Source organism: Candidatus Hodarchaeum mangrovi (genome assembly GCF_975850365.1).
This window is the reverse complement of record NZ_CDLCQJ010000137.1, coordinates 1-57,671: the sequence shown is the minus strand read 5'-3', so window position 1 is coordinate 57,671 and position 57,671 is coordinate 1. Positions and strand designations below refer to the sequence as shown.

Sequence of the window (57,671 nt, the reverse complement as noted above, 5' to 3'; positions counted from 1 at the left end):
GAAGGTATTTTTCAAGAAATTTACAATCCTAAAAATAGTATTCACTTAGAAAGAATGCCAGAATCAACCCATAAACAGATTAAGGAAGACCCAAAGACAGACGAGATAATGAAATTAGATTCTTTCATTTGGAAAGCAAAAAAAGAACGAAAATTCTCATTGAAAGATCCTGTCAAAGAATTATTCCTGAATGATGCGTTACAGGAATTTATCTCAGATCTACAAGAAATGCATAATATTGAAAAAATAACTATTGGGAAACCCTCAAATCCTTCAGATTATATTCAGAATGAAGATTATTATTTAAGATTCCCAACGTAAGGAATACTTTTATTATATATGTAGGAAAGAATAATGGCAAAAAAAGGTTCACAATCTACATCAGACGATATTACAAAAATGAGTGGGTTATTATTATCAGGAGCGACCATGCTTGGAGATATATGTCCAGATTGTAAAGTTCCTCTTTTTAAAAAAGGTAATGACATTTTTTGTCCAAAATGTGAACGAAAAGCTGTTTATGCACGTTCAGATAAAGAGATCAGTGCAATTCAACAAATATATTCACAAAATGAATTACAGGAACTCTTACGAGATATAGTGTTAGGAAAAATCAATTATATAACTCAAAAACTTGCTGGGGAAGAAAAATTATCTGAAATCAAACATCTAAGCGAAATACTTGATGTACTAATCACTGTACTAATAAAAATAAAAAAAATTTGACGAAATAAAGATTTGGTAGCTCTAGGTGGTGTATATCAGTAATGTCAAAACAACCATTAGAAATTGATTTGGAATTATTTGAATTGATGTTTCCAGGGAAAATAATTGGCAGAGCGGTGGTTGATGCAGAAGCACGGATAATTGGAGTTATTAGAAATGTACGTATCCAAATTCCTTCCCCCATGATTAGTCTTGTAGTTAAAGGATTAAATACTGAGTTCACGGTGAAAGCTGAAAATATTAAAGCTATTGGAAATGTAGTCCAATTAAACATAACAATTAAACATTCTGAACCCATTGAGGTTAATGATATTGTTAGATTACGTACTGAAATTCAGGAAGAGATCAATCACTTTTTTGATTTGAACCGAGGGAGATCGGGGTAGAATAAAATAGATAAGAAAGAATAATATTCAAATTTATTAGTAAATAATGTGTAATATAATAAATATTACGGAATTAGAGCATTTTTAATTTCTAATTTCCAAGAAACTTACATAAAATAATCTTCTTATAAGTCTTGTAAATCTGTGTTCTATGTAAGGAATTACCCTTATTCTCACTCTTAAGAATTAATTTCTTAAATAATCAAACAATCCTGTTTAGTAATATCATGGTGAACAACTAGATGCCCGCTTTCTTAGATAGAATTACGAATGACCTCCGAGATCGCTATAACACAGCAACTTCAACGATTAATAGGGAGATGGTTCTTCTTTATTCTGCTCTTATGATTATAATAATTATAGCATTTCTTGTTAGAATTTTTACTATTTTTAGGTATGAGATAATTCTTTCTGCTAATGACCCGTATTCTCAATTCCGTGCTGCTCAATACATCGAAGAGAATGGGTTATTTAAATTTTTTAGCTGGGTCGATACCCAAACATGGTACCCTGAAGGCCGTTTTTGGGGTATTTCACAGTATGTTGGAACCCCAATATCAGCAGTTTTAATACACCAGTTATTTCTCCTTGTAGGCATTGAAATTCCTTTGGCTACTATATGCTTCTTTCAACCAGCTATCCTTGGATCTCTTACCTGTGGTGCAATCTATTTCTTAGGAAAAGAACTCGGAAATAAGAAGGTAGGCTTACTCGCTGCACTCTTTCTTTCTGTTTCTGCAGGACATCTTCAAAGAACTGTTGCAGGATTTTTTGATAATGAGGCACTTGGAATATTATTCTTAGTATTAAGCTTATACTTCTATGCTCGATCCCTCAGAACTGGTTCAGTATATATGACCATACTGTCTGGAGTGAGCCTAGGAGTATTATCTGGTTCATGGGGGGCATCTACATATGTATTTAATCTTCTTGCCCTTCATGCTTTTATTCTTCTCCTAACAAGAAGACATTCAGATCGATTGTTTCTTGCATATGGTGGAACTATTCTAATAGGAACTTTTATTAGTACCTTAATCCCTAGAAATGGACCAAAAATTCTATTAACCACTGATGGCTTAATTCCTATAGGAGTTCTTGGACTTCTTGCTATTTATGAACTTTTTCAATATCTAAGAACATACTATAACTTTTCATCTATACTAAAAAGAATAAGTAAATACTATCCTGTCATCGGAGGAGGTGTGGTCATAGCAATAGCATATTTATTACTTTCTGGGTCAGTGATTAACTTATCATCAAAATTTGTGACAACTCTACTTCCATTTATTCGTGATAGTACACCTATTATGAAATCAGTTAGTGAACATCAAATTGTCTCTTGGGCATCATTTTTCAGAAATATTGGAATCCTAGTATTCTTCCTCCCTCTATCAATCTACTATCTGTATATAAAACCAACAGAAAGAAATTTATTACTACTTTTATTTGGATTGACTTCAATATATTTTGCAGGTTCCATGGTTCGACTCGCTTTAATATTAGCCCCCGCAACTGCACTTTTAGCAGCTAAAGCAATAGATCAAACACTCCTCCCGTTTGTATTAGCTTTCCAAGAACGTTTCGCACTTAGTAGACGAAAAATGCGATTCACTCAACCACTGTCGAACCAACATACCGCAATCGCATTTATTTTTATGGGAATATTCCTCTTTTTTGGAGTTTTCACAGCTACGGATCAGGCTATCAAATATACTTCACCTCCCTCAATCCTAACAGTAGTCCCATCTGGACAAACCTTAATTATCGGAAATGATTGGCTTGAAGCTATCGGATGGCTTGATTACCATACTGGTAGCAGGGATGTTGTTGCTTCATGGTGGGATTATGGTTATTGGATAAGTGGGAATTCGAATACAATAATTTTGGTTGATAATGCAACTATAAATAAGACTAAAATTGCTAATATAGGTTGCATGTTTGTAACTAATCCACGGGAATCTCTGAAAATTGCAAAAATCTATGATATAACCTATATTGTCCTTCTTGTCTCTGATGGGTATGGAGCAGTTGGTTTAGACTCTGATCTCGGAAAAGTTCCATGGTTTGTAAAAATAGGAGAAGATGGTGGAAATATTATTCAGATTGATCAAAATGATTATCTAGAATATGACACGAGAGGACAGTACATTACTGGTTATGTCGATAAATTCTACCAATCAGTTTTTTGGTCCCTCTTTACAGCTGAAATAACAGATGAAGCCTATAGTCGTATCACACAATATGGTCCAATAAAGGATAATGCACCTACATCAAAAGGTTTTGCACCTGAATGGGCTGATTACGCCGACTATTATGAACTTTCTTACACAACACAGCATAACTGGGTTTATATCTGGAAAATTAATTGGGATATTATTCCTCCAGGAGCAATTGCGCCCTAAACCTATTTAAGGACTTATATTAATTCAGAACGATAAATTGTTAATTCCGTTTAACTTTTGTATTATAATAATATCCTTGGATTGGTAAAAGCTATTCAGGATTTGAACTACATGACTAAATTTACTATATGATAAAATAAATCCCCATCCTGGATATAATGAGTCATAAACCCATTATTCAGATAAAAAAGCTAAGATAATAAGTCAATTTTCGAATAAATACTTAATTTTGAGAATTTAATACAATTTCATTACTTTTAGTAACTTATATCTTTAATTCGGATGTTTTAAACTGGTTACTCATCCAATTTGTTTATGAGGGGAAAATTCCCCAATATGATTGCTTAAATTTTGATTTAAACCTGTTTTATAAGAAAATGAGAATAAGAGTCTTTTTAAAGGTATTAGGAGAGAGAGAGAAGTATTATTGAGATCGAACATATATCGGATAAAATTAAATATGAAAAAAATCAAAATCCTTCATTTATTTCTACAATATAATTTTAACATTACCGAGGAAGCGTTAGAGTATCTAGAAGAGATTTCTATTTCGGAAAAAGCTCTTAATGTAATCTTATTGAAACTTCCCCCTGAATTACCAGTAGTTGATTTGTCAATCCTAAAAACCTATACTATTCCTGAATTTTTTCCAGAAACACCTTTATCTCAAGCTAGTATTGAGGAATCAGTACAGAAGCAAGAAATTAAACCTGAAGATGCTATAGAGGATTTAATTCCAAAATCTGTAAAGATTCCAGTCAAAGCACGGATTAAAATCAAGCAAGATATTCCTGAAAAACTCTCTAAAAAACCTGATTCAAACATATTTCAAATTATGTTTCAAGATAGATATAAAAAATTAAGAGGAATAGTTGAAGAAAGGATTGATAAAACAAAGATTCTTTCGCGAGATATTCCACTGGATAAACGAAACCAACTGAAAGAAGGTATAATAATAGGGATGGTAGAAGATACAGGGGTTCTAAGCACAAACCGATTTGTTATCCAATTGGAAGACTCTGAATATCCATTTCATACACGATGCGTAATGGTAGAAGATAGCCCTTCATTTCCTAATTATAGATCTATCCTCAGAGATGCAGTAGTAGGTGTCTTAGGAGTTTTACCAAAGAACTATAAGGAGGGTCCATTAACTGCATTTTGGGGAAAAGATATAATTCGTCCTGGATTTGAAACCCATGGTTTTAGTTCTTCGAATTCAAAACAAAGGGTTTTGATTATCTCTGACATTCATTATGGATCAAAAACCTTTTCTAAAGGTACATTTACCAGATTTATAAGACTTTTATCCTTAGAGAATATCAAATCAACGCTCCAAAATATAATGGAAAATGTTTCAACAATAATCATAGTAGGAGACCTAGTAGAAGGTGTGGGAAGATATCCAGCCCAAAAAGATGAATTATCAATCCTTTCAATTGAAGCTCAGTATGAACAATTAGCACAAGAATTCGAAAAACTTCCAACTTATTATGACATAATTGTGATACCAGGAGAGCATGATGCTACCCAAATAGGGCTTCCTCAACCTGCAGTTAATAAGAAATTTGCTTCTCCATTGTTAAAACTGCCCCAGATTCGAAGTCATGGTAATCCGTTACGGATTACGATCGAAGATGTAAACTTTTTACTAATGCATGGGCAAGGATTGGATAATCTATTTCAAAATCATTTGAAATTAGACCCAGGAGAAGTACAGGAAGGAATCCAAAATCTCTTAGAATATCGACATTTGGGAATGGAATATGGAACATTTTATCCACTTGTACCATATCCTGAAGACTATTTAGTAATAGATCAAGTACCTGAAATCATGGTTACAGGGCATTTCCATCAAGCTTCCTATAATGAATATAAAGGAGTAAAAATACTAACTACAGGATCATTTCAAAAAGGACCCTCCTCAAAAAAAGATTCATCATTGGGTATCTTTTACTTTGTAGAATTAGGTAATGGAAAAGTTTCTCAGATTGATCTTAAAACAATAGATTAAACAAAATCTAAATAAATAGATTTCCTGCAATCATCTTATCCTGTTTTAAAATGGATTGGATTAAGGTTTTAGGAACACTAAAACGAATTTCTTTAGTCCGACCATGACGTCCCCGTGAGACAACTCGAGCACTAATAATACCCAGAGCATCTAATTCATTAATAAGATCACCCACACGTCGTTGGGTTAAGGAATCTTTTCCAGTATCTCTACATAACCGACTATATTCCTCATAAACATCTCCTGTAGAAACTGTTTCAGTTTCATCGACATTGGTTTCAAGTAGGAAAATAGCTAGAATTACCATCTTTGACTGTAAAGGTAAAGTACTAACTACTTCGGTAATAGTATTCCTTTCAATTGCTCCTTGTGCCTTTTTAACATGAGCTTGGCGAATCCGATCTGCTCCCTCACGCTCAGCAATATCGGCAGAAACTCGTAATAAATCTATAGCACGACGTGCATCTCCATGCTCCTGAGCTGCAATGGCAGCTATCATATTAATGACACCTGATTCTAATGATTGATCTTTAAAAGCGAGATGAGAACGTTCAACTAAGATATCTGTAATTTCAGGGGCTTCATAAGGTTTAAATACAATTTCCTCCTCAGAAAGCGAAGATAAGACACGAGGATCCAGATATTCTTTAAATTTCAAGTCATTAGAAATTCCAATGAGACTAACCTTAGCACGAGTCATTTCAGAATTAATACGAGTCAAATTATATAATGTTTCATTACCCGATTTTTTTACTAAACTATCAATTTCATCAAGAACAACAATAAAAAACGAATCGCGTTGATCCAAGCCCATTCGGAACCGAGAGAAAACTTCATCGGTAGCTAAACCCGTAAAAGGAACATCAACCCCTAAAGTAGAGCAAAGATCAGCAAATACACGATAATTGGTGTCAACAGAATTGCAATTAAGATATGCGACCTCTATTTTGTGTCCATGCTGAGAAGCTTTCTTACTTAAAGTATTAAGTACATGTTTGGACACTGCAGTTTTACCAGTGCCAGTTTTACCAAAACAAAGAATATTACTTGGTTTTCCACCACGTAACACGGAAGCAAGAATATAACCCAGCTGCTTAATTTGATCAGTACGATGGGGCAAATTTTCAGGAACAAAGGAACTATCTAGTACATCACGCTGTTTAAACAACTTAGGCGACTTAAGATAGCCCTCGAAGATTTCATCTAAAGTAAGATCGGATGATTCATCATAATGATTCAATGACAGACCCCACAAAGGATTTATGACTAGTAATGCACAAAGAAGGACAAAGGGTACATTTTAAATTGTGCAGTAGATGTACCACTTCTTCGACTCGCCAAATTTAAACCAACGTGTTATCATGGTATTACAAGTCCTAAAATGGAATTTTATGCCCAATTTCTATTTAGTTTGAACACTATAGGATGTTTTTGGTTCTATTGTCAATATAGTTTTTCAATTTTTGTATAAAAGAAAAACTATGATCATTTTAAATATATTTACATTAGTACTCTAGTTTAATACTATATCTTCCTTTTTTGTTGATAAATCCATGTATTACAAAGGTATTTGGCTATATCACTGTTCTTTAATCGTTTTAGTAAAAATAAAAACTTTGGTTAGAGGAAATCAACCTGAAAAATCCTTTAATCATCTATTGTAAAAACCTCATCGGACATTCTGGAGTTTTTATTTTCATTTCTTAATTTATGTAAAAGATTAATCCGATGCTTCAATTTATCTAAAGAATAACTTTTGTGGAATCTCTGATCAAAATGTACTAATTTAGACCAAGCATCCTCTGGCCTTTTTCCAAGATACTTCCACTTATATTTTCCACGTTGTTTTAATTGTGAATTACGTGATATATATGTCACCAACCAAAAATAAGGGCCATGAGGAAATCCTTCAATACATCTACAAGTTGATTTTCCACATCTTTGCCATTTAATGATCAAAGACGCCATAAAAAAATATTTTATTTTGAGGAAAAAAATCTTACCATATGAATCATTTTATTTCCTTGATAATATTTCAAAATTATTCATTGTAAAATTTTATAATAGACCTTGGGACGTCCTCGTTCAGTTCGTTCTTCAGAAAATCGCACCACGTAACCTTTCAGAATAAGACGAAGAAGACTATCATAAAGAGTGGATCGAGGAACTCCTGTTAAATGAACTAATTTAGACCGTGTTAAAGGCCCCTCAGAACGGAGAATTTCAACAAGATGACGATCTAATTCATGGGCAATGTCGGAATAATCATCAGAAATTGAACGTTCTACATCAGGGGGTACTGTGGTATTCTTTCCAGATATCTTCATAAATTGGTTCATACTACCACCTAAAAAATCCTTTAAGATGTATAAAACTATCAAAAATAAAAGATCACAGAATATGAGGATAATATAATGAAATCTTACAAAATTAATTCAAAAATGAATGAACAAATATTATTAATAAAATACTAAATTCAGGGTTGAGAGGAAGGAAAAAACTACACAAATTTAGCTAAATTAGAACTTTAGGTATATCTTTTTCCATTTGAGGATTAATTCGATATTCAATTGGATCTCCTTCCTGTTTTTCAATCAAACCCTCTTCAGCAAGACGATTCAAGTTAGTTTGAACTGTTGAAATGCTAATATCGTCATCTACATAATGGCGATAGAGCTCTTCTACTTCTCGAGCTGTCAGATAGTTGGGATTAGCTCTATTTCGAACAATACTTAATATTTTCTCTTTCTTTGTCTTGAGATCATTTAAACTAAGAATGGTTGGTGAATCAATCTCTTGGGTAAAAACTCCATTACTCTCATTCTTGATTAAAAGTGATTCCATTAAATCCTCAATCTGTTTTTGTTGATCACGAGTCAATTGTAGATAGGCTTCAATAACAGTGTGGAGTGGACCTAACCTAATTTTTTTATCAAATGCAATTGTGATTTTATCACTGCCTGCTGTTACCTTAGGCCCAATTTCACGCATTTTAGTTCACTAATAATAGATTTTTCAAATTTTCTGAAAGATTTTCGATATTTTATTTCAGATTGATTCACATAATTGCTTTACACATTCACACTAATAAACTTTAATCAATACCCCTGTAATATCTTAAACTTGTCAGAAAGGTTTTATGTGAATTGTGAATGACTTTTCGCATGTAAAATTAAGATTTTCATTCACCTTGTGAATTAGATTTGTCGGCTGTATCCCATAAATGCTTGGATTATAGACACTTATTTTATAATTAGTTGTGAAAAATATACTATAAAAATTTAGTCAAACTGATACATTTTTCCAATGGAAATTAAGGGGTTAAGATATAAAAAGTGAAAAAGTATTAAATATAAGAAAAACCATAAAAAAAGTATTATATTCATTTATAAGAGAATAATTCTCAATTAATTTTAAATTATTATTTTTAGAAACATAAAATCTTAAATTTTTTATAGAAAAGATACTTTAACCTCGATTGCCGGTGAAGAAATTTTAAGGAATTCCAAAGATCTTAGATATCTAAGAGAATTCTATGATTCACAGGTTTTTATGAATGTGAATTGAGTTGTAAAAAACCTCTCCTTTCGTCCAATAGGTTTTTCATTAATTTTCATTCGTCTCTTTAAGTTAAAAATGAACGAATGAATGTTTGATCTCAAAGTAATACTGAAAATCTTAAATATAACCTAACCTTAATGACTCTTAAGAGAAAAAAAGGCATTAGTGGATATTTATGACTCAATCTATACAAGAAACAGATCTCTTAGAGAAGGAAAATGAAAAGGAATTTGCCTTTGAACTAGTAAATCAAACTGATAAACAAGTCCTTGATGTTTTAACCAAAATTGAACCTGCAACAAGAACAGATATTTGCAAAAAAACAGGAATAGCACGAACAACAATTTATGATGCTTTGACACGTCTTATTCTTTATAAAAAAGTCGTTAAATATTCTGTTCCTGGAAAATCGAAAGGACGTCCCAAAGTTTTTTACCGGATAAGTTAAAATAGTAGAAAAAATTTAATCTCTTTTTTTGTCACTTCATTTAACAAGATTTGGTTGGAAATTATTTTATTTTTAGCGTACATATTATCTAGGTATATGGGCCCTTACCCCTTCATTTCCTTTGGAACATTAGGGTATTATGAACACCAATCTTTTTATCATATTTCGGTTAGTTAATTCGACAAAATATCAATTTATTATATACGTACTACCTCGTTGATTCTTTTTTAAAAACTAGATTATATCTGTGTAATTTCAGTAAGAAAGAAAATGTAATTAAAGATTCCATTGTATTATTTAGATATATAATATAATATGGTAAGATAATATATATTTATTAAAAGGAGGTTTCCAGTAGAAATTTTGGTGTGTCGGGGACTGTTCATAATATGAATTTCTTACCATATGATAATATTGTGTTAAATGGAATAATAATAGATCAAAACTTCAAAGCTGGGTGAACCTCATCGTAATTAATATAGCACATAGAGGTGGAGCAGGTTTAGCTCCTGAAAACACTTTAACTTGTTTCAAAACAGGTTCTCAGTATGCAGATATGATTGAATTTGATATTCAACCTTCTCAAGATCATTACATATTGGTTTTTCATGATCGGCAAGGGATTGAACGTACATCTAATGGATCTGGTAAGATCATTGATCATCCTTATTCTTATCTTCAATCCCTAGATGTTGGTTCTTGGTTTCATCCCAAGTTTACTAATGAACGAATACCAACATTATATGACACTATTGAGATATTGACTAAAATTTCCTCTACTATTCTGTTTAATATTGAGCTAAAATACTTGGATTCATCAAACTGGTTTGAGAAAAGTATTTTAGAGGTTATTGACCATTTTAAGATTGAAGAGAGAACCTTTATCTCTGCTAGGTATTTAGAAAATATTTTTAATATCCAAGAAATTAATCCAGAAATTTCATGTATATTACTACAAAAAGAACGACATTGGAATGATTATTTAGATATTGTAAACAATTTAGGTCTAAATATTGTCCAAATTCGTCGGACAGCTCTGATACCTGAATTTTTTGAAAAATGCCAGGATCAGGGAATTAAAATATTCTATTTTTATGCAGATACAATTCCAGAAATGAAAAAAGCTATTGATTTAGGCGTTGATGGTATTTTAACAAACTTCCCTAATAGACTTCGAGATATTCAAGAAAATATGACTTAAAACCATAATTTTAGACCTAGTAATGCTAATTAATTGTTTTTCAATAAAAAATACCCTCGAGGCTCTCTAAATAGATAATAAATCATAGTGATTTATTATTCATAAATTATTTAAGGAAATTTACTGCAATTAAAGAGTACATTGTTGATAACGGTTCTAGGCAATCCATTGGAACATACTCATTCTTTTGATGTGCGACTTCTTGATGTGGTCCTAAATGAAGACATGGTATTTGCCCTTCACCTGCAAAAATATTAGCATCTGTAATTCCTATAGTATATTCATATAGAGGAGCTTTTCCCATCACTGTACGATAAACACTATCAAATACCTGAAAAATAGGATGGTTTTGATCATCTATATATGCTTCATAGCGTGGAGGTTTTAAATTCACAGTTACTTCAGCAGAAAGATTTAATGAATGAATCAAGTTCTTCATATCATCAATAGCTGATTGAACTGTTTCTCCAGGAATTAATAACCGATTCACTTCCATACGAGCAAATGAAGGAACCGTTACAGAATAAATCTCATATCCTCCCTCTATTTTCAATGTAGAATAATTACCTTTTCCAAATTTTGGATGATTTTGAAAATTAAGTTTATTAAGGTTTGCTAGAATTTTCCCTAATTCTTCAATTGCATTTATACCAAAATTTGGTCGAAAAGCATGTGCTGCTTTTCCCTTAACTAAAATTTCATATAAAATTTTTCCTGTAATTCCAAGAGGAATTGGTTTTAACTCATCCCCGGAGTAAGGTTCTCCTAATACAATTGCATCTACTTTTCCATACTCAGATGCAAGCATCGCTTTAGCTCCTTTTCCAAATCCCTCTTCATCAACTACACCAGAAAAAGAGAGTTCTCCGTTGAATGAGTGTTCTGATTCAACGAAAGCTCGTAACATATTTAATGTACATGCTATACCTGTTTTCATATCACAGACTCCTAAACCAAATAATTTTCCATCTTTAATTACAGGATCAAAAGGATCAGTTTCCCATCCATCTACAATGGGTATTGTATCAGTATGGCCATTGAAATTAATTTTATTTCCAGTAGTTTTTCCAGTTAGTTTTGAATAAATATTTGGTCTGCCTCTTTCTACCTCAACAGCTATACACTTTAAACCTAATGCTTCTAGCTCATTCTTAATGAATTCAGCCATCTCACCCTCATTCCCAACAATTGAGTTAATACTAATCATATCTTTTAGAAGTCTTAGAGTATAATTTAGATCGAGTTCTTTTAATAAATCTTCCATCATTTTAATCTCAATAAGACGAAAAAAGTTCTCCTTAAAAAACTTTACACCGAATATCCTAGAATTTTAAATATAATTTCAGATAATCCCTTAGGATTATCTATTTTTCTCTCCTCCTCCTCTATGATGATTGAAAATATTTAATAGAGATATTTCTAGAATTACCAAGGGGATCTTAAAATTTTCATTAAAGCTCGTGGGACTTCATTATAATTCCGAACAACCACGTATCTACCGCCACCAAGTCGAGCAAGATCTTTACAGACTCGTTCTCCCCATTTTTTACCTCCTGGAAGATTTATTACATGTAATTTTTCGAATTGTCGACAAAGATAGCGTGGATCGCCCCCTTTATTGTATGCTCCATCACTCAATAAAATAGCCCATTTAAATCGAGTTTTTAACCCTTTTAATTGTAATGCACCCACTTTAAGAGCATCTTCAATGTTAGTATACCCAACAGCTTCAAGATCAAGGATTTTATCCATTATATCATCAATTTTTACATCATCATTGATTCCCTTTATTAGAAAAGCTTTTGTATTAAATGCAATTACACCAAACTTATCATTTCGCATAGAATAAGCCATTACTGCTGATGATAGTGCAGCATTGATATTTCTTTCTCCCATCATGGAACCACTGGCATCGAGAATTAGAACTCCATTCTTTTTCCTTTCACGTCGTTCAATTCCAACAATATCACTACTTTTTAGTGCTGGAATACCAGTCGGATAACGTTCTAAAATCTGATCCATGGTGGCCTCAAGATCAAAATCTGCATCAGGTTGATATTCTCCTCTAATAGGAATATCTCCTCGCAATCCCTCAGAAGCAACCCTTAGAGACATTTTTAAAATTGCTGTCCGTGTTAACCTTTTTAGAATTTTTCGTCGTTTCGAATCGATTACTCCACGCATGACAAAAAAAAGTTTTGGAGTGTATATTCCTCCAGAACCAGCCACTCTTCCAAGGGAAACTAAGCGTTCTGGATTCAATATATTAGAAACTGCGTATTTATTGATTTTAGCGAGAGACATCAGTGCAGGAAGGTTTTCATGTTCAATAGCTGATTCTGTTAACCTTTCTACGCTTGCTAAATCAAGTTTATCTAGCCTTGGAAGTGTATCGCCAGCAGCAATAGCTGCTTCAGCAAGATCCTCCATATTGAGTCTACCAAATAATCTAATATTTTTCTTGTATTCCCGGTGAGATTCCCGGGAACTGCTTATAAAAAACGGTCTTCTTCCCCTGATAGCACTGCTTCGACTATCTCATGAATAATATCTTCAATAGGTCGTTCTACCCCATCTTCAAGTTCTATTTTTGTTGCTAGAGTCATAATAGCCATTTCAGAAACTGTTTCTAAGTTCATACTTGACACTAGACTTAGAATTTTAGCTAGATCAATTGCTCCTCGGATAGAAGAACCTCGTCGAATATCGCTATGGTTTCTTGTTGCACGAGTTATTTTTACTGCTGTTTCTGCAATTAGATTATCTTCATCTCCAATTTGTGCTTTTTTCTTTACAATTTCAAGCTCCTCCTCAAATCCTTGATGGTCAAGTTTAATCCAGACAAATCTGTCTTTTAGGGCCTCAGAAAGCACAGTAGTTCCAATATAAGATTCTGGGTTTTGAGTTGCTACGACTAAAAAACCTTCTTTTGCGTTTACGACACCTAATTTAGGTAAAATTAATATACCTTCATCCATGGACGGTAATAATACATTCTGGGTTCCTTCAATTAATCGATTTGCTTCATTGATAAATAAAATCGATCCATTTTTCATCGCAAGAGTTAATGGACCAGGTACAAAAGCATCCCATACCCATCCCCTTTCTACAACGAGAGGGGGTTCAAAATGACCAACAAGCTTGGATTCAGTGTATCTTTCATCTCCATCAATCCGAATAAATCCTTGGTCAAAATAAGCAGCAACTGCATGTGCTAAGGTTGTCTTACCTACTCCAACAGGACCTTCAATAATAATATGTTTTCCTGCAGTTTTTCCAAGTATAAGTTTTCGGAGGGTTCGTTCTCGACCTACAACCCCAAATTTCTCTTGAATATCTAAAATAATTTGTTCTATATCCACAAATGTCACCAACAGGTAATAATTAAATAATCATTAATCCTATCGAATATATTATTCATAATAACCATTTTAATTAGCATAAACGAATTTCTGGGATAATAATAAATACATTTACAATTACCCAGCTAATATCAGCAAAAGAACGCCATCTCTTTATTCTCTATTTATGCTTTTGCCCTCATTTTCGTAATCAACTTTCATGCATAAATTAAGTTATGTAAATATTTTGTCATTTCTATTGTGAAAGGGATGTATTGGTAGATCTAGATTCATTAAAAACTAATAATCCTTTTTTAATATAATTTATATACCCCAATAGAATAAACGCCGAGGGTGGGATTTTCAAATAGATAATTGCTTTTATCTATTTTTTGAACCCACGAGTGCAAAGCACACCAGATTTCTAGTTCTAAACAAAGGTATCTCGAGTCTGGCGCCTTACCGAGCTTGGCTACCTCGGCTTTAATAATCTTCCTTAAATGCGGGGGGTGAGATTTGAACTCACGAACGTCTACACGACCAGGATCTGAACCTGACTCCTTTGACCAGACTGGGAAACCCCCGCTTTATGTTTTTTTATCCTCGATTGATTTTTCAATGATTATTAATAATCTAAATTGATTACTGATTGATAATTAAGGAACTATAGAAGGGGATAGATAAGGATTTGGATCTTTATTAATTAGAAACAATCAGGGGAACATATAAATAACTGCGATTAATAAATATTATCTATCCTGAATCGTTCCTTTCACTTGTTTTCGAGATTAGAAGCCAATGAGCCAAACAACAAAAGCTATGAAACAGTATTTCGAGATCAAGAAGAAATTTCCCGATACCATTGTCTTTTTTCAATTAGGGGATTTTTATGAAACATTTTATGAAGATGCAAAACTTGCATCAAAGGTTTTAGATATCACATTAACTTCACGAAAATCAAGAAAAGATGAAGAAAGAGGAATCCCATTGGCAGGTATTCCTGTGAAGGCATTAGATTCTTATATTAATAAGATGATAGAAGAAGGATATAAAGTAGCAATTGTTGATCAGTTAGAAGATGCTAAAAATGTTCCATCAGGAAAAATTGTGAAGCGAGGAGTAACGAGAGTTATAACTCCTGGGACTTTATTTGAACCTACCTTATTAAATAATAAAACAAATAACTTCCTATTAAGCATTGCTTTTAATGAAAAGAAAAATATGATTGGTGTTTCTTTTGTTGATATTTCAACAGGGGAATTTTTAGTTTCTGAATTTTCAGAGAACTCCCTAGATATGTTCCGGGATGAATTTACACGATTTAAACCTTCAGAAATTATAATTCCAGATGTCACTAGAAAAGGAGAATTATATAAGGCGCTTCTCGATATTATCTCCTCTCCTCCAAAAATAATGATTTCTCCCATTAATGAAACCCATTTTAATTATGATACTGCCCGATCTGCTTTACTGAACCATTTTGATGTAAAATCATTACAGGGATACGGTTGTGAGGCTATGATTGAGGGAGTAAGAGCAGCAGGTGCACTTATCATCTATCTATCAATGTTGAAAAAGGAATTTCCAAGTAATATTTCTTCTTTGAGGACAATATCAAATAGGAATTATTTAACACTCGATTCTACTAGCCAAAGAAATCTTGAGATTGTTGGCAATGCTTTTGATGGTAGTATTCGTGGTAGTCTTTTATCGGTATTCAATGATATTAGTACATCGATGGGAGCACGTTTACTTAGAAGATGGTTATTGCAACCATTACGGGATAAAGAAATAATCTGCCAACGGTTAGATGCAGTGGAACAATTTCAGTCTAATCTTGAATTAGCTAGAGAAGTACAAGATCTTCTTACAAACATAACTGATTTTCAACGATTAATGACTAAAATAACGTACAGTACTGTAAATGCAAAAGATTTGATCACTTTAAAACTATCATTAAAACTAAGCTTGGAAATTATCGGACTACTACATCATAATCAGGATCTAAATTCATATATTTGTAAGAAAATCACTAGTTTTAATTCTTCTCCACTAGAAAAAATACATCTGATCATTGAACATGCCATACTTGATAATCCACCAACAACATTAAGAGAAGGTAATCTTATCAAAGTATCTTATAATAAAGAGTTGGAAAATCTTCACAGACTTAAATCTAATCATAAATCAATTTTAAAGGAAATTCGTGAAAAAGAAGAGTCACGAGTTAATTTTAAGTTTAAAATCGGTTTCAATTCTGTTCATGGATATTACATAGAAGTTACCAAAGCTCAAATACGCGAGGCTGGAGGAGATGAAGCGATTCCAACCGATTATATACGAAGACAAACTCTTGTGAATGCTGAAAGATTCATTACTCCAGAACTTAAAGATTTTGAGGAAAAGAAGCTCAATGTAGATGAAAGGATTAATGAATTGGAATATTTGATTTTTTGTGAAGTTCGTGATCAAGTTTCAGCCGTTGTTTCTCAAATCCGCTTTTTTGCTGAATTACTTGCTGAATTAGATGTGATAATTTGTTATACATTTACCGCTATCCGTAATAGCTTTGTTAAACCTAAATTTGTAGAAGAAAAAGGTATTTTAATCACTAATGGACGACACCCGGTTGTTGAATTACTTCAAAAAGAATCAGGATTTGTGCCAAATAGTACTGATCTTAATCAGGGAGAACTTCATATCATAACTGGTCCAAATATGTCAGGGAAAAGTACTTTCATTCGACAGGTAGCAATTATTGTGTTAATGGCTCAAGCTGGTTCTTGGGTTCCTGCTAATGATTGTAGATTGAGTATATTTGATAAAATTTTTACTAGAGTTGGGGCATTTGATCGTTTAGCTTTTGGTCAATCTACTTTCATGTTAGAGATGCTAGAAACGGCTCATATTCTAAATAATAGTACTCGTGACTCTTTAGTCATCTTGGATGAAGTAGGAAGGGGCACAAGTACTTATGATGGATTATCATTAGCTTGGGCTATTGCTGAACACATCGCTCGAAATATAAAATGTATGGCATTATTTGCTACTCATTATCACCAGCTCAGTGAATTAGAAAACTTTTCTAAACGAATAAAGAATTTTCATATGACTGCTATGGAGCGAAATGGAAAATTAATGCTATTGTATAAAATAAAAGAGGGATCAACGGATCATTCCTTTGGAATAAGTGTAGCAAAAATGGCTGGAATACCAAATTCTGTAATATTATCTGCTCAAAAGAAGTTATTAAAATTAGAATCAATATCAGCAGAATATAATAGTGAGGTTGCCTCTGATAAAAAAGGGCCTCGACAATTATCTTTAGTAGAAGCTTTGTCTAATGTTACAAATAAACAAGAAAGATTGAAAAAATTAGAAGACTTAAGGATTGAAATCCTTGCATTTCTTAAAAATTACATCAATGTTGATATTAACTTTAAAACTCCCATTGAAGCTTTAAACGATCTTGAAGACATAATTAAAGAAATAAAAAGACTATATAATGAGATTCAGGAGGATTTATGATCTATTGCGAGTTCAGACTTTAGATCCCATATGTGTTAGTAAAATTGCAGCAGGAGAAGTTGTCGAAAGACCTGCTTCAGTAGTGAAAGAACTTCTGGAAAATTCTATTGATGCAAATGCTACTGAAATTCGTGTAATAATTAAAAATGGAGGTAAAGATTTAATTGAAATTCACGATAATGGTTCTGGAATAATCGCTGAAGATCTTCCTCTCGCCATTAAACGCCATACAACAAGTAAAATTCGTACCGAAGAAGATCTCAAAAAAATCTTAACTATGGGTTTTCGTGGTGAAGCACTTTATTCAATTGCTTCAGTATCTCGTTTTTCCATTTCTAGTCGTACCTCGAATGAAGAATTAGCAAGTATTATTTCAACAGAAGGAGATGTTGAAAAATTTACAATTTCTGAAGAAATAAGGGCGTCTCCAGGAACAACTATTCGTGTAAGAGATTTATTTTTTAATTTTAATGTCCGAAGGAAATTCATGAAAAAAACTAGTGTTGAAAAAGCCTACATTTACGAAATTGTTGCCCAATATGCAATTGCTAATCCCCTAATCACTTTTCAGTTTATTTCTGATGGATTGGTAGAGTTTCAAACAATTAAAACATTAACACATCTTCCTGTAATAAAAGAGACTCTAGGTGTAGATATTGTACAATCTATCATCGATATAGGAGTAAACCAAAAAAATGATATTTCAATACAGGGATACATTAGTAAACTGGGAAAATTACGAAGAAATCGAAAATATCAATATTTCTTTCTAAATAGAAGAAGAATTGCATCTAATTTACTTCAAGAGGCGTTAGAAGAAGGATTTCATGACTACATGATGAAAGGCCATTATCCAATAGCTTTTCTTTTTATTGAGATGCCTCCTGATCAATATGATGTAAATATTCATCCACAAAAACGTGAGGTACTTTTTTTTGATGAACAAGTAATACATAATGTAATTAGCTCTACTATCGTTCATTGTCTTAAAACACAGACTCTTATGCCAAAATTATCCCCTATTTCAAGGATCAAGCAGACTAAATTAGCACAAAAGTCACAAGATTCTAATCATACTCCTTATCTCTCATTTCCAAAACTTGTATTAGAAAAAAACAGTAATATTAGTGAACTAGATCATTTTTTAGAAGGAAACCTCTCTCAAAAAGAGCAAGAAACCGATTTAAGAATTCTTGGTTCAAGTGTTAAATATCGTGGTCATCTTGGAAAAGAATTTTTAATTTTAGAAGATGTATCATCGAATGACCTCATAATATTGGATTTTCATGCGACATCTGAAAGAATTAATTTAGAAAAAATTACTAAAATGTATGAGACTAAAACAATTCTAACACAAACCCTCCTAGATCCATTCAGAGTGGAATTAAGCCCACAACAACGGATTATTATTATTGATTCAGTTGTAGAATTGTCAAATCTTGGATTTGACATCAGATTTCCCAAAAATAATAAATTTATGTTAGAAATTCATGGAATTCCTCAAATATTGACTAAAGGTAATTTAAATGACTTTTTTATAGATCTTTTTGATAACATTCCAAAAATAGTTGTTCAAGACAAAATTAAGGATATTTTAAATATCATCGCGTGCCATTCTGCTTATCGTGCTGGAGAATTTCTGTCTTTTCGACAAGTTCAGGAGCTTCTAAATGATTTATTAAAAACTGAGAATCCTAGAGTCTGTGCACATGGAAGGCCAATTACTTTCCGAATCCCTTATCAAGAAATAAGGAAGAATGTTGGGAGGATCTGATTAACTCAAATTTGGAATTATTAGGAATCCCTTTGAATCAAGAGAATATTCATATTGAATAATAAATTTTTCTTTCTTAAATAAACTTATATTTAATGTGTTTGGTTTAATCCCTTTTTCAAAGAAAAAATGCCAATGAAAATAATGAAGGGTTAAATTTTGAAGGAAAGGCTGAAAATAATTGTTAAAGTATCGTGCTTGATTAGTAACAATAACTGGAAAGGATAACTTTTTAGAGATTGAACAGATTAAACTTGCAATATATGAGTTTAGATGTATTTCTTCCCTTCGATTTAAGTTTGAATGGCGAAAAACATCATCAATGAATAGAATTGATCTTTCATCTAATACTTGAACGAAGAGATCATCCAGTAGAAGAGCTTCTTCCTTAAGTGATTTGGGCTGAAATATAACCATATTCTTTAAAAGGTGTTTAATTGGTTGAAAACGGATGACTGGAAATTTTCCAGTTAGATCGATTAAATATATTTTGTTATTTCCATTTTTAAGCTTAATTTGCATAATTTGAACTAAAAAAGTTGTTTTAAATGTTCCTGGCTGGCCATAGAATTGAACTACTATATTTTTCCAAGTAAATATCTCACTTAGAGGGTCTTTCATATGTTGAATTTCATAAAAGAGATGACATCTTAAATTATTACTGATTTAATATTTTTGAAGAAATCAATAGAGATCTTTCAAGGATATACTTGGAAAATGCCCCGAAAATTCAAAATCGCAATTCAAACCGAGGATATGCGGTTGTACTATAAACTTATGAAATACTTAAAAGCACCTCGGTTGATTACACGATTTTTTGCTACGGATCAAACTATTCCAATTGAAGATTTCGATTTAATCATTACTACAACCGTATCTGCAGAAACTATTGAACCAAATAGTAAAATAATTAGTTTAAAGTCAGATGAAATTGAGCCAAGCATTGTTCCTAGAATTATTGGGTTAATAGCTCGTAAAAAAACTTCGATATTTAGAAAATTAATAATAGGGATAGATCCAGGAAAAACAATAGGATTAGCAGCAGTTTGTGATGGGATGTTATTATATGCTACAACAGCAAAGCTAAATACACTCATAAATAAACTTAAGGATGTAGTGGTCACCTTTCCAAGTGAGGAAATTGTAATTAGAATCGGAAACCGACCACCTTATGTCTCAAATATCATATTCAATAAACTGTTCTCCTTTTTAGGAAAAGAACCCAAATTTACTCTTGAAATTGTTGAAGAATCATTTACAACGTCTAAAAATGCTAAATTAAAGCATCAGTTAGGAATAAATGAAGGGGCAGCATTTTCTATTGCACAGAGGTCTGGAAAGCAATACAATGATATGGTAAGAAATTTCATTCCCAAAGGTCACATTAAAGAAATAAAGAATTGGAGTAGACAAAGATCAGATAACCGTTTAACTGTTGATTCTCAACTGGCTGAAGCTGTAGCTTTTGGTGATATTACCCTTGATGATGCAATTTTGGAGAAGAAAAAAAAATTAAATAGTGATAAAAAGGAAAAACCCAATGATGGGGATAAATTATGACGAATCAATGTGGAATTTTTGTTGGAAGGTTCAATCCTTTTCATAATGGTCATTTACAAGCAACAAAACAAATTTTAGCTCAGGGGGATGAGCTTATTGTGGCAATTGGAAGCACTCAAGAATCTCATACCTTTCAAAACCCTTTTACCGCAGGGGAACGGATTTTAATGATTCACAACTCTCTTATTGAGGCTAATCTTCCTCTTTCTAAAATTATTATTACATCGGTTCCTGATATTCACAGATACTCTATTTGGGTAAAACACCTTAAAAGTTATTGTCCTCCTTTTACTTATGCTATCACTAATAATGAATTGACAAAAAGGTTATTTTTTGAGGCAGGAGTCACGGTTAAACCTATTGGGCCTTTTAATCGATCTGAATTAAATGGAACTAGAATTCGTAAATTAATGCTTGAAGGGAATCAATGGAAAGAACTTGTTCCTCTTGCTGTTACTAAAATTATTGAATCCATAGATGGTATCAGTAGAATTCGTTCAATCTCTGATTCAAAAATTAAGTGCTAATAAGTGATGTTTGATGCCTTCTTTTAATCCATTCCGTGAAATAATCCCAATTCCTAAAGCGGAAAAATTATTCCAGATGGCCCAAACAGCTGTAATGAAAACATCTATTAGAGGAACATCTGAAAATGTTCCTCCTCTTCTTAGAATGAGACGAAAAGAAGCTACTAGAATTGAACTTCTTTCAAAAGAGTTAAGATCTCGATTATTTCGTATTGTTGAAGAATTTCCTCAACTGGATTCGGATACTATAAATGCTTATTATGTTGAAATCTTAGATTTAAGCTATGATATTAATGAGCTAAAAAAAACCCTAGGTTCTATTACTGGAACAGCAGAGGTTGTATGGAAAATAAAACGTGAACATTTAGGAAATGCTTGGAGGGCAGCTTCTGTTATAGATGCAAAATTTATTCGAAGATCTGCATTCGGACGTATGAAATCTGTAATTATACGACTTGACGAGAGATTACAATTTCTTGAAAAAGTACGCCAAGAAATGCGTTTATTACCAGGAATTGATTTAACCCAACCAATATTTTGTATAGCTGGGTATCCCAATGTCGGAAAGAGTTCCTTAGTGAATACAATAACTGATGCGACTCCAGAAATTGGTGTTTACCCCTTTACAACAAAAGAAGTAACACTAGGACACCTTAAAATACCAATTTTCGGATCTAAAGACGCAATTAAACCTTTGACTAATATAATAGTTCAGATTGTTGATACACCAGGAATTTTGGATCGTCTACTCACGGAACGAAATCAAATTGAGCTTCGAGCTCTTGCAGCAATTAAAACTCTAGCAACTGCTATAGTCTTCATCTTTGATTTTACCCAGTATGAGGCTCTTCAAGCACAAATAAATCTTTTAAAACAAATAATAAATGAATTTAGTAATGTTCCGTTACTTTTGATTGGAAGTAAGTCAGATATATTCACAAAAGAGCAAGAAACAGATTTTTCTAAGTTTTGGGTTAAGAATTTTCCTCAAAAAGAAATTAAACTTCTATCCATGAGAGATAAAAAGACTATAATTGATATATTCACAAAATTTTTTTATTCCAATGAAATCAAAATTGCTAAAGTCATCACTCAAAGAACAGAATCTCGGATTGATTCTAAATGAATAATTATGCTTTTCTTTTATCATATCTTCCATCATTAAAATACAGTGGCTTTAGTAAACAATTCCACGATTCTACAAACATTCTAACAAAAGTTGCCATGTCCCTTAAGGAATCACGATTACTAAATTCTATTAATAATTCAAATATAAAGATAGCTAGCAGAACAGATCGGGGTGTTGGAGCATTGAGACAAGTTTTTTCTCTAAAATGTTCTCAATTTCCCATTTTAACGGAAATTAATTCATATCTCCCAGATGATATCTGTATCCTTGGAGTAAGGGAAGTTTCTTCAGCTTTTAATCCAAGATATGATGCGAATTCTAGAAGATATTCCTACTTTCTTATAATGGAAAATTTTAATATTGATGAATCCAAAAAAGCTCTTCAATATCTTCAAGGCACCCACGATTTTCAATTTTTCTCTAAAGAAGACTTAAAAAATCCAACTAAAACTATTAGAAATCTTAAAAGTATTGAATTAATATCTCATGGAGATAATACCTACCAAATTAGAATTGAATCCAGATCTTTTTTATGGCATCAAGTAAGGAGAATTGTTGGGCATTTAATAGAGATATCTGAAGGTCGATATAATTCTGATCATACTCTGAATCTATTGAATAAAACAGCTGATTGGCCAAGGCCCCCCATCGCTCCCTCTGTAGGATTAATACTTGAAGATATTTCTTATCCTGATTTATCTTTTAAAATTGACCAAAAATCACTTAATAATTTTTTCAAGACTATTAAGGGCATTCTAATTGACCTTAAAAGAAATGAGCATGTTTATTCATTTTTCTATGCTAATATAGAATAATAGTTTCTATTTTCCATTTATCTCATTGATGGTGGATTCCTTTTTCTTCTCTGTAATTTGGAGATAATATGGTCCGAGAATTGTATATAATATTGCAATAAATAGAACTCCACTAAGGGTTATTAATGAGGGGAGGAAAAAAAAGACAATCACCACAATACCAGCAATTATTATAAAAGTGGTATCAGATGTCATTTGACGCTTGGGTGTAGGATAAGGAATACGTAAAACCATTAAAATCGCTGCTATAACAGCAATGAAGGTTAATAATTCGCCAGTAGGCCAAAAAACCCAATTCAATTCTCTAAATCGTGCCAGAACCGCACTAGAACCGACTAATAATGCTGCTGCTGGGGAAGGGAACCCTTCGAAATAAATTTTTGTTGGATAAAATGTAAAACGAACTAATCTTGCCCATCCTGCTAGAGAATAGAACATAGCAATTAAAAGACTAAAGAAATTTGAAAATAATGCGTTTTCATTGAATATAAGCGGAGCTTTAATTAGTAAAATTCCAGGAAGAACAGCAAAAGTTAGGATATCACAAACTGAATCAGCATAGAGCCCAATTGTAGATTCAGAATCAGCCATCTTAGCAATTTTTCCATCTAAGAAATCAAAGATAGCACCAAGAATTATTAATTGGACAGGGGCAAATGGTGTGGTTTGTAAGAATTTTGAATTCAGAGCTAAACTAATACCTAATAAACCGCATAATCCATTAAACAAGGTAAAGCTTAAGGCAATAAAAAAGAATTTATTTGTTCTTACCATAACTAGCTTTCCTCGACCAGATTATTTTAGTTTTCAATCTTTTTTGCTATTTTTGTAACTCCAGCAATGCTTTTGTTTCCTTTGTGGACAAGCACTTGAAATGTTTCTGGAGGATAATGTAGATCTACTTCACTTCCATAATGAATAATACCTAAACGTTGGCCTTGCTCAATATGCGTTTTTATAGGATAAAAAATACTACATTTTCGTGCAATCATTCCAGCAATCTGAGTCACTCTTATTCTTCCATTAATACTATCAATTTCAATATTTTGTCTTTGATTTTCTTTTGTGCCTCGAGAAAGGAAGGAAAAGAAAGGCCAATGTTTCCCATTTTGCTCTGTTATATTTGTAATTACTCCAGAAACTGGCATACGAGTAACATGAACATTCAGGAGGGACATTCTGATACGTACAATCCCATCTTTTGGATCTACTTCATAAATTATTCCGTCAGCAGGAGAAAATAAATAGGAATCCTCAGGGGTGATTATTCGGTTTGGATCTCTATAGAAAAACAAATGAAATACTAAGATCACAAAAATTATTGGGATTGATAGTATTAAAATTGAATGGACTAGTCCATAGAAGAACAATAATGGGATTATTGTGAGAAGTGCAAGAGTTCCCTTTTCATGACCTTTTGCTAATTGAAGCATTTAAGCTGTCTCATATTATATTAGTTAAATTTTTTTGGAGGAAAACTTAAACAATCATCAGGAAGCCTTTAAAGTTTTGTTCCAAGATTCTAAATTTCAGTAATTTTATTAATCTGAATATCTGGTTTCAATATATAATACTTTCTTTAAGTAGAATACAGTTTATTTTTCTAGAAACCTTGAAATAACTAACCTTTTTTATTTTCGGTTTCATAAGACCTATACAAGTCAACTAATGGCATTTAAATCTTTAATAATTTCCCCCAAAAGAATCTTTAAAATATAAATAAACCAAAATATCGTGAATAATGAGAATACTCTGAAAATGGAGTCAAGACAATTATGATTATAGATGAACAAAATCTTTCATCTGAGGAAATAATTAAGCTCGCATCTCTATTGAAGGTGAAAAAGCGTAAATCTGAGCTTGAAGTTAAGCTTGAGAAATTAAAATTAAGAGCTATGATTGAAGAGCATGACCTAGGTAAAGAAATTAATGAAATAAGTCATGAATTAAAAAATATTGAAGAAAAAGCAGATAATGAAGAAGAAAAACCACATGGTCTATTAATCCTCATACAGGAGAAAGAAAGAGTGGTTAATAGCCTTCAAAAACTTCACGAAAAACGAGATAAAATTCAAGATCATGTTTATAACTCATTAAAAGAAGAATATATGAATGAAGATAATTCAATTCAAATAAAGTTAGAAAAAATCAGGGTGCACTTTCGTTCATTAATTAATGAGTTGCAAGATCAGAAAAAATCATTAGATCGAAAACTCGAGGAAATAAATCTCCGTCAGAAAATTGAAGAGCTTCCAGATGAAGTTTATAATCAAAAATTATCTGAATTGAATACTGAAGCGGATCGTTCAACAGATCTCTTCGAAGCAACAACCTATCTACTCTCCTTGGTGGAAAAATCGTGACTACAGAGTTTAAAGATAGAAAAAATGAAGCAAATAGATTAGTAAGTGAGAATAGAGTTAAAAAGTATCTTATTAATGGTGTTATTGAACGATGGGTTGTAGTGGGAAATGAAAGGAATTATTTAGTGATAGTTAATCCTTTTTGGTGTCGATGTTACGATTTTCAAAATGAAGTACTAAATGAAAGAATCATTCAATGTAAACATAATTTAGCAGTTCTAATTGCCCAAAAAGAAATGAAATATGATACTTTCGAAGTGGATAAAGAGGAATATGATTTAATCCGTGAAGAATTGATATTATAATAAAAAAATCACTTATCACTTATATGAAAAATAATTTATTCAATAGTGGTACAAATCTCCTTAAACAGATTTATAATTTTTGTTTTTACCTCATTTATCCCTAATTTTTTCTTATTGTTGTAACCAGCAGCTCCATCATGACCCCCTCCTATTCCTCCATAATCTGAGACTAATACTGGAATAATATCCTTACCTAAAGAAATCCCTGTTTCTAAGATGAATTGGGATGAAGCTCGAAGACTAATTCGAGTTTCATACTTATGTATTGAAATAACAATTGCTACATCACCTCCCAATCGTAGAAGAGCTCTTGCCACAGCTGCTTCGAATGAACTTACGTGGGTAAATAAAAAATCGAAATTAGATATTTTTACTAGCTTCATTCGTTGAGCACCCCTGATACAGGCTCTTTTTTCAGAGAATTCTCTATCAAACAATAATAAATTCAGAGTTTCTTGATATATCTTAAAATTTTCTTGAATTAAAAACATAACTGCGTGAAAAACATTTGAATCAGCATGGAGAAATCTTTGTGTATCAAAAAGTAAGCCTGCAAGCAAAGCTTTCCTAACAGAAGCATTCAATGGTATTTTATCATGATAAAAAATGGAGGTGATAATTTCTGTCGTTGAATAAAATGATTCAGCTCTAAAATCAAATTCAATCGGAAATAATAGGTCTTGTTTGATATGGTGATCAATAATTATCAATTTATTTTTGGGATCGATTGTCTCTGGAATGATTTGAGGAGTATCAAGAAGAATGATTAAACCTTGTAACGGAGTTTCATTCTCAAAAATTAAATCAATTTTTAATTCAGATTCATGAAATATTCTTTCTCCCAGATGATTAAATGAGTTTTTCAACAAAAAAATCTTTACCTTAGGATTATAATATCTTATCAAAGCATTTATCCCAATAACAGCTCCTATTGCGTCAGGATCAGCTTGAGGATGTATAATTAAAAAAATATCATCAAAATTCTGTTGCAAGTATTTTGTTAAGGAATCTAGATTTGGTAATAATCTCATAGTCTTATTCACTTCTTGAAATCTTTAAATATGTTTCAATTTCTTCATGGAGTTCATTGATTCTTCTCATAACAGGATGATTCATGCTTAAATATTTTGAAAAATAATTCAAGACTTCTTCGCGACTTAAAATTTGAAGGTTTTTGGATATATTATCAGAATAGGCTACTATTTTTTCTTCGATAGTACTTGGTAAATATTCTTTTGTTGGAAGACCAAATTCGTATGCTTCATCCTTTAAAATACCAGCAAAAATATGGTTTTCAACAATATATACTAATTCGGCTGGGAATCCATGTTGTTTAATAATTTCTCCTCCAATGATCCCATGATCTATATTATGAGATTGACTTCTTCCAATATCGTGTAACATTCCACCTGCTAAAACTAATTGACAATTTAAAGTTGGAAAAAGAGCTTTGAGTTCTTTAGCAATGGATAATGCTGTTTGTGTCGTAAAAATGACGTGATCAATAACTTGAGGTAGTGAATGATGTTGAAGGTGAAGCTCAATACATGTTAAATAATTTGGTAGTATATTCATTTAGTTCACCATTATTACTTTCAAAAATCCATATATGAATACTACAATTATTGACAACCTGATTGAGCGAGATAATTTTGATAAGAAATAATAGAACTATAAACAAAGAATGACTTCGTTCTTCTGAACCACTTAATTCATACTGGAATTAAGTAAATATCCTAAAAACCAAGTTTTAATTTTCAACAAATTTAAAGTATATTATTTATTTCACCTATTAATAGAGGTTAGATATGGATGGGCAGGGTGAGATTTGAACTCACGACCTCTAATTCCCGAAACTAGGATCATACCAAGCTAGACTACCTGCCCAAGTAAGATTAAAACTTTGATTACTATAAAAGATGGTTGATTTTGAGAAGACGTATATAAGGGAAGTTATAGATCTTCAAACCCTTCTCCTGTATCTTTTTCTAATTCAGATTCTTCTTCTTCAGTTTTACTGGGAGGTGCAGATGATAAGAGTTTAGTTACAAATTCTGAATAACATTCAAGCAATTTTTCGATTTCATCATTAGATAATCGATCCCCTACCACTGATTTAACATCCTTTGTTGTTTTCGGATTAAGATTGACAAGTTGGACGGCAAGTAGACGAGATAGATTAAAATCCTTTTGAAATGATTCAATGACTTGTTCTGAATAAGCTGCATTACGAGACAGTTTTTCTGCATGCTGAGCAGTTACTCGCTGGACGTAATTAATTCCAGCTTCCTCTCGTACCTGGAGTAGTTCAAAAACTTGGCCTAGAGGAATTGGCTTTTCCTCTGTGATTTTTCTAACCATATATTCCCCAATCCTGTAGAATGGTCTTAGATAGACTGAATTATTCAGATTGAGCTCTTAAATGTTCAGGACGGGTGGTTATTTTCTTTTGAGAATTTCCATCCGTGACTTGAACAAGGTATGCTTGGCCCCGTTTTTCAAGAATAACACCTGTTTTTCCATGAAATCGCCTGTGTGGTTGTCCTTTTTGAATACTTGGTTCTATAATTATGTTAACCTTAGAATCAACTTCATATTCAGTAAGAACACGGGATAAGGAGGGTACTCCTCGCTTTCTGGGATGTTTATGTAACAAATTCCTAGTCCTGAAGCTGCTACCCTTAGATTTTTTAACCATATTAAGATCCTCGGTGTTATTATACTATATGTAGGGGCTTGTGAATAATTACACGTATTAATGTATCATAACGTCATTTAGATGGAGAAATTGAATATCAAAAATAGTTTTCTTATATAAAAAATCGTTCAAAAATAATTAATCTGACTGAGCAGGATTTGTTGAAAGTAATGAGTTTGAAGGTTCAAGAACCTCGATCACATCTAGTTTAGTTACTATAGCTTGCGTATTAAGCAGCATAGATAAACTAGGGGTAGTTCTCCCCTCATCACCAGAAATTAATTCTTTAACATATAAACCCCCCTCACATAAAATAAAAACTGTAATTTCCTGAGGTGATATATGTTCGAATCTAAACGTGATTACTCTTCTATCGCGAATTTTGTCAGCTCTACGATGAACAACTCGGTGAGGAGTACGTTGTTTAATGATACTTTCTTGAAAATTCTTTATAATCCCTTTCTTTAATGTTTCCGTTATTTCTATAGGAGGATTCAATGAGATCTGAGCTCGGTAAGCCTTTGCAGTTTTAGTAGACCTTGTTTTTAATTCTCGAACCTTAGCTCGATTAGTGAACCCCTTAAACTCTACTTCTACTTTTCCCAAAGCTTTTTCCTCAATCTGAATCTTTAGCTGATCTAAATTCACATTTCTAATACGTGGTTCTGAGATTTCGAGAACAAATGGTCTACCTGTTCCAACCATTCGTGCATCAATATCCTCACGTCCAGCTCCATGAAATTTACTTGAGGAAGCATTTGTAGCTAAAAGAAATGGTTCTGATATGAATTCTTCAACAGAATCTTGATACATTTTTCCAGTAAAATTACATCTTTCACAGCCTTTTCCTCTGCACTTTCGACAAAACCATCGTGATTGGGGAATGCCCCGCTCAAGTTTCCGATATCGTCCTAAAATAAAAAGGGGATTGCTCTTTATGAGTACTTTATCTTCAATGAGATCATAAGTAACCACAATATCAGGTGCTTTGAATTCTACAATCACATTAGGTACAAGGCTTTGTAAACGTTTGCCAATTTCACGATTGAATTCTGCTTTAATAGATTCACCAAATTCCAAGTTATAGGAACTTCGAATATTATCTTCTGAATCAAGTATAACAGGTGGAAATATACTACCTACGAGGAATGTCGAATATTCATACTCCTTTAACGAAATGAAAGCTTTTTGAGTAAGTTGATCTAAATTATCTGCTAAAAGAAGGTCGTGACAAATATCACATGGTTTTGATGAACTAATAACATCTGGGAAATGTCTTTGGAGCGATTTAATCCCTATATCAAAATCTTTAGAAAGAAGAGAGCTGAAAATAGTTGCTTTAACATCTTGTATTCTATAACGATGTTCCCATTCCATCAATACTATTATTTTTAGTGCAATCCCTCGTGAATAATTAGTGAGTCCTGATAATAGGTTACCAAATTGTCGACCTAGGCAAGCATTACAACAATGGATGTCTGTAATTACCTTTTCAACTTTCTCTAGAATTTTGGAGTCCATTAACTATGCCTTCATCTTAAAGAAGAAAATCTAAAATCTAAAGTTTCTATTCAACAAATTGTCTTATTTGAGGCAAAATTTCTTACGATAATAAACTATTTCCACTTCTCTGTTTTACTGATTTTTATAAAAGATTAATATATTAAGGATAATTATTAGAATCTCTAATGAACACTAAGTTCAATGAAAATCAAAAAAGATATTTTTTTAATCTTATCCTCCCTTTTACATTACTTTTATTGTTATAATCAGGTACGAGAAAAAATGCGTAAATTCCTAATTATCTCCAATACTGTTGATACATCTCAACCATTATCCCTTAATTCTTTAACAGCTTATGGACGATTGGATGTTATTTGTCGATGTATTTCTTCAGCATTTTATCTCTCGAATGATTTTCGAAAAGATGTGTTTTTGAGTATTTTTTTCCAGAAAAATCAAAAAATTATGGAAATAGATGGAAATAAGGTACGAGGATTGAATCCAGATGAACGGGCAATTGCTGGTGTCCTTAAAAAGATATTTGTAGGTAAAGAATTTCCAGGTATCAATATTCAATCACAAGATTTAGACGTGATCCTAAACGATCAATCAATCCTTTTGCTGGATAAAAATGGTACTAAATTAGATTCAGCGATTTCAGAGTCTAATACTTTTGTTATTGGGGATCATCTAGGGTTTCAAATCGAGAATAAAGAATTATTACAAAATTCAAGAAAAATATCTCTAGGTAAAACTGAATATATGAGTTCACAAGTCATAACAATCCTTCATTTTCTATTGGACAGTTAAAAGACAAAATTAGTTATTGTATTTGAATCAAAATAGCTGGAATAACATAAAGATAGTCAATTAAAAAGAATCATAATATTCTCCCCTTAATCTCTTGGTTTTCTAGATTAAGAAGTAAAAATAAATTACCTTCATATTTAAAAAAGTAATAGCGAATGTTAAATCAATTGTCAAAAAGAGGAATTGTTAAACATGCTAGAATCATTGAGCTCTTCCTTAAGAAAAACTATATTGAAAGTCAGAGGAGCTCCTATTGTTGATGAAAAGTTAATCAATGAGCTCATCCAAGACCTTGAAAATGCATTATTAGGAACTGATGTTAATTTAGACTTAGTTTTAGATATAAGTCAAAAAGTTAAGAAACGAGCCTTGCAAGATCAGATTCCAATGGCTGTAAGTCGAAAAAATTATACGATTAAAGTTATTTATGATGAATTAACGGATTTACTTGGAAAAAGATATGCTCCTTTAAGATTAAATCCCAATGAACTAAATATCCTAATGTTTATTGGTATTCAAGGATCAGGAAAAACAACCTCAATCGGAAAATTTGCAAATTACTATCAAAAACGCGGGTTTAAGGTTGGAGTAATTGGAGGAGATACATTTCGTCCTGGAGCTTTAGCACAACTTAAACAGTATATAGAACCAATTGGAATAGAGGTATATGGGGAAGAAAAAGAAAAAAAGGCAATAAATGTTATTAAAAATGGGTTAAAGCATTTTAAGGAAAAGAAAAGCACAAATTTAATATTAATTGATACTACAGGGCGTCATAAAGAGGAAAAAGCCTTAATTAAAGAAATGGAAGAAATTGCTAAAACTGCTAAACCTACTGAGATTATCCTTATCATTGATGCATCCATAGGACAACAAGCTCAAGCTCAAGCTGATGCTTTTAATCGAGCAACCCCTATTGGATCTATAATTTTAACTAAAATGGATGGCTCAGCAAAAGGAGGAGGAGCGTTATCAGCAGTTGCTATTACTGGTGGAGTCATTCGTTTTTATGGAGAAGGTGAAAAAATACAAGATCTAGTTGAATTCAATCCAACACGATTTGTAGGTTCGTTGCTGGGAATGGGAGATATAGAGGGATTAGTTGAAAGTGTAAATGAAGCTTTTGGAGTAGAAGACACAGCTGAGTTACGAGATGCCTTTAAAAAAGGAAAATTAACACTAAGACATTTTAAAACCCAAATGGAAACTGCAAATAAACAATCATCTCTTGGAAAAATTGTCTCAAAAATTCCAGGAGTTGGGGGTTTAATGGCCGGACATACTGATCTAGAAGCAGAGAGTAAAGAAAGTGTAAAACGGTTTATAGCAATTTGTTCAGCTATGACTGATGAGGAACTTGATAATGCTCGTATTATCAAAGGAAGTCGAATCCAAAGAATTGCTCGTGGTTCTGGTACTTCACCTCAAGAGGTCAAACTGTTATTACAACAATTCAACCAAATGTCAAAGCAACTCAAAGTAATGCGAAAGATGCGGGGGCGACGTGGTCCTCAAGGAGGGCTACCTCCAGGTATGGAAGGGCTTCTAGGCGGATAGAGAAGTTATAGACTTGATATTTGTTCATACCTTAAATAAAAATTGAAGATTAAGAACAAAGTTCAGTTTTTTAAAAGTAAGCTAATTAAGATGCTCCGACCGGGAATTTCAGTCTGTTTCCTCGGAAAAAGACATTTGAACCCGGGTCTCAGGGGGTCCCCTGAGAGACCACCTGGTATTCTCATTGAGAGCCCTGAATGATGGGCCAAGCTACACTATCGGAGCAAGAGGAGTAGCAAATAGAAATAAAGAAAGTGCTGGGGGAGGGCTTTGAACCCTCGACTTCGGGATTTCTCATCCTAGCGCGAATCATTGCCCTTTTACTCATGTGAGAATGGTTCTCAGATTATGAGTCCCGCGCTATACCAGGCTAAGCCACCCCAGCAGGAAATTCTTTATTTATATGTTAAATAGATGTTAATTCTGACAATGGGAGGTGGAGAGAGTAGACTATTATAAATTTGCCTAAAGAAACGATTGTTTCAAAGGTATTTGTAAAAACTCTTTAGGTTTAATGAATCGGAAAACTTTCTCTATAGTAGACCAAACGGTTCTTGCATTACTTTTGATCCTTTCTTTTTAATTAAAATGGGTACTAATGGACGAGTAATATTCAGGACTAAATTGGATATTAGGTCAAATAGAATAATAATTGTTCTTATCAATAATTGGTATTTCTGAAGAGCTATAAAAATAAATAACGGGCGCAGGGGGATTCGAACCCTCGGCCAACAGGTTTCTTCTGATTGTTATAATTCCAATCAATAAAAGCCTGTCGCTCTACCTGGCTGAGCTATGCGCCCTATTAAAGGAATGGCGCCCCGATCGGGATTTGAACCCGAGTCGGATGGGCTCTGCGGGGCTATCTTAATGCACAAACCTCTTGACAGCCATCAATGCTAGGCCAGGCTACACCATCGGGGCTATTTTCCTTAATCCGATTCAGAAAATTTAATTTCCAACCAATAAGATTGAATTTTGCGGTTTAATCCTGATCGTCAGCAATTATTTCTCCCCTCTTCAAAATTTTTAAGCTTAATTGCTGGAGTGTCCAATTATCAAGAAAGACTTTTTAAAAGATTAATTTATTGAATGTTAGAAAATTAATCAGTTTTAGTTATTCTTTCCATTTTAAAAAGGTATATTTTATAATTATTTACTTAATGGTATATTACTAACTGTTAATTCAAATTATGAACCCTTTATTCAATTCATTTTTCTATAAAATTTGATCATCTGCACGAAATTCATGTATAAAGATTGAAAATTGAAGCTTAAGAGGAAGGAAAAAGAACTAGTATTTTTCATTAACTTTTAAGCTCAATCTTTCTCAAGCGATTCGAAATCCCATATATTGAGTAAAAATAGCGCGATTATGGCAACCAACCCTCCATAGAAAAATGCAAACGATGGTTTGATGTCATACAAGGCTCCAGCAATAATTCCTCCTCCTATACTTGCCAAACCCATAATAGTTTGTAATAATCCAATTCCTGTTCCTTTATATTTTGAAGGAAGTAAATCTACTGCAAATGCTTTTTGTATACCATCAGTAGCAGCATTAAAAGCACCATATATTCCAAAAATTACAATAAAAATAAATAGATTATTTGATAAAGCCATTCCGACCGTTGTAATTATATAAAGTATAAGTCCAAATCCAAAAATCCTTTTACGACCATATTTATCTGAAAAACTTCCAAATGGAATGGAAAGGAGGGTATAAGTGATATTAAACACAATAAATAGAAAGATCGGTACTGCTGTTTGCAAAAATAATGATGTTGTTTCATCAATACCTAAAATTACAGTCTTAGTATGAATGATAAAGATTAATATTGTGAAATTTGCAAAACCAAAGATTGTTGAGATAAGTAGGAATTTAAAAAATGGTTTTGGGAGTTTAAATATTGATTCAAGTAGCGTAGAATCTTTTCCTTTGCTTTCTTTCCTTTCTTTTGGCGAATCTGTTAAAAATACTATTGGAATGACTGCAAAAAGAGCTATAAAAGCTGAAATTATAATAATTAGCTGTAGGATATTTAAACTGCTATGAAAAGAGTCAAAAAAAGCAATTACAATCACTAAAGCCAAAAATGACCCCATTATAGCTCCAGCAGTGTCCATCATTCTATGAAATCCAAAAGCTTTTCCCCTAAGTTCATAAGAAACTAAATCAGCTAATAATGCGTCTCGGGGTGGACCACGTATTCCTTTCCCTAATCGTTCTATCGGTTTTAATATTAATATTTGTACCCAAGAGGAAGAAATTCCAATACCAAATTTTGCAAAAAATGGGATCCCATATCCTATTGAGATAATGAGTTTACGACGCCCAGTAATATCAGCCCAATAACCAGAGAATACTTTAACTATGTTTGCAACAGCATCTCCGAATCCTCCAATGAAACCAATGATTAAATTTGATCCACCCAACTCTGCAATAAGAAGAGGTAAAACAGGGGTCATCATTTCTCCTGAAACATCAGCAAAAAAAGATATTAACCCTAATAATAGCATATTTCCCGTAAACCATGCGTTTGACTTATCTTTATTCATCAATGTATCAGTCCCTGTTTTAATCTGAAAATCTAAAAGAAAAAAATGATATTTTAAAATTCCTCAATTAGATTAAAAAGAAAACCAAATTTTTTTATTTACTAATTTTCTGCTAAGAAACATCTTATTATTTGAGGAAAAATTATGGGACTTATTATTTTTGGCCATCCTGATTTTGCTAGATTACTAGCTGATAGAATCCCCAACGCTACCTTTATAGCCATTGAAGAACGTATTTTTCCTGATGGGGAAATATGTCCTAGATTGGTATTTTCAAATGAGAACCAAATTAGTGAATCACATGTGGTGGTGGTTGTACAACTGGGAGCTGACCAAAATAAGAATGATTATTTAATTTCTCTTTTATGGACGATTTATAACATAAAACAGTATAATCCAGCTCGAATATCTTGTATTTTTCCATATCATATTTATTCAAGACAAGATCGTGAAACACGAAGAGGAGACCCTATTTCTATACAATATCTAGCTGAAATGTTAGAAAGTGCGGGAATAGATGATTTCTTAACTATAAATTCTCATATATTTGGAAAAAGTGATATTCAAAAGATATTTACTCATTCTAAAGCTTATGATATCTCTGCAATTCCCATTTTAATTAAGGGTCTACAAAATCACTTATCTCTAAAAGGTGAGGAGTTAATTTGTTTATCGCCAGATGTTGGAGCAATTTCCTTAGCCTATGCAGCTGCAACAGCAATTAGATCGCCTTTCCATGGAGCGATTCACAAAGAAAGGGATCCAAATACTGGAGAAGTGACTCAAACAATCTCAAAATTAAATCTAGAAATAAAAGGAAAGAATATAGTTGTTGTTGATGATCTTGTAAGTTCAGGAGGTACAATGATTGGTGCAGCTAAACTTTTAAAACAACAGGGAGCAAAACAAGTGTTTTTTGCATATGTTCATGCTGTTCATTCACCATCCAATTTTCAAAAGTTGTTAGCGGTTAATTCTGGAGGCATATTTAGTACAGATACTATCCGATGTAACATGGAAGGTTTGACTACTATTAGCATTATTCCTTTACTTGCTGAATGGATTCAAAAATTACATTCTTGGATGAATTAAGCCATTTAGAATATATTATTTAAAATAAGAGGGATTTTAACCACGATGTTTGTCTATCAGTTCACGAATGGCAGCTCTGACTAATTCTGATCGGTTGGGGTATTTTCCATTACGAACTAATTCTGCCATTGCGTCAATGTCTTTTTCATCAACATACATGGTTACTGTTCGCAAGATTCTCACGGATGACTGAAGGATTGGCAGGTTTTCCAAGTAATCAGATCTTAAAAAAAGATTACGTAGTTGTACCAGTTGTGGCTTCTAAAATTATGAAAGACCCCAAAATGACAAATCATGTAATTCATGTCTTAAATTTCGGATGTAGTGCTAATCAAGCAATAGCAGAGGGATTAATAGGCACTTTAAAACAACATCAATATCAAATTACAGAATCCTTTGAAGAAGCAAACACAGTTATAGTAAATACTTGTGTAGTCAAACAAAATACTGAGCATCGAATGAAAAGTTTACTTTTAAATTTAGCATTTGAAAAAGAGGTAATAATTACTGGGTGTCTACCCGTTGTCATGCGGGATTGGATCACAGAAAATATCCCAAATGCTAAAGTGCTATTTCCTGAAGTAGCCAAAGACATCATATTGCTCTTGAATAATAATTATGTCCCCGAAGTTAAATATACCGATTCAGACGTCTGGTCACAACTTTATTTAAAAGGACGAAGTCAATATAATCCAGTGATTACCATAATTGAAATATCTCGCGGTTGTTTAGGAAAATGTTCCTTCTGTATAGTTCAAAAAGCTAAAGGAAGTCTTCGTTCTCGTGCTAAAGAAAATGTTCTAACAGAGATAAAGCAAGCATTATTTTCAGGTTCGCGTGAAATCTGGTTAACTTCACAAGATACTGGGACATATGGGATAGATCTAAAACCCCAAGTTAATTTAACTGATTTAATAGAATCAATTAATCACTTCAAACAGGAATTCTTTGTTAGAATAGGCATGATGACTCCTTATATGGTACAAAACTTCCTTCAACCACTAATACAGAATTTTCAGTCTCCTAACATTTTTAAATTCCTTCACCTTCCTATCCAATCAGGATCAAATAAAATACTTCGTTCCATGCAAAGAAAAGAAGATATGAAGTATTTTATCGACCTAATAGCAAAATTGAAGAAAAATATTCCAGATTTAGTATTAGCAACTGATATCATTGTCGGATTCCCAGGGGAAACCGAACAGGATTATCAAAACACAGTTGACTTATTACACAAAATCCAATTTGAAATTGTCAATATTTCAAAGTACACTGATCGTCCTGGAACTGAAGCTAGTGGATTACCAGAAAAGGTCCCAACTCATATTAAGTCACAACGAAGTCGAGAGTTATCAAAGATTTGTAGAAATATTACGCAAAAAAAGCTTGAACAATGGATCGATTGGGAGGGGAAAGTGATAATAGATGAATATGGTACAAAGAAAGGACAATTCTTAGGTCGAAACACTTCTTATTTACCAATTCTTTTTAATAATCCCAATTTAAGTCTCGGGGTGATAGTTAGAGCTAAAATAATTGAAACTAAAACCATATATTTAATAGGAGAAGTAAAGGAATGATAAATGGAATTTTCTTTCCCCCTATAACTTGATCTTCTATTATTAAGTATAAAAAGAGACTATCGTGTGTATTATGGTATTTTTAATATATAAGAATTATTCTTGTCCTTTTGAGGATAAATAAAGAATTGAGTATGCTTTCTCTGGATTATTATTCAGAAATTCTATAATTGAAAGTTTAAATTGATTCAATATAGATTGTCCTAGTAGATGAAAGGTAACATCATGTAATAGGTTATAATCATCTTTGTTAATTCTAAGAGAAATTTCCTTTTTATCATAATTTATAGATACATAGGTAAGTTCTACCTTTCGGATCATTTTTTTCAGAATACTCCACAGATAAGTAATTCCTAATCCTAGATCAGGTTTTCCAATAAGAACTCTTGGGTATAGTTTTATGACATCTTTCTCAGAGTCCCATCCAACTAATTCACTTCTTTCGGTCAGAAATGAGGCATAATCTTTAATTTTTTCTTTAAAATGTTTTAATGTAGGACAAAACTGAATTATTTCTGAAAAATTAAGAAAAAAAGGTCTTTGGGAATAACCATCATTTTCTTCCTCAATTGATAAAGAATGCTGTGTAATGATGGTTCCTTGGAAAGCGAAAAATGGATCTTGATAAAAACTCCATAAAAATAAGGGTTTCGTATTTTGTCTTGCCCCCTGAATGACAGAACGAAGAAAAATAGATTCAAGGATAATTAATAATAGCATAAATCCCGTAAATATGATTGTAATAACGTCATCTTCTTTCAATTCAATGAAAGGACTAAGAGCTACAAATGTTATGACTATTAAAAGACCAAAATTAGGAATTAATTGATTTAGATAGTTTTTACTTCGTGTTCGAAGAATTATGACAATTAAAATTCCAATAAATGGAATGTAGCTGATCCAACTCAGAAAAACAACAACTATCACAAATGATGTAATCAAATTTCTTAATGGTGACTCATAGATCTGAAATATTGGTGTTATAACAACCGTTAATCCCATTGCTAATAACAACCATATAGAAGTAGCAAAGATAGCTTGCTTTTTTTGTCTTGATCGAAATTCTGCAATTCTGGTATGGATTTTATTACTATTCGACATCAACATCTTATTCATTAAAATCGCCTCAAATTTGTTTTATTTCTACGATATTATATCTCTCTAATTTTTTAAGAAAGGGGAGAAGAGTTTTTATGGTTATTATATCATAAATCCCCGCGTTGTTGCATATGTCTGTGAAAGACTGAAACTCCATTGTAGGATAAGGGAGATATTTCATAAAATTACTTTCAATATTAGAAAGTACAATATTTCTTCGAATGATACGTTTTGCTTTTGTTTTTTGCTGTACAATCAATTTTTTAATAGTACCATCATTTTTAAAAAGGTATTCTACTCGTGGGGAGAGATTAGGTTTTTCACGAATTAATACGTTTTGAAATTTTGGTTTTTGAATCATTTTATCAAGTTTTTTAGCCATCAATGAGAATTCAAGATTAATTGTTAAATCATCAATTTGAGTTTTGTAATATGATGGCTTTCCTGGCTTATTGAATATTTGATCTTTGTTAATAAAATGAAATTTGGTTAATAATTCTAAATACTTGCTTACAGTAGTAATATGTATGTCTAGGATTTTAGAAACATCAGCTGCACAAGGAAATATATTTTTTTGGTTTTGTTGATAGATTATTAGTAAAATCTTCAAGCAATAGTCATTTGCAAACATTTCTTGGAACTCTTGATAGTTAGGTCTCCATGTAAGCAAAATTTACACCATTTAATATTTATCTATTTCAGATAGACTAATATCAAATATGATTTAAAAAGCTAATTATTAAGGAAGTAAACACTAAAATCCAAATTTTCCTCTTAAAAATTTTGTATGGAAGAATAAACAACTTTCTCATATTTTTCGGGTTTTAAGAGTCAAAAAATGTTTTGAATCATCCATTATTATAGGATATTTTAGTTTCACTAGTTTCAAAGGCTTAACTCAGGAAGAATGATGTATTCAAAGTTTATTCATTCCTTGAAAGTTTAAAAAAATGCGGGGGATGGGATTTGAACCCACGCACACCTATGTGACTGGATATCTAATCAAAAGTTGATCTTAAGTCCAGCGCCTTTGGTCAGCGCATGAAGACAAGAAACTCGTCATCTAGCCCTAGATGCAATTTAACTTTTGACCTGGCTCGGCTACCCCCGCATAAAAGGGGTAAGACCATGTAAATGCCATTTTTTCTCAACGAGAATAATTTTATGATCTCGATGGAACAACTCACCTTTCAGAAAGTTATCCTTATTTATTTTTTTCAAATGTTTTGGCTTAAATCCTGACAGTGAAGATTCTTTAACTCACCCAAACTAGCGAAATTAGAGATGAAAAAGCGTGAACACAAAGATACCAGAAGTACCAATTGAATATGAGGATTTTCCAGCTATCATCTTAATTGAGCCTAGTAAACCTCAAAATTTGGGGAGTATTGCTCGTGTCATGATGAATTTTGGTTACTCTAGATTAATCCTCTTAAACCCTCAAGTGGATTTATCTGATTCCGAGATTTCCATTGTATCTCGAAAAGCTCATTTAGTTCTAAATCAAGCAATATTAAAGTATCAATTTACAGAGATCAGAGAAGAATTTGATTATCTTGTTGGAACAACTGCTCGAATAGGTCATGATTATAATTTGTCTCGTGTATCGTTAGATTTAGATAAACTCAAAAAATCTGATCTACCCCAGGGCAACTTTGGTCTCATCTTCGGGAGGGAACAATTTGGTTTAAAAAATGAAGAAATAAGCCAATGTGATTTACTGATAACTATTCCTACTGAAACTACTTATTCAGTAATGAATTTATCCCATGCAGTAGCCATAGTTTTGTATATTGTTAGGGAACTGCTTATTGAACGAGGGGAGACCAACGAAGTGAAGAAATATTATCATCGTGCCTCAACTTATGATGAACGACGTCATTTAGTCAATTATTTTGAAAATTTACTCTCGACTGTACAATATCATCCCGAAAAACATCGAATGGCGATTCAAGCGTTTGAAAATATCCTTTCACGGGGTTATGTAACAGGTCGAGAAGTAACTACATTAATGGGTGTTTTTAAATGGATTAATCTTAATTTAAAATCTTAAAATTTAAGAATCTGAAGTAATAAATATTAAGAAATTTAGTGTCATAATTCAGAGAGATATTTTGAGATAAGTAATGATATGCGCCGACCGGGACTTTCATGATATTTCTCTAAAGAAATACGCATTTTGAACCCAGGTCACCTGTGTGGCAGACAGGAGTCTTACCAGACTGGACTATCGGCGCTTCAAAGTCGTATTACCATTGTTTTCTCATTATTGATTAAACTAATATCTATATCTTTGATTTCGATCTGTTTTTTTAAATTTCGTGGTAGAGCGATTTAGAAAAGCTATCCCATCCTTTTCTAGGAATTGAAGTTAATTCTCCTAGGTAATTTGTAAACACCCCTTCAGTGTTAATAATTTGTCCGATTTTTTTCACGAAGATATTATTTTTTGATAATCGTTTTATTAATTCTTCTTCTTTTGGGATTGGTACAGTAAATACTAATTCAAATTCCTCCCCCCCAAACATGGTTAAATGTAGCTTTTGTTCTTTCGATTTTATCTGAGTGTCTAATAATGGATCTATTGGTACTTCTTCAATGAGAATCCCTTTTTGTGATAACTGAGCTAACCAATGTAAAGATATTGCCAATCCATCTGAGCTATCAATACAAGAACTAGCTAAGGAATACTTACTAAGCAATTGTCCTGTTTCTATCTGTGCTTCTGGTTCATAAAGCGCTTTTAGTGCCAATATCCCAATTTCTTCAGTGATTTTTATTTGATTCTTGTAATTATTCGTTTTTAATAATTGTGATAGTCCTATTGAGGTCAATCCGAATGAATTGGTTACATAAAGTAAATCTCCTACTTGTGCTCCATTACGAGGAATTGGTGTACCTTTTCTGATTGTACCTAGGCCTATCCCTGTAAACACTGCTTCTTCTGCTGCCCCTAAATCCCCCCCTAAATATTTTGTTCTATATCTTTGAGTTGCTTTTTTTATCCCTTTGGCTATTTCCTCTAGTTCAAACGTTGTTATTAACTCATCAGTTACTAGTGATGATAAAAAAAAATCAGGGGTCGCTCCTTTTGCAGCTAAATCCGAAAAAGTTAAGGTAACGAGTTTCGCTCCAATTTGAAAATAAGTTTGTCTCGGAAGGAAATCTGAATAACGAGACATTGTATCGACATTAATCATCCTATATGGGGGTCGTGAAGTATATAGAAAAGCATCTTCATTCTTTTCACTATCTTTTACTGATTCTAAATATGGTTGTAGCAGTTTTATTATATTTTTCTCACCAATTTGATTAAGACTTCCCATATTTTATCTCCACAATATATTGTTATCGTTCCAGTATTTTTATTTTCACCTTTCCTTTTTAGGTTAAATTGATTATAAGATGAGCGATCTAACCCAAGGTGCTTCTCAACTTGATTCCATTTCAATAGATGACTCTAGAGCTCGTTTTCGTGCTTTTATAAAGCCCATTGTTATTGTACTTGTTCTTGCTATTATTCTCTCTTTGCTGACTCTTGATTATTACAACATTCTTCAAGATACGTTTCCAGATTTTACTCCTCCTGATATTTCTCCAATACCTGAGAATCCCGAGGATCCAGGTGGTATTGCATGGGGAGCTTTTCTAAATATGTTATATTATGTCTTAATAGCCTTTATTGGAGGGATAATAGTTCTTTTTATTATTAAAAAAGGATTTATGAGGTTTTTGACCTACTTTTTTGCGTTATTAATGGGTTTTTCATGGTTTACTTTTGGACTATTCTTTGGTGGTATTATATCCACAAAAATATTAGATTTAATTTGGAGATTCTTGCCTAGTATTATACAGCAAACGATTAACGATGTCTATATTCCAATTCTGTATCTTTTTGCTATTCTGATTGCGATTCTAGGTTTCCTTACTTTTGGTATACAATCTTTTGATAAAATTTGGTTAAGAAATACTATGATGATATTTTTTGGTGCAATGATCGGTTCCCTCTTTGCCCTGCATCTCCCCTTACTCACAGCATTCTTGATACTCATTGGATTATCGTTTTATGATATCTATGCCGTTTTTCGTGGCCCATTAAAAGGGATTATAGATCATGGTCGAAAAACAGCTGGAGAAGTCGAAGATCTCTCCAGTTTAGGGGATGATCAAGATGTAGTTTATGAACCTGTTCCACTATTTCCCGCTTTACCGGTTTATTCTACTCCTTTAATTAATATAGGCCTAGGAGATTTCGCTTTTTTCAGTATGCTTATAAGTGTAGCCGTTGTGATAGGTATTTCCTTAGCTAGTCCTTTTCCTCTCGTTCTATCATTTATTGGATTACTTATTGGTGTTTTGTACACTTTTAAACTTCTCCAAAAGGAACGAGCTTTACCTGGTCTCCCCTTACCTATATTTGGAGGAATTAGTTCTTTAATTCTAGGAGTGGTTTTAAGTTGGGCATTAGGTTTGACTGATTTAAGTACAATCGTTAGTTTATTTATATGATTATTAAAAAATTTGAAATTAACCTTCCAAGGTGGATAAATTTACAAGAATAAAGATTTTTCTATTTTACATCGCGAAAATGGCTTCTCTTTCTAATTGAATAAGGTATTCATTAATTTTTGATTCAATGTCGATTCCTAATTGCCCTGCAAGAATGATTGCGTTTAGAAAGGTAGTGATTATCTCATCAGCTACTTTTTCATTATTTAATAAATTTGGATCTACCATTTTTCTGATTGAACGGACTAATTCAGGATTAAAGAATGGTGACTTCATATTGGGATTTGCAGTAAAGTGGGTAATTAATGTCTTGATTCGATCTTGTATTTCTGACACACTCATGTAGTATTGCATTAGTTTTTCCACCGTTGTTATCTATATTCTTCATGTAATTACTTGTTTTTAATCCTTTATTAATATTTTCTGGAAAAGTTTTTGCCAGTATAATTACTTAATTTTTAATTGATTCTTGTTTAAATTAGTTTTTTGTCGTATTTTTTCAAATATACACTCGAAGTCTAGGTGTGGGGGGGAAATGGAATTATCTAAAACCCGACAATATTATTCATCTGATATTTTCATAAAAACAATGAGCTGCGTTTTCTAAATAATTATCAAAAACAACTGAAATAAACTATTATTAGGTGCATAATTAAGTGAAATAATAAATTTTTAGTGAAGAGATTGATATTCATTCAAATAATATCTGCTAAAGCTAATGCTTATTTTATCTATGATATTTTTTTGACCAAATTTTATAATTTATTTCTCTAATTCCATAAAGAATATCGAATTATGCTTCTGATGAAATAAATAATCCTTTCTTTATATGAAAAAGTTAATTTAAACTTATAAAATTTCCATAAATTAGTTATAAATAATTCTTTAAAAGAATAAATAGTCTTGAAAGAAAAACACTGTTATGGAAATCTACACAATGCCTATTACTGATCCTGAGAAACGAGAAGTTGTGCGAAAAGCTCTTTTAGAGATGACTATTTGCCGTAAGTGCTATGCACGAAATCCACCGAATGCTACCAAATGCCGACGTTGCCGATCGACAAGACTTCGCCCAAAGCGTAGAGAACGAGCTGGTTAAAACTCATATTTTATTCTACTATCTTGGTATTACCCAAAGATAAGAATTTTTTTCTTATCAAAATATTTCTTTACTAATCATTTTTATTTTTTAATAATCACTATTTCTTGTGGGTTTATCTTGCAAACTTTTGATGGTAGTAAAGGTGAAGGAGGCGGTGCAATATTACGCTTAGTTTCCGCTCTTGCACTAGTTACTCAAGAACCGATCAAAATAATTAACATTCGAAAAAATCGTCCTAATCCTGGCTTACAAACTCAGCATCTTATGGGTATTCAGGCAATAGCTTTACTTTGTGGTGGAGAATTAGAAGGGGATCGATTAGGATCCGAAACACTTTTTTTTCGTCCATCAAATAATTGGAAATCAGAATTAACAATCTCTATCTCTACTGCGGGGAGCATTGGATTGATCCTTCAATCGTTTCAGCTCGCTCTCATTGCTTCTAAAAATTCCGTTACTAAATTACATTTTAAAGGAGGAGCAACGTTTGGTAAATGGGCTCCTACTCTCCCTTATATAAAATATGTTACTTGGGAGGTTTTTCGAAATTTAGGTCTATCCTATGAATTGGAAATTAATCGTCATGGATTTTTCCCACGTGGAGGAGCAGAGGTGATTGCTGCTCTCCAAGTTCCATCTAAAATTTCTGGGGCCTCTCTAATTGATTTTGAGGATCCGAAAGAAATTTTTATTAAATCATATTCAACCAATCATCTCCGGAATGCCAGAGTTGGAGAACGTCAAATTCAATCCATTAAAAAGTCTCTCAATAACTTGAATATTCCTCTAAATGAAACATTAAATTATATTGACGCATGGAACCCTGGATCTGGGGTGTTAATCTATTCCAATCTTACGAATGGTGTGATTGGAGCTGATTATATAGGTGAAAGACATGTTTCGTCTGAAAAAGTAGGACAAGAAGCTGGAAACCGTTTTCTTTTTACCTTCAATCGGAGATGCGTTGTAGATCCTTATTTAGCTGATCAAATTCTTCCTGTTATGGCGTTAGCAGATCAGAACAGTTCTTTTACCACTCCAATAATTACAAATCATACTAAAACCAATATGGAATTATTAATGGAAATATTAGGAGTAACTATAAGTGTTGAAGAAAAAAATCAACATTATAATGTCTCAATCGATGTCTAAGGTGAAGTTTCCGCTATTAACCAACTCAAATAGGGCTCTGAACCTGATTTGATAGGATAAATTACAAATGCAGGAAGTTCATAAGGATGATGAATTTTCAGTAATTCATAAATTGGTTCAATCTTTGTCTCTTGCGTTTTTGCCCAGAAAATTACCTCTGAATCTTCTTCAATGGTTTCTTGCCATCTATAAATTGAAAAAATATTGCCAATAAGATTAACACAAGCAACTAGCTTGTGTTCAACCAAAATTTTACCAAAATGTTTCGCACTTTCCATATTAGGAAAAGTAGAGTATATAGCTACAAAAACCGTCAACATTATCATCCTTATAATTTTTTTCCATAACCAAATCTTTTTTCTTGATGACAAATCAAGCAGTAATAATGGATTTGTTGTTTTTTGCTATTTATCCGAATTCTAACAGTATTTACATTAAATGGGGTAGAACATGAATGGCAAAATAACATATGATACTTTCGTGGTAGATGCATCCGGCCTCTTTGTCCCATTTTACGTGCAGAGAGATATAGATCTTTTGCATATTCTGGATTCTTTATTCGATTTTCTAGGCTTCTTTCTAAAAGAAATGTTATTGCTTCGCCAAAAAATTGTCTGTTAATAGAACGTTCTGAGTTTTTTTTACGTTTTTTACGTTTTTTTGACGACGCCACTCATTCTTACCTCGATTTATATCAATTGACCATTTTTTACGAAGTTTAATAAAGATTCGCTGTATATGACCGATTATCAGGTATAGCAACTGGAAATTATTCCAATGAAGCCCACCCAGAGTAGTGCAACAAGGTTTTTTAATTTTTTAATATTCTTCCCCTCCTGCCTACTCACATAAGATATAGAGGAAATTTTGCTCCGATGGTGTAGCTCGGCCCAAGAGATGTCGTGCTGTCTTTCTCGGCCAATCATTCCGGGCTTTCGCCCCGAAGACCCGGGTTCAAATGTCTTTTTCGGAGGAAACAGACTGAAATTCCCGGTCGGAGCATTCTTTTCTTTAAAAACCTATTATTGTTTTTATCAAGAATATTTTAAAAAAATGAGTATATAATCTAAATTAGACCCATTTATACTGATTTTAGGCAATAAGTGCTTTAAACCAAGAGAAATAAGTATTTAATTTTTCAGAATGAAAATATTTTGTACAACTCCCCAAGTTGCTATTTCTCATTTTTCAATTTTAAGTACTAAAGAATCTAAATTTTATATTCATTGGGTCTTTTTTATCACAATTTTCCTCAGAATCATTTCATCTCACACCATAAATCTATTTAAAAATTTTAAGAAGAAGGGTTTCTTACAGTGTAGTTTTTTATTAAACTTCACTAGAGATTAAAATTTCATGAATTATTTCATTTATATCTGAATTCAAAGTAATGTGATTGAAAATGAGTAGACCTTTAGATGTGTTGACATCAGCCCTGAATAAAAAAGTTATTCTTAAAGTTCGTGGTCGACGTGAGGTCCGTGGAATCCTGCGGAGTTATGATCCTCACTTAAATCTCTATTTAGAAGAGGCTGAATTAATCCACCCTGCTGATGAGGAAGAAGGAACCGAATCAGTCACAGAACAACTAGGAAGCATTATTCTTCGTGGTGATAATGTAATCCTTATTTCGCCCCCATAAAGCGAGATCCTCTTTCACTAAAACATAAATAAAGTTGGTTGATAAAAATGGTTAAAGGAACTGCTGCACGAGGTAAACATACCTCCCAACGAACTCATATGCCATGTAGACGGTGTGGTAATAGATCATATCATAAGAGGAAGCGAAAGTGTTCATATTGTGGATTTCCTAGTCAAAAAATACGCCGATTTGCCTGGCAACAGAAAACATTCAATAATCGACGTCGTAATAATTAATTGGATATATTACTCAAAAGTGAATTCTTGGGTAAAAATATTTAACCCTTTGATTGGGATTCTCGTAATGTTCATTATATATTGAAGCCGCGGTAGCTTAGCCCGGGAGAGCCCTTTTGGTACCCGTAAGCGCTGGACTGAAGATCCAGTTGCCGTGCGTTCAAATAACATAATCAAAATAGTTTATGTTTGAAAGTCGCACCCGCGGCACTATCTTTATTTGCTTTTTGGATTACTTTCCGTGATTTTTTTGCTATTTATCAGTTGTCAAAATATAAAATTTTAGATTTCCATGAAAATCTTTAAATCTTAACTAGATAAGAAATTAATAATTTCTTACAAAAATTAATGGAGATAGTGAGAAGAATATGAAACCAGTTATTACAATCTCCTTGGGTGGATCTATTATTAATCCTGGCGAAATTGATACTGAATTTTTGAATAACTTTGCCGTAATGCTCAAGAAATTTATTCCTAGATTTAAATTTATGATTGTATGTGGTGGCGGAAAGATTGCTCGTCAATATATTCAAGGGTTACCTGCTGGATTAACAGAGGGAGAGAAAGATTATATGGGCATTGCAGCAACTTGGTTAAATGCCCAGCTTCTTACATATTATTTTAAAGGACATTGTTCTCCTGTTTTACCTACAACAGTTAAGGAAATGAGTAAATTTCTACAACAATATGATATAGGAATATCTGGAGGTTTTTTACCAGCCATCAAGACAGATGAAGATGCTGCAATATTAGCTGACCTCTATGGATCCCCGATTTTAATTAATGTCACAAACGTAGAGGGAATTTATGATAAAGATCCATACAAACATTCTGATGCAAAAAAGTATGATCATTTAACCTATCAAGAGTTTTATAAAGTCATATCTCCCCTTTCATTAGAAGCAGGTTCCAATGCTCCATTTACACTCATCGCTGCCAAAATTTGTGAAAGAACCAACATTAGAATCGTTATTTGCTCTAAAAAAGTTTTTAAAATCGAGCAAGCGATTGATGGAAAGAATATAGGAACTATAATTCAGAATCCATTTTTCTGAAAAATAAGATCAAGAGAAAAGATGCCTTCACAGAATTATTACCCTACATGTATTCCCCCTCATACTTATGGATATAGTCGCTTTTGGATAGAAGAATTTTGGGCTTTTACAAAGTTTCTGCAATTAAAACACAATTTTCCAAAATTTTCGTTTGATGGATTAATTGATGAATCATTTATCTCTGAAATGAGATCTCATTTTTTAGGCTATCCATACAATCAATTACAAGGAATAAATACCTTTTTAGGTTTAAATGACAGCTTCTATATATATAACAGGAAATTCATAAACCTTGCTACTTCACATGCTCCTTCTCGTTACATTGCAGAATCAAATTTGATTAAATATAAGAAAAATTTTGCTGTCATCTCATTTGATGCTCACTTTGATTTTGAGAATCGTACTATAATCAATAATGTGTGGATCACAGAGAAACTAGCATCTAGTGTTATATTGATAGGTGGTTGGGCCGAAACAAACTCTGATCTTATCCATGTTTCTAATATATTTCCATTTATTTTTCAAAATCCTGATGAACTATTAACAACTCCAAAATTTATATCATGGATCCGAGGTAAACAAATATATGTAACTATTGATTTAGATTTCTTTCCACTCTCACAGCATGATTATTTAGGATATTCCAATTATTGGCATCGAGAATATCTAATTGGTCATGCAAATACTTTCGAACAGCGGTTATCGAAAGTCCTTATGGATGCAAGTAGACTTAATCAAAGTAAAGATAAGCCTAACCAATATTTAGTGGGTAAAATACTAAATTTTTTCCCTGATTTGAAAAAATTTCAAGAAAATAAATTAAGAAGTTTAGAAAAACAAAGTTTAGATTTGCTATATCTTTTCAAAACACTAAAAAGGATTATCAAAGAGAGTTCAGCTAATTTGATTTGTATTGATTTGGTTGAATATTGTCCAATATGTGATTGGAACCAATTGTCCCTTAAAGAACTGATAATGTTATATCCCCACTTAATTTCAATTTTTAAAGACAGAGGGAAATAAATCAAAAAGATATAGAAAATTAGTTTATAATATCTCCATTTGGAATATTCATCGAATTAGTGCATTAAGATTGAAAAATTCACCCATTCTTGATACAATGAAAAGAATTGAAAGTATAAATTTGAAAATAGAGGAATCAAAATGAGCTATAGACAGTATAAATTAGGCAAGGAATTAACTGAGTTACAGCAAAAACAATCACAAGATGGTAGTACCTGTTTAGTCTCACTCTACATTCCCCCAAATCGTGCTGTTTCCGATTTTATTCAAGAATTAAGCGATGAAATGGGTACTGCAACCAATATTCGGAGTAAAACGACTCAAAAAAATGTCATTTCAGCGTTAAAAAATGTAATTCAAACACTCAAAAATTACGGACAAAAATCTCCTGATTCTGGTATAGCTCTATTTTCAGGCGTTACTGAATCTGGAAAGCTTGAATCATTCGTTTTTGAACCTAAGGAACCAATATCTAGGAAGCTTTATGTCTGTGATAATCGTTTTCATGTTGAACATATTTTAGACAAGTATATTGAGAAAGATGTTTATGCCTTATTAGCTATAGATTCAGCCAAAGCTACAATTGCAACTCTCAGAGGTGATCAAGTAAAGATCCTTAAAACTACTCGAAGTGGAGCAGCTAAAAAACATCGAAAAGGAGGTCAAAGTAGTGTTCGATTCTCACGATTACGTGAGGAGGCTGTAGCACGATTTTTAAAACGAGTTGCAGATGATATGAAGACATTTTTTATTGAGGATGCAGATATTATTTTAAAAGGAGTAATTATTGGAGGCCCTGGACAAATTAAAGACCAAATTATTGATCACTTTGACAATAGATTACGAGCAAAGATTGTTGGAATGAAAGATTTAGGTTATGGAGGAGATCAAAGCGGGATAAATGAATTAGTTGCGAGTTCTGCTGATGTACTCGAGGGAGTAGCTATAATGGAGGAAAAACACCTTGTAAAAAAGTTTATGGATGCATTACTTGAAGGAAAAGCTAATTATGGTGAGAATGAAATTCGAAAAAACCTTGAAATGGGAGCAGTAGAGTTACTTTTAATTTCAGGTGGATTAGAAAAACTTCGAATGAAATCAAAGTGTAGAAACTGCGATTATGTTCAAGAAAAGACTATTAATCCTTCCGAATTTGATGAATATAAATTAAATGTTCAAAAAATACAATGTCCAGATTGTCGGGCATCAAATTGGGAAATCGAGGAAAAAGATTTAATAATGGACTTAGGAGAGCTTGCTGAACAGATTGGAGCTCGAGTAGAGATAATCAATCCACAAACTGAAGAAGGGCGTCAAATTCAAAGTTTTGGAGGGATATGTGCTGTATTACGTTACTCTCCAGTTTAGAAATTATAATGGATTAATTCAAATATACTAAATAAAATAGAATGCGCCGATCGGGATTTGAACCCGAATAGCCAGCTTGGAAGGCTGGAGTCCTAGCCAGATTAGACTATCGGCGCTTTTCAATTGTTTCAAAGAATCCAATTATGATATGATATTATTTGTAACTTAATTGAATCCATTTCACTGATTCAAGGTGCTTACCTTTCATTTCTTAAGCCTTATCAGAAATATCTACTATTAAATTTCTTTAAAGAGAAATTTCTAGTATTGGATCACTTAAAGGAACTTTTATTAAACTCCCTTTTTCAAGCAAGAATTGATAAAATACCCTAATTTCACAGTCCATTTCTTGGAGTAACGATGAAACATGATCTCTAAGATTTTTAAACGCCATTTAATTACATTAATTGCTCTGAGTGCATTTTTGAGCTTCTTAGTTACCCCTCTTTCTCAATGTCTTTTCATTTCTATCAATGAAAGCATCGAATACAATAATTCATCTTCCTTAGAGGATTCCCAATTAGCTTCATTAGAAATAAACATTCCCTTAGCAGTTAATCAAAACGAAACCACAACTACAGAAAATACTACTACTACTCAAACTCCAACAACAACCGAGGATACTAATACCACAACCACTCCTGAATTCAAATCATGGAACAGTTTGATAGATGAGGGGTTATATTATCCATTTGCTCTTCTCTTCTCTCTCTTAGGGATTTCTTCGACTATCTGGTTAATTTTCTTTGTGGAGACAAGTAAAGATCGTACTATAAGAGAACGTCTCATTGGAACATCTATTCGTTTAGTTGTTATGGCAATTTGTATAGGTCTTGGAATTCACTTTTGGTTATTATTTGAACCAATATAAACTCTCAGTTTTCTCTCCTTTTACTGTTTCTTCTTCTCTCGATTTATATTCATATAATATCTTTGACTTTTTCGAATGTTTATTTCAGAGGAGTTATATTTAAAGTTATTTGTCTCTTCTAATCTCATTCTGGGCTTTTCAAATATTGAATATCCTACCAACAAAAAGCTTTTTTAACCCATTTGTGAAGTATAAACATGGTTCTTAAGTTTTAAATACATATTTTAAGAACAAAGTGGAAGTAGGTAGTTGACTCTCTTAGATCACTTTCTACGAGAAGAACAATCTTATTGGAGCATTCAAGAACTTCTACGTAAGGCTATCTGCAAAGGAAAATGGGTATTACTTTATGGGAGTCAGGTGATAGCAGTTTCAGAAACACGAGATGAAATCGTTAAACATTTCCATGATTTTTCTAAACATCTTGATCCGAGTCATCACTTACCTGGAGCTATTTGTGTACAGGTAGGAAATGAACATAAATTTTATAGGATACCTGTTCAGAATGAGTCTCATGTATCAAAGGAAACTCCAGTATTTACTAGTGTAATTAGTAATGAAAAATAATTGACTCGTCTTTTTTGATTAATTGCATAATGTGAATCTTGAACCACTTTCATTCGACTGTTACGGTTTTTGCTAAATTTTTGGGTTTATCAGGATCATATCCTCGGCGAACAGCTGTGTAATATGCTAGCATTTGTAAGGGAACGACATAGGAGATCGGATTAATAATAGGCGAAAAAGCCTTTGGTATAAAAAAAGAATAATCTGATCGTTCCGTTATTCTATGATCTTTTTCCGTTACAGAAATTATGTATCCACCTCTAGCTTTCATTTCTTCAGCATTCCCTAGCATTTTCTTTGTGGTCCAATCATCGGGAGCTATCATAACAATAGGAAAATTGGTTTCCACTATAGCTATTGGTCCATGTTTACTTTCACCTGCTGGAAAAGCTTCTGCATGAATATATGAGATTTCTTTTAGTTTTAAGGCCCCTTCTGAAGCAACAGGCATATTAAGACCACGTGCTAAGAAATAAGAATGGTTTTGGTTTTGAATTATTGAAGCCAATTTTTTAGCTTTGAGTTCATTTTGATTTATTACAGTCCTAACAATTTGAGGTGTTTGTTGTACTAAATTATCAACCTGAACTGAATAATCATCTTTTGATAATTCTCCAGCTTCAAATTCGAGTTGTATTGCTAGACGAGCGAGGAGTGCTACCTGTGCGGTATGAGTTTTGGTAGCAGCTACCCCAATTTCTGGGCCAGCTTTTGTATATAATGAAATATGACTTAATCTGGGAATAGATGAGTCTGTTACGTTTGCTAAAGATATAACCTGTGCTTTATTCTTTCTTGCAGCGCTTAACGCTTTCATTACATCTAATGTTTCTCCTGACTGACTAATAGCTATGATCAATGTTTCTTCATCAATTAGATGGGAGTAAGTTTCATACTCTGAAGCTATAATGGGATAAATCGGTTTTTTTGGAAGTATCCTTTGAATTTGATGGAATCCCGAAAGCCCTGCATGATAGCTAGTACCACATGCTAAGAATACTATCCGTGTAGACTCAAGTATTTTTTTCGAAGCTTTGGATAATTCCTCACTATCAATATTTATGGTATTTTTCAAGGCTATTGGTTGTTCATGAATTTCTTTAAGCATGAAATGAGGGTAACCACTCTTTTGTGCACTTTCTGCAGTCCAAGAAACAATGAACGGTTTAGGTTGAACCCGAAAACCGTTTTTCTCAATATAAACAGTTTTTGGGGTAATTACTCCTATTTCACCATTCTTTAATATTATAACTTTCTTAGTATGCTCAAGAAATGCAGGTATATCACTAGCTGCAAATTTAGTATCCTCCTGTACACCGATTACAAGCGGACTATCTTTTCGTGCTAGAAATATTGTTTCAGGTTCATCAGTATGGATTAAGGTTATTGCATATGCTCCTTCTAATTTTGTTATCGTATTTTTAAAAGCCTGAATAACTGACTTAGGAGGATTTGCTAATTTCAATTCTTCTTCTACTAAATGAACAATTACCTCCGAATCCGTTTGAGAAGTAAAAATATGCCCTTTTCTCTCCAAATCTGATTTTATTTCTAAATAATTTTCAATGATACCATTATGGACTACCATAATTTTTTTTGTGCAATCAGCATGTGGATGAGCATTAATTTGATTTGGAGGACCATGTGTTGCCCATCTGGTATGTCCAATACCAATTGATCCTTCTAAATTTTCAAAATTTAGTTTTTGGTTTACTCTATCAATCGTTCCTGCATCTTTAAGGGTTTCAATTTTTCCTTGGTTTATCGTAGCAATTCCTACACTATCATAACCTCGGTATTCTAGTCGCTTGAGCCCTGTTGTTATCAATTTTGAAACTTTAGTGTTTGAACTTGTTGTGATTGCGATGATTCCGCACATAAGATTAATTTCCACCTAGCAGGTTATCAAACTGAATTGAAAATAATTACTTCTCCCAAGTTATCCAGATAAAATCAATCTTTTGTGGTTTAAATGTATTGCCTTTAGATTTAGTTGAAATAATAAATCATAAAATCCGATTAATGTAGATTTCCATTAAATTGAAGGAAGAAGGAAACATGAGAAATCTAGAATATACACAGAATATGAAGTAACCTTGAGGAGAGGTCAGTAGGAGGGAAAAAAGTTATAACCACTCTAGAATAATTTGAAGTAGTCAAAAAGATTGATCACTTAAATTGATTTTAATAAGTTGGTTTTGCTATTGACACGTGAATATTCCCTTATTCCTGCAGAAAATTTTATTGTTCTTGCCCATAAAACTCGTTGGCAAATACTACAACTGATTGCTCAAGAAGGTCAGATGTATGCAAAACAAATTGCTTTGGAATTGAATCTTTCCGAATCCAAAGTTCATTATCATCTAAATTTATTACGTAATGCTGGTTTAATAATCTCACTAGGTGAGAAAAAGGTAAATCGTGGAAAAGTAAAATTATTTGGTTTATTAGCTCAAAACTTCACCTTTTCAATAAAACAAAATGCACTTCTCCAGAAAACAAGTGTCTTTAATGAGATTATGCGAGACAAATATTGCCTCAATGAGATTTTTATTGGAAAAATCATCGTAGGAGCGGCTGAACCTCATGGTAAATTTGATGCGTTATCTCGTGATGGGTATTTAGCTGGAGATATCTGTTGGTATTTAGGAAGCCATCTTCCAATTCAACAAATCCCCTATTCCCCATTTTTTGTTATGACTGATAGTAATTATAGGATGAAATCACCTCAAATTACTGATAACCTTATCCTTATAGGTGGTCCTATAACAAATATCCTAACAGAATATTTGAATTCCCATCTAAAGCAAAAATTTGGAGTATATTTTTTAGAAAATCGAATTATAGCCCAAAATAAAGAGTTTGCAGAACCTTCTCACGGGATTATATCAATAATTCGTGAAAACGAAAAATGGGTACTTATTCTCGCAGGTGTGAGAAGTTTAGGAACACAAGCAGCTGTTCATGCCATAATTACTGATTCCTATCATCTGTTAGTTAAGGATGCTGAATTCATTACTGTTATAAAGGGAAAAAGCTCAAATGGAAAAGAAATTAGTGAGGTAGAAAAGATCATGATACAAATAGCAGAAACTAATATTAAAGGTAACTAGTCATGGAATCCTTAGATTTCAATTGACTTCAGACTTTAACAATATCCATTAAAAATGGAAAAGAGATGTGAAGAATATGTCAAAAACCGAACAGGTTATAAAAAAGGCCATGCAGCAAAAACGAAATGTTCTTACTGTTCAAGAATCGAAGTCATTATTATTTAATGAAGGATTTCCTGTAAATCCAACAGGTTTTGGTACAAATCTAGAAGAACTACTTTCAGAAGCTGATAGAATAGGATATCCAGTAGTAATAAAGGTTAGCTCTGAAGAGATCGTTCATAAATCTGATGTTGGAGGAGTAATTACTGGAATTCGGAATAAGACGGATTTAAAAGAACAATTTAAAGTTATGCAAGAAAAGATTAAAGAAAAGCATCCAAAAGTGAAGATAGACGGATATATTGTGGAAAAAATGGAGTCAGGAGTCGAGCTTCTTATTGGATCAACACAAGATCCAATGTTTGGTCCAATCTTGGCTTTTGGATTAGGAGGGATATACGTTGAGGTGTTAAAAGACGTTGTTTTTCGGTTGATTCCAATTGAACGGGAGGATGCAACAGAAATGATATCTGAAATAAAGGCAGCTAAAATTTTAGATGGTATTCGTGGTCAACCTCCTGTTGACAAAAAGGCATTAATTGATCTTTTAATTAAAACTTCCCAATTTATTGACCAAAATCCCGAAATAGAGGAATTAGATTTAAATCCTGTTTTTGCTAGCGATAAAGGTGTATCTGTAGTCGATGCTCGGATTATTCTGAAAAGTTTTGCATGACTGAAAAGCGCCAAAGAAGTAAAATACAAAGGAAACTAAGAATTCCCCCAAGTAAAGCAAAAATTAATGCTAACACCGAAAATATCGAAAATATTGGAATTATCTTAAAATTCTGACTTAAAATAATTGGAATAAGTATAAAACCTCCCAATAAAACTAATGATCTAACGATTCGTTCAACTTGAAGAAAATTTCGAATCTGCTGTTTTCTGTCCAAAATATATACAACGATGACTCCCAATAAATAACCAAAAATGCTTGGGAGTCCTATAATATTTATAATATTCTCCCCTATTATACTTAGTCCGAATAAAACAATGAAAACTTGGCTTATAAGAACTGTAATTGGAATGATTATCAATTCAAACCGTTGAAAGGGAGTCAAATTCATTATTCGTTTCGTTCCTCTGATAATCTAGCTGTTTCTAGAGATATTAGTTTATATCTCAGACTAACACAAAATTACTTATTTTATTTGTGTATCAAATAGAATTGATAATAATGACGAAGGAAACTCTGAATTCACTAGAATTTATCCGAAAAGAACTAAATTTAAGAACAATAGTAAGATTTAATAAGAATTTTGAGGTTGTAGAAAGAATTGGGGATTTAGATATTTCAGACGCTCTTATAAAATCAAATCTTATTCCCGTTTTAGAATCCGATATAGCAATGCCGATCCGATTACCTAATAATGAGATATATGAGATGGTTATGAAAAACCAGAGAGGGATTGTAGCAAAAGAAGGACGAAAAAATCGATATCTAGTTGTTCTTTGGATGGATTCAGACTCTATCATTGCTGCAATAGGAGATAATCTCGACCCCGGTATGATTTTATTCGAATTTATGAGCTATAATAACAAAATAAAATCTTAATCAATCGGGATAGAAGAATTGATCACCTAGAATTCATGGAGATACAAACATGGAAGTAGAAATGAGTACTGATCAAATTTCAAATCTAATACGATTAAAAGGCATTGTAAGATTGTTACGACCTCATCAATACTATAAAAACTTATTGGTTTTTTTCGGTTTGTTTTTCTCTCGTAATATTTTCCGAATTGACACTTGGATTCCTGTTCTAATCGGTTTTATAGCCCTCTGTTTAATCTCATCATTAAATTATATTGTCAATGACTTTAAAGATCGTGAAAAGGATAAATCCCATCCCGACAAAAAAAATAGACCTTTTCCTTCTGGAGTTATCACTATTCAAATGGGACTTTTAGTAATGATAGTAATATTAGCATCAACGACTTTATTAGTCGTTTT

The 57,671-nt window shown here is 32.5% G+C and carries 59 protein-coding genes and 12 tRNA genes (1 of these 71 running past the window's edge); 36 read left to right on the top strand and 35 right to left on the bottom strand.

Annotated features, from left to right (window positions below; all coding sequences use genetic code 11):
- The 5 genes from valS to ACWVCY_RS13175 all read left to right on the top strand — a co-directional run.
- On the top strand, positions 1-321 hold the final stretch of the coding sequence (valS, locus tag ACWVCY_RS13195; RefSeq protein WP_455143322.1) for a valine--tRNA ligase. It extends 2,262 nt beyond the left edge of the window; only the last 321 of its 2,583 coding nucleotides appear in the window; its start codon lies beyond the left edge, outside the window; the stop codon is at positions 319-321.
- A gap of 33 nt (positions 322-354) precedes the next feature.
- Entirely contained in the window at positions 355-726 is a 372-nt protein-coding gene (locus ACWVCY_RS13190; RefSeq protein WP_455143321.1) for an Sjogren's syndrome/scleroderma autoantigen 1 family protein, read from the top strand.
- Positions 727-767: 41 nt separating this feature from the next.
- The gene (locus ACWVCY_RS13185; protein WP_455143319.1) at positions 768-1,112 is read left to right on the top strand and encodes a hypothetical protein; all 345 of its coding nucleotides are present in this window, start codon (positions 768-770) and stop codon (positions 1,110-1,112) included.
- Positions 1,113-1,354: 242 nt separating this feature from the next.
- Positions 1,355-3,514, top strand: a complete 2,160-nt coding sequence (locus ACWVCY_RS13180) for an STT3 domain-containing protein (protein ID WP_455143317.1) — start codon at positions 1,355-1,357, stop codon at positions 3,512-3,514.
- Between the two features lie 460 nt (positions 3,515-3,974).
- Complete coding sequence (locus tag ACWVCY_RS13175; RefSeq protein ID WP_455143316.1) at positions 3,975-5,528, top strand: metallophosphoesterase; 1,554 nt, start codon at positions 3,975-3,977, stop codon at positions 5,526-5,528.
- 7 nt (positions 5,529-5,535) lie between these two features.
- Here ACWVCY_RS13175 and ACWVCY_RS13170 read toward each other — a convergent pair whose 3' ends face one another.
- The 4 genes from ACWVCY_RS13170 to ACWVCY_RS13155 form a co-directional block, all read right to left on the bottom strand.
- On the bottom strand, positions 5,536-6,768 hold the full coding sequence (locus tag ACWVCY_RS13170; protein ID WP_455143314.1) for an ORC1-type DNA replication protein: 1,233 nt from the start codon (positions 6,766-6,768) through the stop codon (positions 5,536-5,538).
- 407 nt (positions 6,769-7,175) lie between these two features.
- Entirely contained in the window at positions 7,176-7,511 is a 336-nt protein-coding gene (locus tag ACWVCY_RS13165; RefSeq protein WP_455143366.1) for a DUF6788 family protein, read from the bottom strand.
- A gap of 62 nt (positions 7,512-7,573) precedes the next feature.
- Complete coding sequence (locus ACWVCY_RS13160) at positions 7,574-7,867, bottom strand: helix-turn-helix domain-containing protein (protein WP_455143312.1); 294 nt, start codon at positions 7,865-7,867, stop codon at positions 7,574-7,576.
- 175 nt (positions 7,868-8,042) lie between these two features.
- Positions 8,043-8,519, bottom strand: coding sequence for a transcriptional repressor (locus ACWVCY_RS13155; RefSeq protein ID WP_455143310.1), 477 nt, complete (start codon positions 8,517-8,519; stop codon positions 8,043-8,045).
- Positions 8,520-9,264: 745 nt separating this feature from the next.
- Here ACWVCY_RS13155 and ACWVCY_RS13150 point away from each other — a divergent pair.
- Positions 9,265-9,537, top strand: a complete 273-nt coding sequence (locus tag ACWVCY_RS13150; RefSeq protein WP_455143308.1) for a hypothetical protein — start codon at positions 9,265-9,267, stop codon at positions 9,535-9,537.
- A 457-nt stretch (positions 9,538-9,994) separates the two neighbouring features.
- Entirely contained in the window at positions 9,995-10,738 is a 744-nt protein-coding gene (locus ACWVCY_RS13145; protein ID WP_455143306.1) for a glycerophosphodiester phosphodiesterase, read from the top strand.
- Positions 10,739-10,844: 106 nt separating this feature from the next.
- On the opposite strand, the gene ACWVCY_RS13140 is transcribed toward ACWVCY_RS13145, so the two are convergent.
- The 5 genes from ACWVCY_RS13140 to ACWVCY_RS13120 form a co-directional block, all read right to left on the bottom strand.
- Positions 10,845-12,005 carry a M20 family metallopeptidase gene (locus tag ACWVCY_RS13140; RefSeq protein WP_455143304.1) on the bottom strand — a complete coding sequence of 387 codons (1,161 nt, stop codon included), beginning with the start codon at positions 12,003-12,005 and terminating at the stop codon, positions 10,845-10,847.
- A gap of 158 nt (positions 12,006-12,163) precedes the next feature.
- Entirely contained in the window at positions 12,164-13,168 is a 1,005-nt protein-coding gene (locus ACWVCY_RS13135; protein WP_455143302.1) for a vWA domain-containing protein, read from the bottom strand.
- 62 nt (positions 13,169-13,230) lie between these two features.
- Positions 13,231-14,100: an AAA family ATPase gene (locus tag ACWVCY_RS13130; protein WP_455143300.1), complete on the bottom strand. Its 870-nt coding sequence runs from the start codon at positions 14,098-14,100 to the stop codon at positions 13,231-13,233.
- A 325-nt stretch (positions 14,101-14,425) separates the two neighbouring features.
- Positions 14,426-14,561, bottom strand: a tRNA-Ser gene (locus ACWVCY_RS13125).
- 19 nt (positions 14,562-14,580) lie between these two features.
- Positions 14,581-14,665: transfer RNA gene (locus tag ACWVCY_RS13120), tRNA-Leu, on the bottom strand.
- Positions 14,666-14,877: 212 nt separating this feature from the next.
- Here ACWVCY_RS13120 and mutS point away from each other — a divergent pair.
- Together mutS and mutL are read left to right on the top strand one after the other, a co-directional pair.
- Positions 14,878-17,607 (top strand): DNA mismatch repair protein MutS, encoded by a 2,730-nt coding sequence (gene mutS, locus ACWVCY_RS13115; protein ID WP_455143298.1) that lies wholly within the window; start codon positions 14,878-14,880, stop codon positions 17,605-17,607.
- Positions 17,608-17,611: 4 nt separating this feature from the next.
- Positions 17,612-19,381 carry a DNA mismatch repair endonuclease MutL gene (gene mutL / locus ACWVCY_RS13110; protein ID WP_455143296.1) on the top strand — a complete coding sequence of 590 codons (1,770 nt, stop codon included), beginning with the start codon at positions 17,612-17,614 and terminating at the stop codon, positions 19,379-19,381.
- On the opposite strand, the gene ACWVCY_RS13105 is transcribed toward mutL, so the two are convergent.
- A complete protein-coding gene (locus ACWVCY_RS13105; protein WP_455143295.1) occupies positions 19,382-20,002 on the bottom strand; it encodes a hypothetical protein in 621 nt (206 codons plus the stop codon).
- A gap of 96 nt (positions 20,003-20,098) precedes the next feature.
- On the opposite strand from ACWVCY_RS13105, the gene ACWVCY_RS13100 reads away from it, so the two are divergent.
- The 4 genes from ACWVCY_RS13100 to ACWVCY_RS13085 are packed head-to-tail and all read left to right on the top strand — an operon-like array spanning position 20,099 to position 23,412.
- The gene (locus ACWVCY_RS13100) at positions 20,099-20,941 is read left to right on the top strand and encodes a hypothetical protein (RefSeq protein WP_455143293.1); all 843 of its coding nucleotides are present in this window, start codon (positions 20,099-20,101) and stop codon (positions 20,939-20,941) included.
- A complete protein-coding gene (locus ACWVCY_RS13095; RefSeq protein WP_455143292.1) occupies positions 20,938-21,468 on the top strand; it encodes a nicotinamide-nucleotide adenylyltransferase in 531 nt (176 codons plus the stop codon). Before ACWVCY_RS13100 ends, ACWVCY_RS13095 begins: the two co-directional genes overlap by 4 nt.
- Before the next feature lie 13 nt (positions 21,469-21,481).
- Complete coding sequence (locus ACWVCY_RS13090) at positions 21,482-22,594, top strand: GTPase (RefSeq protein ID WP_455143290.1); 1,113 nt, start codon at positions 21,482-21,484, stop codon at positions 22,592-22,594.
- Complete coding sequence (locus ACWVCY_RS13085; RefSeq protein WP_455143288.1) at positions 22,591-23,412, top strand: tRNA pseudouridine synthase A; 822 nt, start codon at positions 22,591-22,593, stop codon at positions 23,410-23,412. Before ACWVCY_RS13090 ends, ACWVCY_RS13085 begins: the two co-directional genes overlap by 4 nt.
- A gap of 6 nt (positions 23,413-23,418) precedes the next feature.
- Here ACWVCY_RS13085 and ACWVCY_RS13080 read toward each other — a convergent pair whose 3' ends face one another.
- A complete protein-coding gene (locus tag ACWVCY_RS13080) occupies positions 23,419-24,186 on the bottom strand; it encodes a CDP-alcohol phosphatidyltransferase family protein (RefSeq protein ID WP_455143286.1) in 768 nt (255 codons plus the stop codon).
- A 26-nt stretch (positions 24,187-24,212) separates the two neighbouring features.
- Positions 24,213-24,845 carry a phosphatidylserine decarboxylase gene (locus tag ACWVCY_RS13075; RefSeq protein WP_455143284.1) on the bottom strand — a complete coding sequence of 211 codons (633 nt, stop codon included), beginning with the start codon at positions 24,843-24,845 and terminating at the stop codon, positions 24,213-24,215.
- Positions 24,846-25,187: 342 nt separating this feature from the next.
- Here ACWVCY_RS13075 and ACWVCY_RS13070 point away from each other — a divergent pair, with 342 nt between their 5' ends.
- Together ACWVCY_RS13070 and ACWVCY_RS13065 are read left to right on the top strand one after the other, a co-directional pair.
- On the top strand, positions 25,188-25,775 hold the full coding sequence (locus tag ACWVCY_RS13070; protein WP_455143282.1) for a hypothetical protein: 588 nt from the start codon (positions 25,188-25,190) through the stop codon (positions 25,773-25,775).
- The gene (locus ACWVCY_RS13065; RefSeq protein WP_455143281.1) at positions 25,772-26,080 is read left to right on the top strand and encodes a hypothetical protein; all 309 of its coding nucleotides are present in this window, start codon (positions 25,772-25,774) and stop codon (positions 26,078-26,080) included. The genes ACWVCY_RS13070 and ACWVCY_RS13065 overlap by 4 nt, the downstream gene beginning before the upstream one ends.
- A gap of 35 nt (positions 26,081-26,115) precedes the next feature.
- On the opposite strand, the gene ACWVCY_RS13060 is transcribed toward ACWVCY_RS13065, so the two are convergent.
- From ACWVCY_RS13060 to ACWVCY_RS13035, 6 genes are all read right to left on the bottom strand, one after another.
- A complete protein-coding gene (locus tag ACWVCY_RS13060; protein ID WP_455143280.1) occupies positions 26,116-27,111 on the bottom strand; it encodes a DHH family phosphoesterase in 996 nt (331 codons plus the stop codon).
- Positions 27,112-27,115: 4 nt separating this feature from the next.
- Positions 27,116-27,655, bottom strand: a complete 540-nt coding sequence (locus tag ACWVCY_RS13055) for an HDIG domain-containing metalloprotein (RefSeq protein ID WP_455143279.1) — start codon at positions 27,653-27,655, stop codon at positions 27,116-27,118.
- Between the two features lie 238 nt (positions 27,656-27,893).
- A tRNA-Pro gene (locus ACWVCY_RS13050) sits at positions 27,894-27,967 on the bottom strand.
- Positions 27,968-28,033: 66 nt separating this feature from the next.
- Positions 28,034-28,441 carry a hypothetical protein gene (locus tag ACWVCY_RS13045; protein WP_455143277.1) on the bottom strand — a complete coding sequence of 136 codons (408 nt, stop codon included), beginning with the start codon at positions 28,439-28,441 and terminating at the stop codon, positions 28,034-28,036.
- 40 nt (positions 28,442-28,481) lie between these two features.
- Complete coding sequence (locus ACWVCY_RS13040; RefSeq protein ID WP_455143276.1) at positions 28,482-28,778, bottom strand: 50S ribosomal protein L21e; 297 nt, start codon at positions 28,776-28,778, stop codon at positions 28,482-28,484.
- Positions 28,779-28,916: 138 nt separating this feature from the next.
- Complete coding sequence (locus ACWVCY_RS13035) at positions 28,917-30,299, bottom strand: tRNA pseudouridine(54/55) synthase Pus10 (protein WP_455143274.1); 1,383 nt, start codon at positions 30,297-30,299, stop codon at positions 28,917-28,919.
- Between the two features lie 264 nt (positions 30,300-30,563).
- Here ACWVCY_RS13035 and ACWVCY_RS13030 point away from each other — a divergent pair, with 264 nt between their 5' ends.
- Both ACWVCY_RS13030 and ACWVCY_RS13025 read left to right on the top strand, forming a co-directional pair.
- Complete coding sequence (locus ACWVCY_RS13030) at positions 30,564-31,091, top strand: hypothetical protein (RefSeq protein ID WP_455143272.1); 528 nt, start codon at positions 30,564-30,566, stop codon at positions 31,089-31,091.
- A 192-nt stretch (positions 31,092-31,283) separates the two neighbouring features.
- Positions 31,284-32,648 (top strand): signal recognition particle receptor subunit alpha, encoded by a 1,365-nt coding sequence (locus ACWVCY_RS13025; protein ID WP_455143270.1) that lies wholly within the window; start codon positions 31,284-31,286, stop codon positions 32,646-32,648.
- 91 nt (positions 32,649-32,739) lie between these two features.
- On the opposite strand, the gene ACWVCY_RS13020 is transcribed toward ACWVCY_RS13025, so the two are convergent.
- The 5 genes from ACWVCY_RS13020 to ACWVCY_RS13000 form a co-directional block, all read right to left on the bottom strand.
- A tRNA-Glu gene (locus tag ACWVCY_RS13020) sits at positions 32,740-32,873 on the bottom strand.
- Positions 32,874-32,903: 30 nt separating this feature from the next.
- Positions 32,904-33,033: transfer RNA gene (locus tag ACWVCY_RS13015), tRNA-Met, on the bottom strand.
- Between the two features lie 316 nt (positions 33,034-33,349).
- A tRNA-Lys gene (locus ACWVCY_RS13010) sits at positions 33,350-33,451 on the bottom strand.
- An 11-nt stretch (positions 33,452-33,462) separates the two neighbouring features.
- Positions 33,463-33,572 (bottom strand) — tRNA-Asp (locus tag ACWVCY_RS13005).
- 396 nt (positions 33,573-33,968) lie between these two features.
- Entirely contained in the window at positions 33,969-35,207 is a 1,239-nt protein-coding gene (locus ACWVCY_RS13000) for an MFS transporter (RefSeq protein WP_455143269.1), read from the bottom strand.
- 144 nt (positions 35,208-35,351) lie between these two features.
- Here ACWVCY_RS13000 and prs point away from each other — a divergent pair, with 144 nt between their 5' ends.
- The gene (prs, locus tag ACWVCY_RS12995) at positions 35,352-36,299 is read left to right on the top strand and encodes a ribose-phosphate diphosphokinase (protein ID WP_455143267.1); all 948 of its coding nucleotides are present in this window, start codon (positions 35,352-35,354) and stop codon (positions 36,297-36,299) included.
- A 36-nt stretch (positions 36,300-36,335) separates the two neighbouring features.
- Here prs and ACWVCY_RS12990 read toward each other — a convergent pair whose 3' ends face one another.
- Entirely contained in the window at positions 36,336-36,473 is a 138-nt protein-coding gene (locus ACWVCY_RS12990; RefSeq protein WP_455143265.1) for a ribbon-helix-helix domain-containing protein, read from the bottom strand.
- An 11-nt stretch (positions 36,474-36,484) separates the two neighbouring features.
- Here ACWVCY_RS12990 and ACWVCY_RS12985 point away from each other — a divergent pair, with 11 nt between their 5' ends.
- Positions 36,485-37,879: a tRNA (N(6)-L-threonylcarbamoyladenosine(37)-C(2))-methylthiotransferase gene (locus ACWVCY_RS12985; RefSeq protein ID WP_455143263.1), complete on the top strand. Its 1,395-nt coding sequence runs from the start codon at positions 36,485-36,487 to the stop codon at positions 37,877-37,879.
- Positions 37,880-37,975: 96 nt separating this feature from the next.
- On the opposite strand, the gene ACWVCY_RS12980 is transcribed toward ACWVCY_RS12985, so the two are convergent.
- The 3 genes from ACWVCY_RS12980 to ACWVCY_RS12970 all read right to left on the bottom strand — a co-directional run bounded on the left by ACWVCY_RS12980 (position 37,976) and on the right by ACWVCY_RS12970 (position 40,088).
- A complete protein-coding gene (locus tag ACWVCY_RS12980) occupies positions 37,976-38,995 on the bottom strand; it encodes a hypothetical protein (protein ID WP_455143262.1) in 1,020 nt (339 codons plus the stop codon).
- Between the two features lie 10 nt (positions 38,996-39,005).
- Positions 39,006-39,647, bottom strand: coding sequence for a hypothetical protein (locus tag ACWVCY_RS12975; RefSeq protein ID WP_455143260.1), 642 nt, complete (start codon positions 39,645-39,647; stop codon positions 39,006-39,008).
- A gap of 281 nt (positions 39,648-39,928) precedes the next feature.
- Positions 39,929-40,088, bottom strand: a tRNA-Leu gene (locus ACWVCY_RS12970).
- Between the two features lie 183 nt (positions 40,089-40,271).
- On the opposite strand from ACWVCY_RS12970, the gene ACWVCY_RS12965 reads away from it, so the two are divergent.
- Entirely contained in the window at positions 40,272-41,030 is a 759-nt protein-coding gene (locus tag ACWVCY_RS12965) for an RNA methyltransferase (protein ID WP_455143258.1), read from the top strand.
- A gap of 79 nt (positions 41,031-41,109) precedes the next feature.
- Here the strand turns inward: ACWVCY_RS12965 and ACWVCY_RS12960 are convergent.
- Positions 41,110-41,214 (bottom strand) — tRNA-Gly (locus tag ACWVCY_RS12960).
- 75 nt (positions 41,215-41,289) lie between these two features.
- The gene (gene thiL, locus ACWVCY_RS12955; protein ID WP_455143257.1) at positions 41,290-42,303 is read right to left on the bottom strand and encodes a thiamine-phosphate kinase; all 1,014 of its coding nucleotides are present in this window, start codon (positions 42,301-42,303) and stop codon (positions 41,290-41,292) included.
- A 79-nt stretch (positions 42,304-42,382) separates the two neighbouring features.
- Between thiL and ACWVCY_RS12950 the strand changes: the two genes are divergently transcribed.
- Positions 42,383-43,486, top strand: a complete 1,104-nt coding sequence (locus ACWVCY_RS12950; protein ID WP_455143255.1) for a hypothetical protein — start codon at positions 42,383-42,385, stop codon at positions 43,484-43,486.
- 66 nt (positions 43,487-43,552) lie between these two features.
- Here ACWVCY_RS12950 and ACWVCY_RS12945 read toward each other — a convergent pair whose 3' ends face one another.
- Positions 43,553-43,840, bottom strand: coding sequence for a hypothetical protein (locus ACWVCY_RS12945; RefSeq protein WP_455143253.1), 288 nt, complete (start codon positions 43,838-43,840; stop codon positions 43,553-43,555).
- 583 nt (positions 43,841-44,423) lie between these two features.
- On the opposite strand from ACWVCY_RS12945, the gene ACWVCY_RS12940 reads away from it, so the two are divergent.
- The gene (locus ACWVCY_RS12940) at positions 44,424-44,585 is read left to right on the top strand and encodes a 50S ribosomal protein L40e (RefSeq protein WP_455143252.1); all 162 of its coding nucleotides are present in this window, start codon (positions 44,424-44,426) and stop codon (positions 44,583-44,585) included.
- 120 nt (positions 44,586-44,705) lie between these two features.
- Positions 44,706-45,740: an RNA 3'-terminal phosphate cyclase gene (gene rtcA, locus ACWVCY_RS12935; RefSeq protein WP_455143250.1), complete on the top strand. Its 1,035-nt coding sequence runs from the start codon at positions 44,706-44,708 to the stop codon at positions 45,738-45,740.
- Here rtcA and cutA read toward each other — a convergent pair.
- Positions 45,737-46,057, bottom strand: a complete 321-nt coding sequence (cutA, locus tag ACWVCY_RS12930; protein WP_455143248.1) for a divalent-cation tolerance protein CutA — start codon at positions 46,055-46,057, stop codon at positions 45,737-45,739. The two genes, rtcA and cutA, sit on opposite strands and share 4 nt — an antisense overlap.
- A gap of 11 nt (positions 46,058-46,068) precedes the next feature.
- On the bottom strand, positions 46,069-46,413 hold the full coding sequence (locus tag ACWVCY_RS12925; RefSeq protein ID WP_455143246.1) for a hypothetical protein: 345 nt from the start codon (positions 46,411-46,413) through the stop codon (positions 46,069-46,071).
- A gap of 196 nt (positions 46,414-46,609) precedes the next feature.
- Between ACWVCY_RS12925 and ACWVCY_RS12920 the strand changes: the two genes are divergently transcribed.
- The 7 genes from ACWVCY_RS12920 to prf1 all read left to right on the top strand — a co-directional run bounded on the left by ACWVCY_RS12920 (position 46,610) and on the right by prf1 (position 51,064).
- Positions 46,610-46,742 (top strand) — tRNA-Glu (locus tag ACWVCY_RS12920).
- A 400-nt stretch (positions 46,743-47,142) separates the two neighbouring features.
- On the top strand, positions 47,143-47,382 hold the full coding sequence (locus ACWVCY_RS12915; RefSeq protein ID WP_455143245.1) for an LSM domain-containing protein: 240 nt from the start codon (positions 47,143-47,145) through the stop codon (positions 47,380-47,382).
- 47 nt (positions 47,383-47,429) lie between these two features.
- On the top strand, positions 47,430-47,618 hold the full coding sequence (locus ACWVCY_RS12910; RefSeq protein WP_455143244.1) for a 50S ribosomal protein L37e: 189 nt from the start codon (positions 47,430-47,432) through the stop codon (positions 47,616-47,618).
- Between the two features lie 86 nt (positions 47,619-47,704).
- Positions 47,705-47,828, top strand: a tRNA-Phe gene (locus ACWVCY_RS12905).
- Positions 47,829-47,986: 158 nt separating this feature from the next.
- Positions 47,987-48,673, top strand: coding sequence for a UMP kinase (gene pyrH / locus ACWVCY_RS12900; protein WP_455143243.1), 687 nt, complete (start codon positions 47,987-47,989; stop codon positions 48,671-48,673).
- A 21-nt stretch (positions 48,674-48,694) separates the two neighbouring features.
- Positions 48,695-49,696 (top strand): hypothetical protein, encoded by a 1,002-nt coding sequence (locus ACWVCY_RS12895; protein ID WP_455143242.1) that lies wholly within the window; start codon positions 48,695-48,697, stop codon positions 49,694-49,696.
- A gap of 141 nt (positions 49,697-49,837) precedes the next feature.
- Positions 49,838-51,064 (top strand): peptide chain release factor aRF-1, encoded by a 1,227-nt coding sequence (gene prf1, locus ACWVCY_RS12890; protein ID WP_455143240.1) that lies wholly within the window; start codon positions 49,838-49,840, stop codon positions 51,062-51,064.
- Between the two features lie 42 nt (positions 51,065-51,106).
- Here the strand turns inward: prf1 and ACWVCY_RS12885 are convergent.
- Positions 51,107-51,180: transfer RNA gene (locus ACWVCY_RS12885), tRNA-Gly, on the bottom strand.
- A 251-nt stretch (positions 51,181-51,431) separates the two neighbouring features.
- Here ACWVCY_RS12885 and ACWVCY_RS12880 point away from each other — a divergent pair.
- Together ACWVCY_RS12880 and ACWVCY_RS12875 are read left to right on the top strand one after the other, a co-directional pair.
- Complete coding sequence (locus ACWVCY_RS12880) at positions 51,432-51,935, top strand: hypothetical protein (protein WP_455143238.1); 504 nt, start codon at positions 51,432-51,434, stop codon at positions 51,933-51,935.
- Positions 51,936-52,184: 249 nt separating this feature from the next.
- Positions 52,185-52,502: a hypothetical protein gene (locus tag ACWVCY_RS12875; RefSeq protein ID WP_455143237.1), complete on the top strand. Its 318-nt coding sequence runs from the start codon at positions 52,185-52,187 to the stop codon at positions 52,500-52,502.
- A 49-nt stretch (positions 52,503-52,551) separates the two neighbouring features.
- On the opposite strand, the gene glmS is transcribed toward ACWVCY_RS12875, so the two are convergent.
- Positions 52,552-54,381: a glutamine--fructose-6-phosphate transaminase (isomerizing) gene (glmS, locus tag ACWVCY_RS12870; RefSeq protein WP_455143236.1), complete on the bottom strand. Its 1,830-nt coding sequence runs from the start codon at positions 54,379-54,381 to the stop codon at positions 52,552-52,554.
- Positions 54,382-54,706: 325 nt separating this feature from the next.
- On the opposite strand from glmS, the gene ACWVCY_RS12865 reads away from it, so the two are divergent.
- Both ACWVCY_RS12865 and ACWVCY_RS12860 read left to right on the top strand, forming a co-directional pair.
- Positions 54,707-55,615 carry an ArsR family transcriptional regulator gene (locus tag ACWVCY_RS12865; RefSeq protein WP_455143235.1) on the top strand — a complete coding sequence of 303 codons (909 nt, stop codon included), beginning with the start codon at positions 54,707-54,709 and terminating at the stop codon, positions 55,613-55,615.
- 76 nt (positions 55,616-55,691) lie between these two features.
- Positions 55,692-56,393, top strand: a complete 702-nt coding sequence (locus ACWVCY_RS12860) for an acetate--CoA ligase family protein (RefSeq protein ID WP_455143234.1) — start codon at positions 55,692-55,694, stop codon at positions 56,391-56,393.
- Here ACWVCY_RS12860 and ACWVCY_RS12855 read toward each other — a convergent pair.
- A complete protein-coding gene (locus ACWVCY_RS12855; RefSeq protein ID WP_455143233.1) occupies positions 56,371-56,784 on the bottom strand; it encodes a hypothetical protein in 414 nt (137 codons plus the stop codon). The genes ACWVCY_RS12860 and ACWVCY_RS12855 overlap by 23 nt on opposite strands.
- A gap of 110 nt (positions 56,785-56,894) precedes the next feature.
- Here ACWVCY_RS12855 and ACWVCY_RS12850 point away from each other — a divergent pair, with 110 nt between their 5' ends.
- On the top strand, positions 56,895-57,272 hold the full coding sequence (locus ACWVCY_RS12850) for a hypothetical protein (protein ID WP_455143232.1): 378 nt from the start codon (positions 56,895-56,897) through the stop codon (positions 57,270-57,272).
- A gap of 49 nt (positions 57,273-57,321) precedes the next feature.
- Positions 57,322-57,671 (top strand): UbiA family prenyltransferase (locus ACWVCY_RS12845; protein ID WP_455143231.1); only part of this gene is annotated, 350 nt, incomplete at its 3' end.

What these genes read in the sequence shown, in the direction of transcription:
- ACWVCY_RS13190 (WP_455143321.1), top strand. Translation starts at nt 355, where the DNA reads ATGGCAAAAAAAGGTTCACAATCTACATCAGACGATATTACAAAAATG.
- ACWVCY_RS13185 (WP_455143319.1), top strand. Translation starts at nt 768, where the DNA reads ATGTCAAAACAACCATTAGAAATTGATTTGGAATTATTTGAATTGATG.
- ACWVCY_RS13180 (WP_455143317.1), top strand. Translation starts at nt 1,355, where the DNA reads ATGCCCGCTTTCTTAGATAGAATTACGAATGACCTCCGAGATCGCTAT.
- ACWVCY_RS13175 (WP_455143316.1), top strand. Translation starts at nt 3,975, where the DNA reads ATGAAAAAAATCAAAATCCTTCATTTATTTCTACAATATAATTTTAAC.
- ACWVCY_RS13160 (WP_455143312.1), bottom strand. Translation starts at nt 7,867, where the DNA reads ATGAACCAATTTATGAAGATATCTGGAAAGAATACCACAGTACCCCCT.
- ACWVCY_RS13155 (WP_455143310.1), bottom strand. Translation starts at nt 8,519, where the DNA reads ATGCGTGAAATTGGGCCTAAGGTAACAGCAGGCAGTGATAAAATCACA.
- ACWVCY_RS13150 (WP_455143308.1), top strand. Translation starts at nt 9,265, where the DNA reads ATGACTCAATCTATACAAGAAACAGATCTCTTAGAGAAGGAAAATGAA.
- ACWVCY_RS13140 (WP_455143304.1), bottom strand. Translation starts at nt 12,005, where the DNA reads ATGATGGAAGATTTATTAAAAGAACTCGATCTAAATTATACTCTAAGA.
- ACWVCY_RS13135 (WP_455143302.1), bottom strand. Translation starts at nt 13,168, where the DNA reads ATGGAGGATCTTGCTGAAGCAGCTATTGCTGCTGGCGATACACTTCCA.
- mutS (WP_455143298.1), top strand. Translation starts at nt 14,878, where the DNA reads ATGAGCCAAACAACAAAAGCTATGAAACAGTATTTCGAGATCAAGAAG.
- ACWVCY_RS13105 (WP_455143295.1), bottom strand. Translation starts at nt 20,002, where the DNA reads ATGAAAGACCCTCTAAGTGAGATATTTACTTGGAAAAATATAGTAGTT.
- ACWVCY_RS13100 (WP_455143293.1), top strand. Translation starts at nt 20,099, where the DNA reads ATGCCCCGAAAATTCAAAATCGCAATTCAAACCGAGGATATGCGGTTG.
- ACWVCY_RS13095 (WP_455143292.1), top strand. Translation starts at nt 20,938, where the DNA reads ATGACGAATCAATGTGGAATTTTTGTTGGAAGGTTCAATCCTTTTCAT.
- ACWVCY_RS13090 (WP_455143290.1), top strand. Translation starts at nt 21,482, where the DNA reads ATGCCTTCTTTTAATCCATTCCGTGAAATAATCCCAATTCCTAAAGCG.
- ACWVCY_RS13085 (WP_455143288.1), top strand. Translation starts at nt 22,591, where the DNA reads ATGAATAATTATGCTTTTCTTTTATCATATCTTCCATCATTAAAATAC.
- ACWVCY_RS13080 (WP_455143286.1), bottom strand. Translation starts at nt 24,186, where the DNA reads ATGGTAAGAACAAATAAATTCTTTTTTATTGCCTTAAGCTTTACCTTG.
- ACWVCY_RS13075 (WP_455143284.1), bottom strand. Translation starts at nt 24,845, where the DNA reads ATGCTTCAATTAGCAAAAGGTCATGAAAAGGGAACTCTTGCACTTCTC.
- ACWVCY_RS13070 (WP_455143282.1), top strand. Translation starts at nt 25,188, where the DNA reads ATGATTATAGATGAACAAAATCTTTCATCTGAGGAAATAATTAAGCTC.
- ACWVCY_RS13060 (WP_455143280.1), bottom strand. Translation starts at nt 27,111, where the DNA reads ATGAGATTATTACCAAATCTAGATTCCTTAACAAAATACTTGCAACAG.
- ACWVCY_RS13055 (WP_455143279.1), bottom strand. Translation starts at nt 27,655, where the DNA reads ATGAATATACTACCAAATTATTTAACATGTATTGAGCTTCACCTTCAA.
- ACWVCY_RS13045 (WP_455143277.1), bottom strand. Translation starts at nt 28,441, where the DNA reads ATGGTTAGAAAAATCACAGAGGAAAAGCCAATTCCTCTAGGCCAAGTT.
- ACWVCY_RS13040 (WP_455143276.1), bottom strand. Translation starts at nt 28,778, where the DNA reads ATGGTTAAAAAATCTAAGGGTAGCAGCTTCAGGACTAGGAATTTGTTA.
- ACWVCY_RS13035 (WP_455143274.1), bottom strand. Translation starts at nt 30,299, where the DNA reads ATGGACTCCAAAATTCTAGAGAAAGTTGAAAAGGTAATTACAGACATC.
- ACWVCY_RS13030 (WP_455143272.1), top strand. Translation starts at nt 30,564, where the DNA reads ATGCGTAAATTCCTAATTATCTCCAATACTGTTGATACATCTCAACCA.
- ACWVCY_RS13025 (WP_455143270.1), top strand. Translation starts at nt 31,284, where the DNA reads ATGCTAGAATCATTGAGCTCTTCCTTAAGAAAAACTATATTGAAAGTC.
- ACWVCY_RS13000 (WP_455143269.1), bottom strand. Translation starts at nt 35,207, where the DNA reads ATGAATAAAGATAAGTCAAACGCATGGTTTACGGGAAATATGCTATTA.
- prs (WP_455143267.1), top strand. Translation starts at nt 35,352, where the DNA reads ATGGGACTTATTATTTTTGGCCATCCTGATTTTGCTAGATTACTAGCT.
- ACWVCY_RS12985 (WP_455143263.1), top strand. Translation starts at nt 36,485, where the DNA reads ATGACTGAAGGATTGGCAGGTTTTCCAAGTAATCAGATCTTAAAAAAA.
- ACWVCY_RS12980 (WP_455143262.1), bottom strand. Translation starts at nt 38,995, where the DNA reads ATGAATAAGATGTTGATGTCGAATAGTAATAAAATCCATACCAGAATT.
- thiL (WP_455143257.1), bottom strand. Translation starts at nt 42,303, where the DNA reads ATGGGAAGTCTTAATCAAATTGGTGAGAAAAATATAATAAAACTGCTA.
- ACWVCY_RS12950 (WP_455143255.1), top strand. Translation starts at nt 42,383, where the DNA reads ATGAGCGATCTAACCCAAGGTGCTTCTCAACTTGATTCCATTTCAATA.
- ACWVCY_RS12945 (WP_455143253.1), bottom strand. Translation starts at nt 43,840, where the DNA reads ATGCAATACTACATGAGTGTGTCAGAAATACAAGATCGAATCAAGACA.
- ACWVCY_RS12940 (WP_455143252.1), top strand. Translation starts at nt 44,424, where the DNA reads ATGCCTATTACTGATCCTGAGAAACGAGAAGTTGTGCGAAAAGCTCTT.
- ACWVCY_RS12915 (WP_455143245.1), top strand. Translation starts at nt 47,143, where the DNA reads ATGAGTAGACCTTTAGATGTGTTGACATCAGCCCTGAATAAAAAAGTT.
- ACWVCY_RS12910 (WP_455143244.1), top strand. Translation starts at nt 47,430, where the DNA reads ATGGTTAAAGGAACTGCTGCACGAGGTAAACATACCTCCCAACGAACT.
- pyrH (WP_455143243.1), top strand. Translation starts at nt 47,987, where the DNA reads ATGAAACCAGTTATTACAATCTCCTTGGGTGGATCTATTATTAATCCT.
- ACWVCY_RS12895 (WP_455143242.1), top strand. Translation starts at nt 48,695, where the DNA reads ATGCCTTCACAGAATTATTACCCTACATGTATTCCCCCTCATACTTAT.
- prf1 (WP_455143240.1), top strand. Translation starts at nt 49,838, where the DNA reads ATGAGCTATAGACAGTATAAATTAGGCAAGGAATTAACTGAGTTACAG.
- ACWVCY_RS12880 (WP_455143238.1), top strand. Translation starts at nt 51,432, where the DNA reads ATGATCTCTAAGATTTTTAAACGCCATTTAATTACATTAATTGCTCTG.
- glmS (WP_455143236.1), bottom strand. Translation starts at nt 54,381, where the DNA reads ATGTGCGGAATCATCGCAATCACAACAAGTTCAAACACTAAAGTTTCA.
- ACWVCY_RS12860 (WP_455143234.1), top strand. Translation starts at nt 55,692, where the DNA reads ATGTCAAAAACCGAACAGGTTATAAAAAAGGCCATGCAGCAAAAACGA.
- ACWVCY_RS12855 (WP_455143233.1), bottom strand. Translation starts at nt 56,784, where the DNA reads ATGAATTTGACTCCCTTTCAACGGTTTGAATTGATAATCATTCCAATT.
- ACWVCY_RS12850 (WP_455143232.1), top strand. Translation starts at nt 56,895, where the DNA reads ATGACGAAGGAAACTCTGAATTCACTAGAATTTATCCGAAAAGAACTA.